Raw genomic sequence first — 56,311 nt, 5'->3', positions numbered from 1 at the left:
GAAGGCGACGGCCCCGATGACGGTGCCGAGGCCCGTGACGACTTCGTGATGCTGTTCGTCGGCCCGACGCCCGCCGCCATCATGCAGGTGCAGCGCGACCTGCTGGTGCAGGACGTGGTGAACATGATGGAGCGCCATTTCGACGCTTCCGAACTGAGTGGCGTGGTGACCGAGATCGACAAGCTGTTCAACCAGCGCTTCGACGCCCTGGTGAACTCCCTCGAGATCGGCAAGCCGCCGCGCGGCATGGGCGGTGGCGGCAATGGTGGCCATGGCGGCGGCCGCCGTCCGCGCCACCTGCATTGATCATCTCCGCTTCCTGCCTGCTGCTCTGGGAACTGCCGGCGGGTTGACCCCGTTCGGCAGCTTTGCCGCTGCTTCGCGTCCATGGCTTCCTTCTCTCGTTCATCTTTCCCCTCCAGATCCGCGCCTTCAGTGGATCTTCCCTATCTGCGGGCCTACTCCCCCACGCTGCAGGGACAGGCGCGCGCGTTGCTGGAGCAGGGGCGGCTGGGCAACATCCTGGCGCGCAGGTACGGTCAGGCCCACCAGATCCGCAGCGACAAGGCGCTCTACGATTTCACGCAGGAATTCAAGCAGCGCCACCTGCGCAATGCCGGCACCATCAACAAGGTGCTGTTCGACAACAAGATCCACGTGGTGCGCCATGCGCTGGGGCTGCATACCAGCATGGCCCGCGTGCAGGGCGGCCGCCTGGCTGCAAAGCACGAGATCCGCGTGGCAACCCTGTTCCGGCAGGCGCCTGAGGAATTCCTGCGCATGATCGTCGTCCACGAGTTGGCGCATCTGCGCGAGAAGGACCACGACAAGGCGTTCTACCAGCTGTGCACCCACATGGAGCCCGACTACCACCAGTACGAACTGGACACGCGGCTCTACCTCACCCATCTGGACCATGGTGGCGAGCCGCTGTGGGGTGGCGGCCCGGTTGTCCAGCAGGTCTCGGAACAGCTCTCGGAATAGTGCCCTGAACAGCCCGCGATCGAGCAGCGGGCCGCTCAGGCCGGCAGTGCCGAGCAGTGCTCCCGGGGCAGGCCCAGCCAGCGGCTCGCGGCGGCCTGCAGGGCGGACAGCGGGCCGGTGGTGTAGAGGTGGACCTGGCCATTCGAGGCGATGGCCGTTCCCGATTCGTCGGCCAGGGTGTCGCGCTGGACCAGGATGCGCCGCGTCTGCCGCGCGACGGGCGCGCCGGTGTCGAGGATGTGCACGTCGGGGCCCACCAGGCTGCGCAGCTCGTCCTTGATGAACACGTAGTGCGTGCAACCCAGCACCAGCGTGTCGATGTCGCCTGTGCGTACTCCGAAGCTGCCGAGCATGCCGGTGTAGCGCTCGCACAGCGCGCGAATCTCGATGGCCGAAGGGCCGTTGAGCGGGTCGTCCTCCTCCACGCTGCGCTCGATGGCGCGCACCAGTCCGTCGCAAGGCTGTGCGCGGATGTCCGTGCCGTCCGAGAACGCCTTGCGCAGTTGATCGAAGCGCGCGCTCTGCACCGTGCCGCGCGTGGCGATCACGCCCACGCGGTGCGTCTGGCTGCTGCTGGCCGCAGGCTTGAGCGCGGGCTCGACGCCGATGACGGGGAGGTCGGGAAAGGCGCTGCGGACATCGGCCACGGCCGCCATGGTGGCCGTGTTGCAGGCTACCACCAGCGCCTTGATGTGGTGCTCGTCCTGCAGGTATCGAGCGATGGCGAGGGTGCGCTGCTTCACGAACTCATCGCCACGTTCGCCATAGGGCGCGTGGCCCGAATCGGCGAAATAGATGAAACGCTCATGCGGCAATTCGCGGCGCAGTTCCTGCAGCACGCTCAGGCCTCCGACCCCGCTGTCGAACACGCCGATGGGGGAGGAGGAGCTAGGTAGAGACATGGCCGATGGGATTTCTGGATGCGATCAGCGATTGTCCTGCTTTTGCGCCGACCCTGCAGCGCCCTCGAACTGAGGCAGGCCGTCATCCTGCAGTGGCCACCACTGTGCGCGCGAGGCGACCTGCTGGTGGAATGCGAGCGTGGCCTGCAGCGGCTGGTCGAGCAGTCCGGCCCGCACGCGCAGGACGCCGGGAAGGTTTGCGCGCTGGCTGTAGACCGGCGCGCCGCAGGTACCGCAGAATGCGCGCAGCTTGCCGGGCGATGACTCGAAATGCCTGAGCAGATCGCGTCCTGCGATCCATTCCAGCTGATCGGCAGCCACCGGGATATTGGTGGCAAGCGGGCCGCCCTGGGCCTTTCTGCATTGGCCGCAATGGCAGACCTGGATCGGCTCCAGCGCTCCATGGACGACGAATCTCACGCCACCGCACAGGCAGGAGCCTGTGTGCCGCGTGTCCGGCGATGTTTTCGGTGCGTGTTGCTGGTGGTTCATGCGCGGGCGGGCTCCAATGGCTGTGGGGAGGGTCGTGCGCGCGCCCGAACCGGCACAAGCTGGATCAGCGGCCGCGCACCATGTCCATGATTTTCGCAGTGTTCAGCTGACGGGCCATGTTCTGCATCTGCGGGGCGTATTGCGCCTGCAGTGCGCGCCCGTCCTGCATGATGTGCTCGTAGGCATCCTTCAGCATCTGTGTGCTCAGCGTGCGGCCGCCCGCATAGTACTGGTTGGCCACATGGCCGAGCGCATAGGTGGATGCAAAGCTCATGCCGCTGCTGACCGCCTGGCGTCCCACGCCGCCGAACAGGCCGCCGCCCAGCACGCGCGACAGCAGCTTGCGGCCGGCCTGCTCGAGGTACTGGGAGGTGAGACCCACGCCGAGCGCAGCCAGCAGGTCCTTGATATGGCCGCGATCCAGATCGTAGCCATAGCTTTCGCCGACCTGATACACCAGCCGCATCTGCAGCGGAATGATCGCAAGCGTGGAGAGATTCTCGGGCAGCAGCTCGATCGCGCCGTTCACGATGGAGGCCTTGAGAATCCTGGCGTCCATTTCCTGCACGGACAGGTTGCTTTGCCTGCGCTCCGATGGCGGTGCATTGCCGGCGCTGGCGTTGGCGAGGGCATCGGCTGCGTCGGGGTGTGGCGCGGAACCGGTGACGGCGGGCGCGACCGGGTCCCCGATCACCACGGGCTCCAATGTTCCGGCAAGCGGCGCATTGGCGAGCGCATGCGCGTCGGCTTCGATGGTCTGCACGGTTGGAGTCGACGGCTGGGCCGGAGCAGCGGATGCCTCTGCGGCTGCGGTGGCTGCTGCTCCGAGACCCAGCAGGCCCTTGAGCTGCGCAAGAAACTCTGCTTCCCGCGCGCTGGTCTGACCATCCGCATCGCACACGCAGACGGCCATTTCGTAGGCGAGCTGCCGTGTCTCATCGGTGCGCAACTGCTGGACGGCGCCGGGCAGTTGCACCCTGCGCAGCAGCACGTCCTGGTAGAGGCCCGGCAGATTGACATCCTCATGCTGGCCGAGCGCGTCGGCCACCTGCTTGATCTGCTCTCGCTCGCGGTCGTGCTTGTTGTTGTCGGAATAGGCGGCCAGCAGGCAGATGCTCAGGATCGCACGGATTTCTTCGTTGGACATGGTCATGATGGCTGTTCCTCGGTGTCGGTCTGAATGGTGCCCCGAGTGTCGCCGACCGCTGAAATTCCGCAGACGGTCAGGGGGCTGTGTCGTCGTCGTAGGGCAGGGCATCCGCATCGACATTGATGTGGTCGGGAGCGGGCATGGACGGCAGCCGGATCGCGGTGATGTGGGTGTCGCCCTGGAGCATGGCCTTGCCTACGCGGTGCATGCCGTCCATCACGCGGCCTTCGGGGCACACGATGATCGGCCAGGACAGATCCGCTGCGTGCACCAGTCGCATGTGGTCGATGATCTCGCGCGTGGTGGCGTGGCGGTCGTTGAACCAGTAGGCCTCGTCGATTTCGCGGATGTCGGCGAGGGCGATGCGTTCCACCGGGATATCGCGGGCCAGGCGCACCAGGCGGTGTACGTCCCAGATGTGAACGTCACTGCCGACCGGCCTGAAATGGTATTGCTGTCTCATGGAGGCATTGTCCCGGCATGGGCACGCCACCATGGACGTTGGGGGCTCAGCGGGATCAACGGGCTTTGGCGTTCCGTTCGACCCAGGCAAGGAATTTTTCCATCCATGTGGTGAGGAACTGCTGGCTTGCCGCACCGATGTTGCCGTCGGCGTCGACAAGGCCTTCCTTCCATTGGATGAAGCCCTCGGGCTGCTGCATGGTCGGCATGTCGAGGAACACCAGGATGTTGCGCAGGTGCTGCTGGGCCATCGATGTGGCGGGGCCGCCGGGCGAGGTGCCGATCACTGCTGCGGGAATTCCGCCCCAGGCGCTCTGCCCGTAGGGACGGCTGCCCGCATCGAGCGCATTCTTGAGCGGCGCCGGAACCGAGCGGTTGTGCTCGGGCGTGACGAACAGGATGCCGTTCTTGGCGCGAACCTTGTTCTTGAAATCGACGAATGCCTGCGGCGTGTTCGCGTCGTCATCCCGGTTGTACAGCGGCAGGTGGCCGATGTCGATGAACTCGAAATCCGCCTTGTCCGCCACCAGCTTCGCCAGCGCTTTGGCCAGTTGCAGGTTGATGGAGGCCCGGCTGTTGCTGCCGACGATGACACCGATACTGGGTTTGCTCATGAGAAAGTTGCTCCGTGAATCAAGTGGGGAGATGCATGGGAATGGTAACCGTCAATCGCTGACAAAGCCTACGCGTGCATGGCTGCCGTCGCAATAGGGCTTGTTGCCCGAATGGCCGCAGCGGCACAGCCACGCATCGGTCACGCGGTTGATCGTGGCACCGGTGCCGCTGACGATTTCCAGCGATCCGCTGACATGCAGCGGCCCGTTGTGGGTGGGGTCTATTTCCAGAGGTCCATCGCGGTGCGCGAGAGCCTCCGAGGCGGTGACCGGCGGTTCTCCCGTGGCCTGGAAGCCGATGTCGACGTGGCTGTGATCGCAGTAGGGCTTGTTCCTGGAGGCACCGCAGCGGCACAGCGTCGCGCGGAAGCCGTCCTTCCTGCCCTGGATTTCGAGTGGCGCATGGAAGGCCAGGGGTCCGTTCTCGCGCACCTGCACCAGGTTCACAAGAGGTGCCTTTTCCATCGCCTCGCCGCCGGGCTTCCTGCACTGGATCGCGCCGGAGGGGCAAGCGTGCGCGATCTCCAGCACCTCGGCCGCGCTGGCGCGTTCTGGATGGATCCACGCGCCCTGTACGTTCGGCACGAAGACGTCCGGCCGGTTGAGAACGCAGTTGCGGGAGTGGATGCAGCGAGTACCATCGAATTCGATGACGACATCGGCGGACGCGACGACTTCCTTGGGCATGAGGGCTTGACTCCGGTTCCGTGGGCTGTCCGACGTCGGAAGATCCGCGGCATCGTTCGTGGGATGAAAAAGAGTACCTGCGATCGTCCCACCGCCGCGTAGGACAAGAGGAAGGAACGCTCGCTTCAGCCGTTCTTCACGAAGACCAGGGTGCGATTGTTGGCCGGCATGGGATGGTCTTCGGCGAGATGCAGGGAGTGCAGGCGTGCCAGCGCAACGATGTCCTCGAAGTTGCGCAGGCCGCTCTCCGGGTCGCGCTGGCGCAGCATGGCGTCGAAGGCGCGGTTGCTGTCGCTGGTGAAGCCGCCCTGGTAGTTGAACGGCCCGTAGATCGCGAACACGCCTTGCTCCGGGAGGTGGGTCCCCACGAGCTCGAACATGCGCTGCACCAGCGGCCAGGACACGATATGTGCCGTATTGCTGGTGAACACGGCGTCGAAATTGCCTGCGGGCCAGCCGCCCTGCGACAGATCCAGCGGCAATGGGGCGTGCAGGTTGGGGGCCGGATGCTGCGCGTGCCATGCGCGGATGCCCGGGTGGTTCTGCTCCAGATCGCTGGTCTGCCAGTCGAGATGCGGCATGCGAGGTGCGAAGTACACGCTGTGCTGGCCGGTGCCCGAGCCGATCTCGAGCACGCGGCGGCTGCCTGCGAAGTGGCGTTGCAGCACCTCGAGGATGGGGGCCTGGTTGTTCTCGCAGGCCTGGGAGAAGGGTAGATGCATGGCGTGCTCCATCGGATCGCTGACGCCTACGATGTTGCCACGAGTTCGCACCGCGGAATCTCCACGATGGCGCTTTCCCGCGCGGGCTGCCCGGCGGCGAGGTGGGCTACCAGATCGCGGGTGGTGGACGCGCGCGTGAGCATCAGGCAACGCACTTCGGGCGACCGCAAGGCGCGCGTGGCATGCCATGCGCCGGGGCGCATGCAGATGCCTTGCCCGGGCGCAATGAGGAAGGCCGCGGCGCCCGCCATGTCCGGGCTGCCGTCCGCATGGCTCGTGGCCATCAGTTGGATGACGCTGCCGGTGAGGGGAACGATCGCCTGTTCGGTGAACAGGTGCTTTTCCAGGTGGGTGACGCCCGGCTCGCTGTTGCGATAGTTGACCCAGAGGATTTCGGTGCCATCCTGTGCGCCGGTCCGGAAGAGGTGCTGCGACCAGAAATCCGTTGCGGGATGGGTGTAGGCCGACGGGTCCGGGTCCTTCGGGAATGGACGCCCGAGCATCCAGCCGAACGGGGCGAAGGCGTCCTCGGTGAGCGGTTGCACGGGGATGGTTCTTGCTGCGCTGGTTCCCGTCATGGTGATGTCCTTCCGTTTCTTTTTTCTTGTGGCAGGTGTAGAAAAGCCCGTGGCCGATTCGGCGCACGGGCTTGCGTCAACGGCCTTGCCTTACAGCGCGAGCGACTGCAGTCCGGACTGGAGCGCCGCACAGACGGTCAGCAGATCGCGGTCCCCGCCGCGGTGGCCCACGACCATCAGCCCGACCGGCAGCTGGCCAGCGCCCACCTGGATTGGCAGCGACATGGCGGGCAGGTCGTAGAAGTTGAACACCGAGGTGTTGCGCAGCACCAGCATGTTGGCCTGGTTGAATGCATCGGCCGAGGCCAGGCTGTCGATGCGCGGTGCGACCATGGCCACGGTGGGCAGCACCAGCACGTCGCAATCGGCAACCCGCGCGTCGAGCGACTGCTGCAGCTCGGCACGTGCGCGCTGCAGGCTCACGTAGTGGGACGCGGCAATCGTCTCGCCGCGCTGGATGCGGGCCAGCACGAACGGGTCGATGGCACCGGGGTTGGTTGCCAGCGTCTCTGCATGGATGTACGCCGCCTCGGCGGCAATCAGAGTGCCCTTTTCCTGCAGCTTGAACGGTGCGGCGCACCAATCATCGAGCTGCATGTCGTCCACGCGGCAGCCCGAGCGCGAGAGCTCGGCGACCACCTGATCGAACGCGGCCTGCACGGCCGTGTCGGTCTGTGTGAACAGCAGCCCGCGGGGAATGCCGACGCGCAGTCCACGCACCGTGCGCGCAGGGAGTTCTCCCAGGGGCTGGCCGCTCAGAACCGCGTCGGCCTGGGCGCAGTCCAGCACGCTGCGCGCCAGGGGACCCACGGAGTCGAGGCTGAAGGACAGCGGGAACGCTCCGTCGCGCGGCACGCGGCATTGCGTGGGCTTGAGGCCCGTGACGCCGTTGAGTGCGGAAGGGATGCGCACCGAGCCCCCGGTGTCCGAGCCGATGGAGATCTCCGACAGGCCGCGCGCCACGGCCACGCCCGCACCCGAGGACGATCCGCCCGGAATGCGGGTCGCGTCGCGCGCATTGCCCGGCGTGCCGTAGTGGGGATTGATGCCGATGCCCGAGAACGCGAACTCGGTCATGTTGGTCTTGCCGATGATGACCGCGCCCGCCTGGCGCAGCCGCTGCACGATGAGCGCGTCCTGCGTGGCCGGCGCGGCGGTCCTGCGCACGGCGGACCCCGCCGTGGTGACTTCGCCCGCGATGTCGTAGAGGTCCTTGACGGAGACGATGCGTCCGTCCAGCGGGCCGAGGCGGATGCCGCTTCGCTCGCGCTCGTCCGCCGCGCGGGCGGCCGCAAGGGCGCTCTGCTCATAGACCTGGGTGAAGATGCGGCGGCCTTCGTCGCCGGCATCCTGAATCGCTGCCAGCGTTTGCTCGGCGCGTGCTACGGAGCTTTTCTGCATGTCTTTCGTGCCTTTGGTATCAAGCCACTTCGGGAAGAATCTGCGATGTGTAGCGATGCTTCAACGAGCGGTTCAGGCGTGGATCGTACAGCTCCATCTCGAAGACTGTCGATGGGCGGATGCCGCCGATGGCCGCGACGGTGCCGCAGGTCATCGCGGTGCCGTCCGCGAAGGTGCTCTGGCCGCTGGCCTTCAGGTAGCCCTCGATCAGTTCGCGCGGTGGACGCAGTGTGGACAGCGAACCCTCCTGGTAGAGCACGCGCTTGCCGTCCTCCTCGATCCAGGAGCGCACGACGAGCTCGTCCCAGTGGCCCTCGACTTCCGCGAGCTCCCAGGCCTCGCTGCCTGCGGGCTTGGCGCAGACCTGCTTGGACAGGGCGACGCTGTAGGCCTCGAGCTTGCGGTCGGTGTGGTCGGACGAAATACCGACGAAGAGCTTGCCCTCGGCGGCGAACACCAGCGCTTCGATCTCGCCGGAGGAGTGAGGGCCGACGACCTGGATCTCTGCATCCTGGACCATCTGGTTCTGGCCGATGCGGTAGAACAGCGGCACGCTGCTCGGGCGCGGCACGCCGAGCTCGGCCAGTTCCTCGATGTGGTGTTCGATGGCGGCGATGTCGCGGCCTGCCCAGCCCGCCACGACCAGGGTGTGCACGTCGAGCGAGAGTGGGCGGGTTGCGCCGGAAGCATGGATGTTGAATTGAGCTTGCATGGGAAGAAAGAGCTTGAATATTTGATTAACCGAAGGCGGTGGGCAGCCACAGCGCGAGGCCGGGCACGAGCGCCAGGAGCAGCAGCATCACGAACATGGCGGCAACGAACGGCAGCGAGCCGACGATGACGGCGTTCATCGAGCCGGATTTGCGCAGGCTCTGGACCACGAACAGGTTCAGGCCCACGGGTGGGGTGATGAGGGCGGCTTCCACCAGGATGATGATCACGATGCCGAGCCAGATGGGGTCGTAGCCCAGCGCGATCATGATGGGCGCGACGATCGGGATCGTGGTGATCATCATCGACAGCGTTTCCATGAAGCACCCGAGCACGAGGTAGAAGATCACCAGCACCAGCAGCATCCAGCCGGGCGAGAGGCCCAGGCCGGTGATGGAGTCGGTGATGGCCGAGGTCAGTCCCGTGGCCGACATCACGAAGTTCAGGAAACCCGCGGCGATGACGATCAGCATGATCATCGCGGTGGAACGCATCGTGCCCTCGACGCACTCGCGCAGCATGTTCCACGAGAGCTTGCGGAACCAGGCAGCGAGGATCAGCGCGCCCAGCACGCCGAGCGCAGCCGCCTCGGTGGGCGTGGCAAGGCCTGCGTAGATCGAGCCGACGACGAGCAGGAAGATGACGAGCGGAGGGCCGAGATGGATCAGGCTCCTGAAGCGCTCGCCCCAGGTTGCACGGATCTTCTGGCCGCCCCACTGGGGCTTGACCAGGCAGGCGATCACGATCGTCAGGATGAACAGTCCCGCCATGGCGAAGCCGGGGATGATGCCCGCCAGGTACAGCTTGGGAACGGACGAGTTCGTGAGCACGCCGTAGATCACCAGGTTGATCGATGGCGGGATCAGGATGCCCAGCGTGCCACCGGCCGCCAGCGAGCCGAGGAACAGCGGTTCGTTGTAGCCGTAGCGCTTGATTTGCGGGAGCGCCACGGTGCCGACGGTGGCCGCTGTCGCCACGCTGGAGCCCGAGGTGGCGGAGAACAGCGTCGAGGCTCCGATGTTCGCGTGCATCAGGCCGCCCGGCAGCCACGACAGCCACAGGCTCATCGAACCGTACATCTTCTCGGCAAAGCCCGCGCGCAGCAGCACTTCGCCCAGCATGATGAACAGCGGGATCGCCACCAGCAGGAATTCGTTGTTGGCGCTCCAGGACAGCTCGCCCAGGGCGCGCGAGAGCGGCAGCATGGAGAACAGCGGATCGAGCGTGAGGCCCAGCACGCCAAGTGCCGCGCCCACGGGAATGCTCAGCCCGATGAGGACGAGCAGCAGAATGAGTGTGGTGGCGATCATGCGCGTGCTCCCTGGCGTTCGGCGTCGATGAGGCGTGCGCCCGAGGCGGCTTCCTCGTCGGCTTCTTCCTGTGCCGAGCGAACGCCGCACAGTGCCTTCACGGCCTCGATGTCACCGGTGACGATGGCGGTCGATGCGCGCACGAGCATCAGCGCGAGCACGACGCACATCCAGACGAGGCCGACGAACCACAGCCCCTGCGGAATCCACAGCGGGGTGGCCAGCGTGGTGTTGGCCGCGGACTTCTGCACCCAGGATGCGGCGACCACGTCCATGGCGTACCACGTCAGGTAGGTCATGAACACGCCGAGCGCGACCAGCGAAATCCAGTCGAGCACGGCGGACAGGCGCAGCGGGAGCATCTGGTAGAGCACGTCCACGCGCACGTTGGCGCGCTGCAGCGTGGCGAAGGCAAGCGACCAGGAGGTGCTGATCGCGAACGCGTAGCTCGAGAGCTCGTCCGCTCCGCCGGTGTTGAAGCCGAGGAACTTGCGCGCGAGCACGTCAAAGGAGATCAGCAGCACGCTGGCGAGCGTCAGGGCGCCGCCGGCCCAGACGGCGACGCGCGAGAGTGCGTTCGCCCAGCGCAGCGGCGCCCAGGAAAGAGGTGAGGGTGGGGTCATGACTCCGGTCCCGAAAAAAGTGCGGCGGGAGGAACCGCCGCGTTCAAATCAAGCAATGGCAGGGAAGCTGCGGATCACTTCTTGGCGGTGAGGCCGACGACCTTGCCGACGGTGGTGTTGAAGTCCGTCACGCATTGCGCGCTGCAGCGCGCGGCCCACTTGGGCAGCACCGATTCAGCCAGCACCTTCTTCAGCAGCGCGCGGTCGGCGTCGCTCGGCTGCACCAGCACCATCTTGCCCTTCACGGGCTGCGTGCAGGCGGCTGCGCCGGTGTTGCAGTCGTATCCCTCCTGGGTCTGCTTGCCTGCGGCGGACCAGATGTCGTCCACCATGGTCTTGAACTGGGCGGTGATGAGCTGCTGAACCTTGGGGTTCAGCTTGTCCCATGCCTTCTGGTTGACGGCGTGGATCTGCTGGTTCCAGTTCACGGGCAGCGCGTACAGGTGCGTGGACACCTCATACCACTTCGCCGAGTAGCCGGAGAGCGAGCCCGTGATGGCGCAGTCGACCACCTTGTTCTGCAGCGCCGGCACCACTTCGCCGAAGGCCATGGTGACGCTGGAGCCGCCGAGCGCCTCGACGAATTCGGCCTGCGTGCGGCTGCTGGTGCGCACCTTCTTGCCCTTGACGTCGGCAAGGCCCTTCATGTCCGCATTGCAGAACAGCACTTGGGCAGGGTAGGTGGACATGCCCAGCACCTTGATGCCGGACTGCGCATAGAACTTGGCGTACATCGGCTCGAACGAGTCGGTCACGGCACGGGCGGTCTTCACGTCGGGGGCGAGGCCGGCGAGGTCGATGGCTTCGTTGATGGGGTTGTCGGCCGCGAAGTAGGCGAGGGTGGAGGTTCCGAACTCGATCACGCCCTGCGACATCAGGCGGATGATCTCGGGGCCCTTGAGTCCCATCTCATTGAATCCCTTGATGTCGGCCGTCACCTTGCCGCCCGAGGCCTTCGGGATGGTGGTGGTCCAGAACGGCTTTTCGAACTCGTTGTAGAGGCTCAGGTTGCTCAGGCCGCCCACCACCTTCAGCTTGGTGGCAGGGTAGTCCTGCGCGTGGCCGAGGGGTGCGACGACCGCGCTGGCGGCGAGAACTGCGAGGGGAAGAAGGCGTTTCATGACGGTTCCTTTCGAGTAAGTGACAAGCTGCACCCGGGAAAACCTCCGTGTGCGCCGGATCGACGCCTGCGGAGGCCCCCTCGTTCGTGCCTGGGGATGGATTGTGGCAATACGGTGAAATTTCACATCAGTATTAACGCTACATCATGCGAATTTCATGCCAGCTTTCGCGGGCATCTGGGCTATGATCCGGAGCATGTTCTGTTGATCGAGATCCGGAGTTGTTGTGTTGGGGAGCCCGCTGAGTTCAGATGTGAGAGATGAGCCGTCCCTTGAGGCGGTATCCGGCTTGTCGCAGAACGAGCTTGCCTATACCAAGCTGAAGGACCGCGTGACCACGCTGGTCTACAAGCCCGGCGAATACCTGAACACCGCCACACTGATGGCCGATCTTGCGCTGGGCCGCACGCCGCTCAACCACGCGCTGCATCGACTGGCCACCGAGGGGCTGGTGCAGATCATTCCGCGCAAGGGGGTCATGGTCGCGCCGCTGTCCATCGACGATGCGCTTCACATGATCGACGTGCGCGTGGTCAACGAGTGCCTGTGCGCCAGGCTGGCGTCGCAGCGCATCACGCAGGCCGAGGTGCGACAGCTCGCGCTGACCGCCGAGGCCTTCGACAATGCAGTGGCTGCGCGCGATGTGGCGCAGATGATGAATTGCGACCGGGAATTCCACGAGCAGATCGCCGATGCCTCGCGCAATCCCGTGCTGATCGAGGTGCTGCGCGTGCTGCATGCCCGCTCGCAGCGTTTCTGGGCGATCTCCCTTTCCACCTCGGGCCACGTGAGCGAAGTGCACGACGAGCACCGCAATATCGTGCAGGCGCTCGCCAGCGGCGATGCGGATGCGGCCGAGGCCATGGTGCGCCACCATATCCTGTCGTTCCGGCAGGCGTTGCTGAGCGAGCGCTGACCCGTGGCGGCCGGCGTGCACTCGAGCGGGGAGCTTCATTGCACCAAGGGTGGGCCGGGCGCACCGGTGTGGAGCACCGACCCGGCCATGCGCCGGGGAAGCTCCGCACGAATAGCGCGATAGGGCGGCATGGATTTACTCTCGATCAACGTCGCCCTCCTCGTGCGCATGGTCTGCACCGGGCTGGTGGTGATCGGCGTGTCCTGGGCCGTGGGGGCCTTTGGCCCGCTGATCGGTGGCGCGCTGGCCGGGCTTCCCATGGTGATGGGGCCCGCTTTCTTCTTCCTGGTCCAGAGTGCATCACCCGGGTTCGTCTCGCTCACCGCCACCTACACATTGATATCGCTCGCAGCCACACAGGCCTTCGTGCTGTGCTACCTGGTGTGTTCGCGCAGGCACCGGCCCCTGGCCTGCCTGGGCCTTGCATTTGCAGCATGGGGTGCGACCGCGGTGGTGTGCCGGTGGCTGCCCGCCTCGCTGTGGCTGGGCGCCGCGCTTTTCGTGGGCGTGACGGCCGGAGCCATCCGCGTGAGCCGGCCGCTGGTGGATGCGCGCGCCGTCGTCAAGGGTCAGGCCGGCTGGTCAACCTTGCTGCTGCGCGGCGCACTGGCCGGAGTGATGGTGGCATCGATCACCACCGCGTCGGGCTGGCTGGGCGCATCGAGCGCCGGTATTTTGCTGGCCTTTCCGATCGGCTACACCGTGATCGCTACCACGATCCACGAGAAGCTCGGCTCGGCCAGCGTGATCGCCACATTGCACGCGGCCCTGATGGGCAGTTGCAGCCTGGCGGCATTCTGCCTGTCGCTTGCGATTCTGGTGGTGCACCTGCCGCCCATGCTGGCGCTGCTGCTGGCCACCGCAGCCTCTGTCAGCACCACGCTTGCGCTGGTCCTGCGGGCGCGCTGGCGCAGGGGCTGAAGGCATTTTCTTGCTGAGGGGCCGCTCGGGCGTTCAACCCCTGGCCGCGAGCCCCAGCCCGGCGAGCACCCACATCAGCGCCAGCACGACGTTGCTCGCGGCAAACAGGGCGAATCGGTGCAGGATGCGGTTGTAGGTGACGTGCACGAGGCTGTGCAGCATGCGCAGCGCCACATAGGCCCATGCCAGACCCACGAGCGGCCACCCCGTGATGCCCGCGGCAAAGCTCAGCACGCACACGGTATAGAACAGCACCGGCATTTCCAGCAGGTTCATGTAGTTGCGATTGACCAGGGCCACGTGCGTGGGCAACTCGCCCGCCTCACCCAGCGCGAACTGCCCGAGACGCGCGACGCGCAGTTGCACGGCGCGCACCCGGCGAAAGGCAAGCAGCAGGATCATGCACAGGGTCCAGCCGGCGAGGGCGAATGCTGGCCAGAGAATGCTGGTCGTGGAGGGGGCGGTCATGCGGATGGCTCCGGTCGGGGAGGGGCTTTGCTTGGTGCGCGCAGTGTGACATGAACCCGCATCGTGCAGGTGTGCTTATGGCATTGGCGCTTCGGGGCGGCTTTTTGTTGCTGAGGTCTTTTTTGGGGTGGGGGCACTCCCGGCCTCCGCCCTCAAACAAGCAAGAAAGCAGAAGTGCTCAACTCAATCGACCATCCCATGGGCAGGCAGCAACTTCAATGTCCCATTCCGGGTGGCTTACAGCAGGCTCAAAGTAAAAAGGGAACGTGTTCTACACGTTCCCTTTGACCTGCCTTCAGCTTCGCTTGGGCTTGACTGACAGGCATAGACCCCAAGGTGGCCTGGCCTGCAAGGAGTTGGGCTGGCTTATTCCGCGCCCACCGCGATACCCTTGAACTCGCCCGTGGCGATGCGCTTTTGCCACTCGGCGGGGCCGGTGATGTGGGCGCTGGTGCCGCCGGCATCGACCGCCACGGTCACGGGCATGTCGACCACGTCGAATTCGTAGATGGCTTCCATGCCCAGGTCTTCGAAGCCCACCACCTTGGCTTGCTTGATGGCCTTGGACACCAGGTAGGCGGCGCCGCCCACGGCCATCAGGTAGGCGCTCTTGTGGTTCTTGATGGCCTCGATGGCGACCGGGCCGCGCTCGGACTTGCCGATCATGGCGATCAGGCCGGTCTGCGACAGCATCATGTCGGTGAACTTGTCCATGCGGGTGGCGGTGGTCGGGCCTGCGGGGCCGACGACTTCGTCACGCACGGGGTCCACGGGGCCGACGTAGTAGATCACGCGGTTGGTGAAGTCCACGGGCAGCTTCTCGCCCTTGGCCAGCATGTCCTGGATGCGCTTGTGCGCCGCATCGCGGCCGGTGAGCATCTTGCCGTTGAGCAGGATGGTGTCGCCGGGCTTCCAGCTGGCCACTTCTTCCTTGGTCAGGGTGTTGAGATCGACGCGCTTGGACTTGTTGTAGTCCGGAGCCCATTCGATCTTGGGCCACAGGTCCAGCGACGGTGCCTCCAGGTACACGGGGCCGGAGCCGTCCATCACGAAGTGGGCGTGGCGGGTGGCCGCGCAGTTGGGAATCATCGCCACGGGCTTGGAGGCCGCGTGCGTGGGGTACATGTTGATCTTGACGTCCAGCACCGTGGTCAGGCCGCCCAGGCCTTGAGCACCGATGCCCAGGGCGTTGACCTTCTCGAACAGCTCCAGGCGCAGTTCCTCGACCTGATCCAGCTTCTCGCCGCGGGCTGCCTTCTGCTGCAGCTCGTACATGTTCAGGTCTTCCATCAGGCTTTCCTTGGCCAGCAGCACGGCCTTCTCTGCGGTGCCGCCGATGCCGATGCCCAGCATGCCCGGGGGGCACCAGCCTGCACCCATGGTGGGAACGGTCTTCAGAACCCAGTCCACGAGGTTGTCGCTGGGGTTCATCATGATCATCTTGGACTTGTTCTCCGAGCCGCCGCCCTTGGCTGCCACGGTCACGTCCAGCTTGTCGCCGGGAACGATCTGCACGTTGATCACGGCAGGGGTGTTGTCCTTGGTGTTCTTGCGGGCGAACTGCGGATCGGCGACCACCGAGGCACGCAGCGTGTTGTCGGGATGGTTGTAGCCGCGGCGCACGCCTTCGTTGATGGCGTCCTCGAGGCCCATGGTGAAGCCGTCCCACTTGACGTCCATGCCCACCTTCAGGAAGACGTTGACGATGCCGGTGTCCTGGCAGATGGGGCGCTGGCCTGTGGCGCTCATCTTGGAGTTGGTCAGGATCTGGGCCATCGCATCCTTGGCCGCCGGGCTCTGCTCGCGCTCATAGGCGCGGGCCAGGTGCTGGATGAAGTCGGGCGTGTGGTAGTAGCTGATGTACTGGAGGGCACCTGCGATCGAGTCGATCAGGTCCTGCTGGCGGATGGAGGTGGTCATCGTGAAGCTTCTCGGGGTTGTGGGGGCGCTCTGGTGGCGCGGGGAAAACCTGCCAATTATCGGCCCTGGCTGAATTCTTGTGCAGGGAAAACCCGAGAAGTCTTCTATATGACTTGGATTGATACCGTATCGTGGAATGCGCGGAGCGCTGTACCGCTGCGGTAACCGGTGAGGATCAAAGAATGGCTTGCAGGCCCTTGCTCCGCACTGAATCCACGTACAGGCGGAGACAGATGGCATCGAACTCGCCCATCGTCACCTTGTCGATGGCGCCTGCGTCGTGCAGCGTGGCCGGATCGCCATGCAGCGATTCAATGAGCTTGTTTGTCGTCACAACGTACCTCCAACAGGACACCGATCTTCAGCTCTCCTGCGGGCAGTTGGTGAAGCCAGCGGCTGCACCGCCAGCCGCATCCCCATGGCCTTGAGAATGGCCGTCAGGCTGTTCAAGGCTGGATTGCCCTTGGGCGAGAGAGTACGGTAGAGCTGCGTTGGATTCAGGTGTGCCTGCTCGGCCACCGCTTGCATGCCGCCGAACGCCTGCGCCATCTGGCGCAGCACAACCAGTAACTCGGCCTGGTCGCCATCGGCCAGAATGACGTTGATGACCTCCAGCGCCAACGCCGGGTCGTTGCGATACAGCTCGGCCATCGCGTCGTCATGGGATCTGCTTTTCATCGTCCAATCTCCGTTGCCAATCCTGCCAGTAGCCCACCGCACGGTGGATGTCCGCCTCTTGTGAGCGCTTGTCGCCGCCGCACAGCAGCAGCACCAAGCGCTGGCCCGCCTGACCGTAATACACGCGGTAGCCCGGCCCCACGTCGATGCGCAGCTCCCACACGCCATCGCGGCAGAACTTGTGGTCGCCAAAGTTGCCTTGCTCAAGACGGGCTACGCGCCTAATGACCGCCACCTTGGCCTGCATGTCCCGCAAGCGCTGCAGCCAGTCAATGTAGAGATCCTTCTGCCCTTCGGCCGTCAGGTAGTGCTCAATGCGGTACATGGTTATTTTCGTTTATTGACGAATAAAGAGCAAATTGGCCTGTTTGACTTCGTCTTCACGCCAGCGCCTGTGCTGCCGCCGTGCCCTGGTGATCACCTTGCGCCGGCTGGCCACGAGCTCGGCTGCTTTGCGAACCGAACCGGCTTGTCTTCGGTATGAACGTAGCGCATGAACATCGGCACGGTCTTGTTCGCCGTCAGTGCCATCCCCGCCTTGGCTTGACAGCGTGTATTCTTGTGCGTGCAGCAGTACTCTGAAGGTGGATGATGGATCGCACAACCCTCTTGCTTCGGACGTCACGGCTGTTTTTGTTGAGGGAATGAACAATGAAAAGGGCACCCGAAGGTGCCCCCAGAGACGCTGCTGCGGCGTATTACTTCTTGCCGGCACCCATGTTCAGCAGATTCATCTTCTGGCCGTTGACGATCACGTCGCCCGGCTTCTGGTCGGACTTGCAGGGGCCGAGCCACTTGGCGACCATGGTCGTCTTGCTGCTCGAAATGCCGGCCATCGGCGGGTTGAAGGTCGAGTCGGAGGTCATGGTGTATTCCTTCTCGAAGTCGCCCGATATCACGCTCTTGGACTCGAGCTTGGATGGTCCCATCTGGCAGATGGAATGGCCGACGTACTTGTTGCCTTCCTTGGTGCTGTCGTTCTTGTCGCATTTCATGCCGGCCGCCATGCCCGCGCCCATCTGCTGCAGCGTCTTGTCGCTGGCGGTATCGACGCACTGCTGCATCACCTGTTCGGGGTTCTTGGTCGTTCCGGTGGTGCCGTTGGTGGTGATCTGCCACAGTCCGGCCTTGCGGGTGGGGTACTCCAGCGCGGAGGCACCGAACGAGGCCGTGAGCATCACGATGCCTGCGAGGGTGGCGTGCAAGGCAAGGGGACGGTTGAAGCTGCGCATATTCATTCTCTCCTGATGGTGATGGCAGGAGCGGTCGCCGACGCGTTCCCCTCCTTCCTGTGTCTGCCTGATGTGCGACCGGGCCATTATTTCGGGCTTGCGTTGCATGCGAGCGGTTGAGGCGGTGGAAATCGTAACGATAGATTTCAGCCATGGCATCTCCGGTGCATCCCGAAGAGCTGCGGGCCCGGGCCCAGTGCCTTGCCTGTCGCGCCATCATGGTCTCTGTGCCCTCGGCTAGCATGGAGACGATTTGCCGCAGCCGCGCTGGCGATGCGCGGCATTTCCTTTTCGATTTTCCGGCGGAATGCACCAGCCAATGGTCCCGGCATGCCGATTGCGCCATGCCCCGCGAGCCACGTGTGCCGCCTTTGTATGTGCTCACATTCAAGGAGTTTTCGCATGACGACTGCTGTTCGGCAGGAGAAAGACACATTCGGCCCCATCGATGTTCCCGCAGACAAGCTGTGGGGCGCGCAGACGCAGCGCTCGATCCAGAATTTCAACATCAGTGGCGAGCATCAGCCGCGCGAGATCATTCTCGCGCTGGCGCAGGTGAAGATGGCGTCCGCCGCAGTCAATCAGCAGCTCGGCCTGCTCGATGAAAAGAAATCGAAGGCCATCGTCGCGGCCGCGCAGGAAGTGCTTGCGGGCAAGCATCCGGGCGAATTCCCGCTGGTGGTCTGGCAGACCGGCTCGGGCACGCAGACCAACATGAACGTCAACGAGGTGCTGGCCAACCGCGCGAGCGAGCTGCTCGGCGGCGAGCGCGGCGAGTCGCGCCTGGTGCACCCCAACGACGACGTGAACAAGAGCCAGTCGAGCAACGACGTCTATCCCACGGCCATGCATGTGGCCGCGGTGACGGCGCTCGAGTCGCACCTGCTGCCTGCCATTGCGCGCCTGCACCGTACGCTCAAGGCCAAGAGCGAGGCCTTCGCCGACATCGTGAAGATCGGCCGAACCCATCTGCAGGATGCCACGCCGCTCACGCTGGGACAGGAGATCTCGGGCTGGGTCGCGCAACTGGAACATGGCGAGAAGCACATCCGGGCCGCGCTGCCGCACCTGTATGAACTCGCGCTCGGCGGCACGGCCGTGGGCACGGGCCTGAATGCTCCCAAGGGCTATGCGGAAGGCGTGGCGGCGGAGCTGGCGAGGATCACCGGCTACCCGTTCATCACCTCGCCCAACAAGTTCGAATCGCTGGCAAGCTGCGACGGCATGGTGCATGCGCATGGGGCGCTCAAGACGCTGGCCGCCAGCCTCATGAAGATCGCCAACGACGTGCGCTGGCTCGCCAGCGGCCCGCGCAGCGGCCTGGGCGAGATCTCGATTCCGGAGAACGAGCCCGGCTCGTCCATCATGCCCGGCAAGGTCAACCCCACGCAGTGCGAAGCCATGACCATGCTGTGCGCTCAGGTCTTCGGCAACGATGTGGCCATCAACTTCGGTGGTGCCTCGGGCAACTTCGAGCTCAACGTGTTCCGTCCGCTCGTGGCGCACAACTTCCTGCAGAGCGTGCGCCTTCTGGCCGATGGCATGGTGAGCTTCGACGAGCACTGCGCCGTCGGTATCGAGCCCAACCGCGAACGCATCGCCGAATTGGTGGACCGCTCGCTCATGCTGGTGACGGCGTTGAACACGCACATCGGCTACGACAAGGCGGCCTACATCGCCAAGAAGGCCCACAAGGAAGGCACGAGCCTGCGCGATGCCGCGGTGGCAAGCGGCCATGTGACCGGCGAGCAGTTCGACCAATGGGTGGTGCCGGGCCGCATGGTCGGTAACCTGTAAGCATCCAGGGGGCGAATGCGCCCCCTTGGATCACAGCGGCTCGCGGTTCGAGATCAGCGTGAAGCCGTCCTTGCCGGGGGGCTCGAAAGCGAACCCCACGCCGTAGACGGAGCGAATCCAGTCGTGGCCGCTGCGATCGGCGGTGCGCAGCTTCTTGCGCAGGTTCTTGATGTGGCTGTCCACCGAGCGCTCGTTGAGATCCTGGGTGTCCTCGTCGTAGGCCATTTCCAGGATCTGGGCGCGCGACAGGATGCGGTCGCGGTGCTGGATCAGCGTCTGCAGCAGGCGGTACTCGCGGTGGGTCAGCGGCACGGGCTTGCCATAGAGAGTGACCTGCGAGAGGTTGTCGTCGAGTTGCAGCTCGCCCGTGTCCACGGGCGCATTCGACGCGCCGGGCCCCCGGCGGCGCAGCACGGTCTTGACTCGAGCCACCACTTCGCGCGGCGAGAAGGGCTTGCAGATGTAGTCGTCCGCACCCAGTTCCAGGCCGATGAGGCGATCGACCTCCTCGACACGGGCGGTGACGAGGATGACGGGGATGTCGCCCACGCGCCGCGTCTGGCGCAGCACTTCCAGTCCGTCGATGCCCGGCAGCATCACGTCCAGCACCGCGAGGTCGGGCGGGTTCGGGCCCAGCAGGCGGTCGAGAGCCGCCTGTCCGTCGCCTACATGCTCGGGTTGGTAGCCCGCGTGCCGCAGGTAGTCGAGCAACACGTTGCCGATGTCGACCTCGTCCTCGACGATGAGAATTCTCTGGTTGTTGTTCATGGTGTCATTTCTCCAGCAATGGCAGCGCTAGCGTGATGCGCAGTCCTCCCAGGGGTGAGTGATCGGCCTCGATCTTGCCGCCGTGCGCCTGCACAATGGAGCGGCAGATCGCAAGGCCCAGGCCCGAGCCGCCCAGGTCGCCCGATGCCCTGCGGCGCGAAGACTCCGTGCGGTACAGCCGCTCGAAGAGGTGGGGCAGTTCCTGGGGCGTGACGCCGGGCTTGGTGTCGTCGAACAGGATCTGAAGGTGCTGCTCGCCCGCACGCTCCCGCGTGGCGTTGGCGGTGATCTGCAGGTGGCCGCCACGGTCGGTATAGCGCAGGCTGTTTTCCAGCAGGTTGAGGAACACGCGCTGCAACTGCTGAGCGTTGCCGCGGATGCGCGGCGACGTGCCGGCATGGCTCCACTCCTGCGGCAGCTTCACGCGCACTTCCACGCCTGCCTGATCGAAGCGGGTCTGCAGGGCGGTCACTGCTTCGTTCAATTGCGAGATCGGTTGCATGGACTCCATGGGGGCCGGCACGATGCTGGTGGAGTCGACGCTCTCGCGCAGGTCGCCCACCAGCTGGATCAGTCGCATGAGCTGGCGGTGCAGGCGGGCTGCGGTCTGGTCGTCGAACTGGCGAATGCCGTCCTGCACGGCTTCTATTTCGGCGCGCATCGCGGCCAGCGGCGTGCGCAGCTCATGGGCCATGTCGCCGATCCATTGGCGGCGCGTGGTCTCCATGTTGTCGAGCTGCTGCGCCATGTCGTTGAAGGTATGGATCAGGCGCGAGAACTCCTCGCTGTCGCCCTGTTCCGGAACGCGGGTCTGCAGGTGCCCGGCTGCGAGGTTGCGCGCACCGTCCACCAGCGCGCCGATGGGGCGCAGCCAGCGGCTGGCGATCCAGGCGGACAGCAGCAGCGCGAGCAGCAGGCCGGCCGCCCCGGTCCAGATCACGAAGCCGAGTTGCTTGCCGAGAAACGCGCGGTCCGCTTCCCGCTCGAGGCCCTCGGGCGGGTTCATCACCAGGTAGCCGATGGCCCGTCCGCCGTTGTCCTTGAGGGTGGTCTTGGCATGGCCGGGAACGGGGGCCGTGCCAGCGATGAGTTCGTCCTTGGCGTCGAGCAGCCCGAGCCGCCGCGCCAGGCCGTCCGATGGCCTGCCCGTGGGCGGCGGGGGCGGCATGGATGCCGGGTCGTCCGGAATGAAGGGGTTCTTTGCGCCCGGAAAGAGCGAACTGCCGCCGGGGCGCGTATCGCCTGTGTTCGTCTCCGGCTGCACGTTCATGAGTGGGCGGCGGATGGCGCGCCACAGTGCGGGATAGTCCTTGATCGGCTTCCAGCTGCCACTCTGCTGGTACACGCTCTGCAGCCGGTAGGCCAGCCAGTCCATGCGCGCCAGTTCGATCTCGGCCACGTAGGGGCCCAGTCCGCGCTGCAGGCCCAGGCGCGAGAAGCCGATGAACAGGGCCATCATGACCGCCAGCAGGATGGTGAGGGCGATAAAGGCTTTGGTCTGAAGCGAAAGTCGGCGCATGTGAGGGGCCAGATCCTGTGGGAAGCGGTAACAGCTTCACATGCTAAGGCCTCGCTACGGAAGAGGCCGGAGAAAATGGGCCGGCCGGGGAGCCATTCGCCCATTTGTCTGCTCAATTCGCCATTTCTGTGTGATTTGTTAGCAACCCGTAGCAAATGAGGTCACTTTGTGGCGACCTTCGCTGCGTTGCCGGCGGCCGTCGCCTCGGCGATCCAGCCGTCGAAGGTCCTCTGGTGCGCCTTGATCCAGGCGTCCACATGGCGCTCCACGTCGGCGGCCTTGTTCTGCCCGTCGTGCATCAGCCGGTTCTGCGTGCTGATGTCGTTGATGGGGATGCTCATGTTCGCGAACAGGTGCGCGGCGGCCGGGTGCTTCCCGGCCCATGCCCTGTTGGCCACGATGTACTCGTTGTTGAGCGGGAAGCCGTAGTTCCTGCCGTTAGGCAACTGCGTGTCGGTGCCTGCCTGCACGCCGGGCATCGACGAGAACGGAACCTCGAGCCACACGACTTCCTGGCCGGGCCGCAGCACGTTGCTGAGCCAGAACGGCGTCCATGCGTAATACAGCACGGGCTTGCCCTGCTTGAAGCGCGCGAGCGTGTCGGCAATCAGTGCGGGATAGTTGCCCTGCGTGTAGCTCACTGTGTCCTTGAGCTTGAACACATCGAGCTGATGCCAGACCACGGCCTCGCCGCCCCAGCCGGCATTCGGGCCGACGAGGTTGGCCTTGCCGTCGCCATCCGAGTCGAAGAGTTTTGCCAGCTTGGGGTCGGCCAGTTGCGCGATGCTGGTGATGCCGTACCGGTCGGCCGTCTTCTTGTCGATCATGTAGCCCTGCGCCGCGCCGGACGCATACACGCCCTTGCGGTACAGCTTCGCGTCGCCGCCGGCCGCCTTGTAGAACTCGGCATGATGCGGGTTCCAGTGATTGGCCATGAAGGTGGCATCTCCGTTGGCCACGGCGATATGGGCCAGCGGGTACTCCAGTTCCTCATAGGGCTTGACGGTGTAGCCGAGCTTCTCCAGTGCCCGCATCACCAGCAGCGTCTGGAAGGTTTCCTCGGCCAGGTTGCTTTTCACGGGCGTGACGGTGACGCCCGTGCCCGGCAGGTCGGACGCGGCAGCCATGGCGGTCGCCGTGCCGAGCCCGAATGCGATGGCGCTCACGCACAGGAATCGTTGGAGGATCTGGCGTCGGTTGCGGGATGTGTTCATTGTCTTGGTCATCCGGGTGGAGTCTCCTTGTCAGCGTTGGATGAGTGAAAGGGCGGCGAAGTGCGGTGAAGGACGCCGCCACAAAGCGTCGCGCCGCGCCGGCGAGGATCACCGGCGCGGCGCGAGGGGATGTTTTCTGCGGCGGCCAGGAGCTCCCGTACCGGCCGCAGGCAGACAGGAAGGTCAGGGCTTGGCTGCCGCCATGGCCTGATCGATCCAGCCGTCGAACAGCTTCTGGTGTGCGCCGATCCAGGCATTGGTGTGGCGTTCGATGTCGGCCTGGGAGTTCTGGCCCTGGCTCATCAGGAAGTTCTGTGCGTTGATGTCGCCCACCGGCAGCTTGACGACCTCGAAGAACTTGGCAGCGGCCGGGTTCTTCTCGGCCCATGCGCGGTTCGCGACGATCTGCTGGTGGTTGGCGATGAAGCCGTAGTTCTTGCCATTGGCCAGCTTGGTGTCGGTGCCCGACTGCTCGCCGGGAAGGGCGGAGAAGGGCACTTCGAGCCACACCACGTCCTTGCCGGGCTTGAGCACGTTGCTCACCCAGTAGGGCGTCCAGGTGTAGTACAGGATGGGCTTGCCGGCCTTGTAGCGCGTGATGGTGTCGGCGATCAGGGCCGAGTACGTGCCTTGCTTGTGCGTGACGGTGTCGCGCAGCTTGTAGGCGGTGAGCTGGTGCTCGATCATCGCCTCGCAGCCCCAGCCCGGAGTGCAGCCGGTGAGATCGGCCTTGCCATCGCCATCGGCGTCGAACAGTGCGGCGATCTTCGGGTCCTTGAGCTGGCCGATGTTGGTGATCTTGTGTTCGTCGGCGGTCTTCTTGTCGATCAGGTAGCCCTGCGCGGCGTTGGCCGAGAAGATGCCCTTGCGATACAGCTTCGCATCTCCGCCGGCATTCTTGTAGTAGTCGGCATGCAGCGGATTCCAGTGGTCGGCCATGAAGGTGGCGTCGCCGTTGGCAAGCGCGATGTGGGCGGTGGGGTACTCCACTTCCTTGATCTGCTGCACGTCGTAGCCCAGCTTCTCGAGGCCCTTCATCACCAGCAGCGTCTGGAAGGTTTCCTCTGCGATCGAGCTCTTGAGCGGCTGCACCTTCACGCCCTTGCCGGGCAGGTCGGCAGCGAAGCCCGCCGTACCCGCCGCGGCGAGCGCTGCGGCCACGATGCCGGTGCGCAGGGCGCGGGTGAGCGGGGTGCCGCTTGAGGTGGCGTTGAATGGCATGCGTTGTTCTCCTTGATGTGGTGGTTGTGTGTCTTCACGTCCTCTCCGGCAGGGCAGGAGAGGACCGATGGGGGGATCGGGCAGGTCCGGCGCCCTCAGGCGAGCCTGGCCTTCGTTTCGACTACGGCGTCTTCCTGTCGCGGTGCCTGTACAGGCTTGCTGCGCAGCATGCGCCGCACGAGGCCGACCGGCCCGGTGTGCCACCAATGGACACCGCCGCGCTTGGGCTCACCCATGGCCTGCGTGATGCGATCGAGCACGATGGCGAGCAGCACAATGCCCAGTCCGCCAACCGTCGCGAGACCCATGTCGAGGCGGCCGATACCGCGCAGCACCATCTGGCCGAGACCGCCCACGGCGATCATCGAGGCGATCACCACCATCGACAGCGACAGCATCAACGCCTGGTTGATGCCGGCCATGATCGATGGCATTGCGAGCGGCAGTTGCACCTTCCACAGCAGTTGCATGGGAGATGCGCCGTATGCGCGGCTGGCTTCGATCAGGTCGGGTCGCACCTGGCGGATGCCCAGGTTGGTGAGCCGGATCAGCGGCGGCAGCGCGAACACGATGGTCACGATCACGCCGGGCACGTTGCCGATGCCGAACAGCATCACCACAGGCACCAGGTACACGAAAGCGGGCGTGGTCTGCATGGCGTCGAGGAACGGGCGGGTGATGCGCTGCGCACGGTCGCTTGAAGCCAGCGCAATGCCGGCGGGAAGGCCGATGACGACACAGAACAGCAGCGAGGTGAGCACCAGCGCCAGCGTCACCATGGCATCGGGCCAGATGCCGAGCATGGCAACGGCGAGCAGCGACACGGCGGTGCCGATGGCCAGCGCGCGGCCGGCGAACTGCCATGCGAACAGCGCAATGATGGCGATGAGCACGGGCCATGGCACTGCAAGCAGCGCATCCGTCACGCCGTTGAGCGTGGCATCGATGGGCATGCGAACGCCCTGGAAGAACGGACGGAAATGATCGACCACCCATGTCAGGCCGTCGTTGATCCAGCCCTGAACATGCTGTCCGCTGGACGTGACCTGGTGCCACAGCTGGGCGATGCCGCCGTCGTCCGTCGGCACCGAAATCCCCTGGGCTCCGTTCGCCGCGGCATCCAGCCAGTCGGAGCCTGCACCCGGATCCGCTGCGCTCGCCGAGCTCCAGGGGTCCGCATCGACGGCGGGGGCATTGGCTGCCGCGCTGTCGGCCCACGGGTCGACGGAGGCTGCAGCGGCTGCGTCCGCTGCCTGCTGCGCCGTATCGACCGGTGTGCTTTCCGTGGCGGCTGCCCACGGATCGATCGCGGTGCTGCTGCTGTCCGTCATGTTCTGTGCGACTGTGATTTTTTCACTCATGTTCTCGGCCTCCTTATGGTTGTGGCGCGGCATGGGTCGCAGGGGCCGGCGTGTTCAGTGTGATCGTGGGAATTTCCTTCTGCGGAGGCGGCACGGGAGGGGTGTCGCGGTCCAGGAACTTCAGCATCGTGGTGCGGCTGACGACGCCCAGGTACTTGCCGTCGTCGTCCACCACCGGCAATGCGAAGGGACTCGCGGCCACGGGGCCGAACAGTTCGGCCACTGGTGTGGTGCTGGCCAGTGGCTGCACACCGGGAATGAAGGCGTGCTTCAGGCCCAGCATGCCCTGGTGGCCCTGCAGGGCGTCACGCAGCGACTGCGAGGACACCACGCCGAGGAAACGCTTGCGGGCATTCAACACATAGGCGTAATCGCGGTCGGAGTCCTCGAGAAGGCGCAGCGCCGAGCGGCAGCCGCGGTCCTCGTGTTCCGACACCACGGTGAGCGCCTGGCGCGCGATGTCGGCCGCCTTGAACACGGCAGCCGCATCCACACCGCGCACGAAGTCGCGCACATAGTCATTGGCGGGGTTGCGCAGGATCTCGTCGGGCGTGCCCACCTGCACCACATGGCCGTCCTTCATGATGGCGATGTGGTCGCCGATGCGCATGGCCTCGTCCAGATCGTGGGAGATGAAGACGATGGTGCGGCGCTTGATCTGCTGCAGGCGCAGCAGCTCGGATTGCATCTCGGTGCGGATGATCGGGTCGAGTGCGGAGAACGCCTCGTCCATCAGCAGGATCGATGGATCGGAGGCCAGGGCCCGCGCCAGCCCGACGCGCTGCTGCATGCCGCCGGAGAGTTCGTCGGGGTAGCTCTGGCCCCAGGCTCCCAGGCCCACTTGCTCGAGCGCCTCCTGTGCCGCGCGCTGTCGCTCGGCGCGGTCGATGCCGGAGAGCTCGAGGCCGAACGCGGTGTTGTCCAGCACGTTCATGTGCGGCATCAGCGCGAACGACTGGAACACCATCGAGATGTCCTTGCGGCGCAGTGCGCGCAGGTCCTTGTCGCTGAGCGTGTTGATGTTCTCGCCATCCACCAGGATGCGTCCGGCGGTGGGCTCGATCAGTCGATTGAGCATGCGCACCAGCGTCGACTTGCCCGAACCCGAGAGGCCCATGACGACGAAGATTTCGCCCGCCTCGATGGTGAAGTTGGCGTCGAATACGCCGATGGATTGGCCGGTGCGGGCAAGGATCTCCTGCTTGCTCAGGCCTTGCTGGACGAGCGCGAGCGCAGTCTTCGGCTCGTCGCCGAAGACTTTGAAGACATGATCGATAACTACTTGTTTGGCCACGTTGTGGGTCCTTCCTGGTCAAGGCCCCACTGAAAAATATCCATCGGTCGCCGCACGCAGCCACGAGGGCCTGGCGGCAATGGATATTTTTCAGCATTGCCTTCGGTTGAACTCACCCCGGCCGCCAATGCAGCGGCCAAGGCACGATGGCCGAAGCGTTGGCAACGCGAAAAAGAAAAAGCGTTGCGCGAGAAACCGCAATTCCCTGATGCACTGTGAACCGAAGATGGCGAACGGAACCCGGAAGGCCCCACCATCTCCGGACAGGAGAGGGCGGACACGAGCAATGTGACCTGAGATCGACTCGAATGGCAGTCATGCGTGCTGCGCAAGAGTCTGTGTGCGCCGCAGAAGAGGTCTGGTTGAGGACTTCTGCAATGGCGCCGGCACCATGGACAAGGTCTGCAAGACCTGTGGGTGCCAGAGGCATCAGGGCCGGAACTTCGGCCGAGAGCCGGATATGACGTTCACCGTGTGAACCGCGATCCGACGGGGAAATTCGCCTCGAGGAGACGAATTACCTGCGTTGCAGGTTGTGAAACATTCCGCAATTATAACTATTTAATCTTTAAAAGTCAAAGGTCCGGGGACCAAAAATCTTCGGGTATCTACTTAAAGGTTGTCATCAGGATGTCATCGTGTGACTTCGATGAGGAAGTTGCCGCGTATTGCCGGTATCGCGAATCTGGATGTGCCGATCATGGCTGTTCGCCTCTCTTCTGCCCTGAAAAGTGGCTGGATCGGAGCTTTCCAGGTAGCGGCCGAGCTTCCGTGGCGCTGCAGGGTAAACACCGTCGGTGAGGCGGTTGACTCGTTCTGCGTGATCCCTAGAATGATAAATATGAAATGACGTTCCAATAAATAGAACAATAAACTTCAGCCCGCCCATCAGGCGACCCGCAGTTCAATACATCATCGCCATGAACTCACCTTTTCACGGCATCCGGATCCTGGACTTCACGCGCTTTCTGGCGGGGCCCTACGCCACCCACCAGTTCGCCCTGCAGGGGGCGGAAGTCATCAAGATCGAACCACCCACCGGGGACGATGCGCGCACCACCACCATGCACCGCGACCTGGCCAAGAGCGGGATGGCACCCGCCTTCATGGCGGTCAACAGCAACAAGAAGAGCGTGGTCCTCGATCTCAAGCAGCCGGCCGCCGTCGAGGCTGTCCGCCAGATAGTGAGCGAGGCAGACATCGTGTGGGAGAACTTCCGTCCCGGCGTGATGGACAAGCTGGGCCTCGGATACGAGGTGCTCGCAAGGGTCAACCCGCGGCTCATCTATTGCTCGATCTCCGGCTTTGGCCATACCGGGCCGGAGCGCGCCGCACCGGCTTTCGACGGAAAGATCCAGGCCATGTCGGGCCTCATGTCGATCACGGGCGAACCCGAACACGGCCCCATGCGGGCGGGCTTTGCCCTGTGCGACGTGCTCAGCGGCATGACGGCCGCGTTCGCGGTGGCTGCGGCCCTGTACCAGCGCACGCAGAACGGCCGGGGGCAGCATGTGGATGTGTCCATGCTGGACGCAAGCCTGAGCTTCCTGTCCACGCAGGTGGCCGACTACACCGTCTCGGGCACGCCGCAGCGCCAGGTGGGCAATCTGTCGATGAGCCGCAAGCCGACCGCGGATCGCTTCCGCTGCGGGGACGGCTTCATCGTGCTCGCGGCGCTGACCGAGCCGCAATTCCAGCGGCTGTTCCATGTGCTGGATCGCGAGGACGTGCTGGGCGACGAGCGCTTTGCCGATTGGTTCAGGCGCTATGAGCACCGCAAGGAACTCAGGGAAATCATCGAGTCGGCGTTCGGCACGCGTTCACCCGCCTACTGGGAGCCGCTGCTCAACCAGGCCGATGTGCCCTGTGCGCGCGTGTTCTCGATCGAGGAGATCGTCGAGCACCCGCAACTCCGGTCGCGACGGGCGCTGCAACAGGTGACCTCCAACCTGGGGACGCATGCCATGGTCGGCCCGGGCTTCCACCTGGGGAGCGAGGAGGGCGGGGGCGGCCTGATCCATTCGCCCGCACCGTACCTGGGGCAGCACACCGAGGAGGTGCTGGGCTCCCTCCGGCGTGACCCCGGGGGCCATGCGGCGGCATCGGGCGAACGAAGCGCCTGCCTGCCGACGGGGCGCCCGCCATTGTTTTGATCCACCGTACCTTTCCATTCGAGGAGTCCTGCCCATGCGACACGAGTTCCCGCCTTCGATGATGTCCCGCCGCGAGGCCTTGCGCACGTCGGCGCTCATGGCCCTGGGGGCCACGCTGCTCAGGGATGCATTCGCCCAGGGCGAGTTCGCGGGCAAGCCGGTGCGTGTGATCGTTCCGTTCACGCCGGGCAGCGGCTCGGACACCGCGGCGCGCTTCTTTGGCGAACGCGCGGGCAAGCTGCTGGGCGCGAGCTTCGTGGTGGAAAACAAGCCCGGCGGCAACGGGCTGATCACGATCTCGGCCGTGAAGGGGGCTGCGGCGGACGGCTACACCGTGCTGCTCGGCAACATCTCGCTGATGGTGGTGAATCCCGTCATGCTCAAGGACATTTCCTATGATTCGGTGAACGATTTCGTGCCTGTTGCCGGGCTGTACCGGGGACCGGCAGTGTATGCCGTCTCGCCGGGCTCGCCGATCAGCTCGCTCGAGGACCTGATCGCGCGCTCGAAGCAGGAGACGGTCAGCGTGGGCACCTATTCGCAGGGCTACCAGCTCGGGGCTGCCTACCTGGCGAGCCTTTCGGGCGCGAAGTTCCAGGACATTCCCTACAAGGGGCAGGCACCGCTCATGTCGGACCTGATGGGCGACCAGGTGCAGGCCGCGCTGCTCGACTGGGGCGGGGCTGTCTCCAGCATCAAGGCGGGCAAGATCAGGCCGCTCGCGATCACCAGCGTGGAGCGCCATCATGCCGTTCCGGCGCTCCGGACCGTGCGTGAGTGCGGCTATCCTGAATACGACCATTACAGCTGGGTGGGATTCTTCGTGAAGAAGGGCACGCCCGAGGCCATGCGCCAGACACTGGCGCAGGCGGTGGAAAAGATCAAGCAGACCGAAGAAGCCCGGCGCTTTGCCGACGAGAGCCTGGGCGGTGAGCTCATGCTGCAGACTCCCGCGGAGGTCACGGCGCAGATCCAGCAGCAGATACAGCGGTTCAAAACCATTGCAAGACAGGCCGGCATGGCGCAGGTCTGATGCCAACGATTGTGGGAGATGAAGCCATGAACAGCAGCGGCACACCGAAACTGCCGAGTGTCGAGGAGGCGAATGCCGAATCCGGAGAGGGTCTTGGAATGGCCCATCCGGGCGACTCGCCGGTTCCCTACATGCAGCGCACACGCGACTGGTACCTGGCCCTGGGCTACGGCAACCCCTATCGCTACTCGCACTATGCGAAGGTGCCGTTCACGGCCCTGACGAAGCCCCTCGCGGACAGCACCGTGGCCCTGTTGACCACGGCTGCACCCTTCCAGCCCGACAAGGGACCGCAGGGGCCGGGCGCTCCCTACAATGCGGCGGCCAAGTTCTACGAACCCTATGCGGGTGATACCGCAATGGACCACGATCTGCGCATTTCCCACGTGGGAATCGACCGCCGGCATACGTCGATGGAAGACAGCAACTGCTGGTTTCCGCTGCCGTTGATGCGCGAGTTCGTGCGGCAGGGGCGGATCGGCAGGCTGGCGAGGCATTTCCACGGCGTGCCGACCAATCGCAGCCAGCGCCATACGCTGGAGGTGGACATCCCGCGCATCGTCCAGCGTTGCAAGGAGGATGGCGCGGATGTCGCGGTGCTGGTGCCCAACTGCCCCATCTGTCACCAGACCCTGTCGCTCACCGCGCGTGCGCTCGAGGAGGCCGGTATTCCCACGGTCGTCATGGGCTGCGCCAAGGACATTGTCGAGTATGTCGGCGTGCCGCGCTTCCTGTTTTCGGATTTTCCGCTCGGTAATGCCGCGGGCCGACCGCACGATGCCGCGTCCCGGCGCGAAACGCTGGAGCTCGCGCTGCGCGTCCTGGAGTCCGCTCCCGCTGCGCGCACCACGGTGCAATCGCCGCTGGTGTGGAGCGCGGATTGGGAATGGAAGCTCGACTACTCGAATGTCGAGCGCGTGAGCCCCGAGGAACTGGCGCGTCTGCGCGCGGAGAACGACCGCGCCAAGGAAACGGCCAAGCAGTTGCGCGAGAAGATTCCCGCGTCCGCGTGAGAGCCGCCACGCCTTGCCCGGCGTGGCGTGACGGATCAGTGGGGCTTGTTGCCGCCGCCGTGCGAATGGCTCAGCAGCCGGTCCGTGAGGGCAATGGCCAGCGCGCTCAGCAGGAAGGCGATGTGGATGGCGGTCTGGGCGATCAGCACGCGATCGGAATAGTTGTCTGCGTTGATGAATGTCTTGAGCAGATGGATCGAGCTGATGCCGATGATCGCCGTGGCGAGCTTCACCTTCAGCACCGAAGCATTCACATGGCTCAGCCACTCCGGCTGGTCCGGATGTCCTTCCAGGTTCAGGCGCGACACGAAGGTTTCATAGCCGCCCACGATCACCATGATCAGCAGGTTGGAGATCATCACCACGTCGATCAGCGCCAGCACCACCAGCATGATGATGGTCTCGTTGAGCGAGGTGACCTCGGTGCCCGACTTGTAGCCGATGCTGGTTACCAGCTTCTGCAGCGCATCCGCGCTTCCGAAGGCCGCTTCGATGAGGTGGATGAGCTCCACCCAGAAATGGTAAACGTAGATGCCCTGCGCGGCGATGAGGCCCAGGTACAGCGGCAGCTGCAGCCAGCGGCTGGCGAAGATGATGTTGGGAAGCGGGCGCAGGGCAGCATGCTGCGCATTGAATTTGCTCGGCATTGTCGGCTGTATAGGTGAGGGATATGAGTGTGTTGTATGTACCCGCACGGCGCGTGAAATGCGTGTGCAAGGGTTCGGAAATATATTGAAAATTCCCGGGTAATTTCTGATTCAGGATGCCGTACGGGGGCTTCTGGAATCTGCTACGCGAATTGCCGCCACCAGAGACAGGGATCGATCTGCCGGTGCCGCCAGATGCGTCCCGGGCAATGATCAAGTGTTCGAGCAACTGATCGATGCCTTGCCGCCGGTGCGCCGCAGTCGCGGTCGGTTCAGATACTGGCCGCACACGTTGCATGCTGGCAAGGCATCGAGGTGCCTACTTGGATTGGGCCATGGTCTAACACCATAGTTCAGCCGCTGCAATACGGACATGTTCGATAAAAATAAAAAAACCGCACTGATATAAATACGGCACGGCGAGCAGTCGCCGCACAGATTGTTCTTCCATTTCGACATCAGCTGCCAAAGTCGTCAGCGCAGATGTCCGGCAACAGAGCCCGAACCGATTCACTCGTGAATCGCTTCGGGCTTTTTTGTTGTGCGCTTTATTCGCATCAAAGTGTTTCATCACGGACCTGCGTCCGTTGGCGGAGCTTTGCCCGCGAAGGTGGAACGGTCTGTGTCCAACACTGCTCGGCCGAATGCGTCAGTCCTTTATTGACCTCTACACTTAGGAGCACCGCCATGAGACACGGAGATATTTCGAGCAGCAATGATTGCGTAGGCGTAGCAGTCGTGAACTACAAGATGCCACGTCTGCACACCAAGGCCGAAGTGCTGGACAACTGCCGAAAAATTGCCGACATGCTGGTGGGTATGAAGCAAGGCCTGCCAGGGATGGATCTGGTTATCTTTCCCGAATATTCCACGCACGGCATCATGTATGACTCCAAGGAGATGTACGACACCGCCTCGGCCATCCCTGGCGAAGAGACTGCCATCTTCGCTGACGCCTGCCGCAAAGCCAATGTCTGGGGCGTGTTTTCGCTGACCGGCGAGCGCCACGAAGAGCACCCCAACAAAGCGCCCTACAACACCTTGATCCTGATGAACAATCAAGGCGAGATTGTGCAAAAGTACCGCAAGATCATGCCCTGGGTGCCCGTGGAAGGGTGGTATCCGGGCGACTGCACTTACGTTAGTGAAGGCCCCAAAGGCTTGAAGATCAGCCTGATCATCTGCGACGACGGGAACTATCCGGAAATCTGGCGTGACTGCGCCATGCGTGGCGCCGAGCTGATCATCCGTTGCCAGGGCTATATGTACCCAGCCAAGGAGCAGCAGATTTTGGTGTCCAAGGCCATGGCTTTCATGAACAACACCTATGTGGCAGTGGCCAATGCGGCGGGCTTTGACGGTGTGTATTCGTACTTTGGGCATTCGGCCATCATCGGCTTTGACGGACGCACGCTGGGCGAGACGGGCGAAGAGGAGATGGGAATCCAGTACGCCGAGCTCTCCAAATCGCTGATCCGCGATGCGCGCAAAAACGGCCAGTCGCAAAACCACCTTTTCAAACTGGTGCACCGAGGCTACACCGGCCTCATCAACTCGGGCGATGGCGACAAGGGCGTGGCCGCTTGCCCCTACAGCTTCTACAGCCAGTGGATCAACGACCCTGAGGGGACCCGCGAAATGGTCGAGTCATTCACCCGCTCTACGGTGGGAACTCCCGAATGCCCGATCGAAGGCATTCCCAACGAGGCGCCCAAACACCGTTAAGTCGCTTCGCTCAGTGGCCGCTGTGCATGGCTCGGCGGCCACCGCAGGTGCGACATCCATCTTCCAAGCAAAGGACTCTTCTTATGTTAGGCCTTGCATTGTTCTTCATTGGTGCGGTACTGGTGGTCAATGGCGTCGGCCTGAGTGGGCGCTTCGAGCCGCGCGACTCGGCGCCATTCAATCTGCTGGTCGGTCTGCTGGCCTTGTTCATCAATGCCATCGGCATCCTGCGAGCAGGCGCCGATCCCGACTTTTTCGCTGCTGCTGGTGGCCTCCTGTTTGCCTTTACCTACCTCTACCTGGCTGTTGTTCAGTGGTGGGGCCTCAAGGGTGTCGGGTTGGGCTGGTATTGCCTGTTTGTTGCAATCAGCGCGCTGGCTTTCGCTGCATCCGCAGGTGATATGCGCGTGATCGCTATGTGGCTGGTATGGGCGAGCCTGTGGTTCTTCTTCTTTGTAGCTCTCGGCCTGGGCAGGCCACTGCGCTTTCTCGCGGGCTATACCGTGCTGGTAGGCGTAGTCACCTGCTGGATACCGGGCTTGATGATATTGATGGGGAAATGGTGAACTCGATGAATGCAAAAATCCCTCTGCACGCCGTTGCCGGCGCGGACCCGCTGGCCGATTACCGCCTGACGCATGAGCCTTTCTACCGCCCGGCGGGCAACGAGATAGAGCTTTACGAGCAAGCCTATCGTCACCGCATGCCGCTCATCCTCAAAGGCCCAACCGGATGCGGTAAAACTCGCTTTGTCGAGCGCATGGCCTGGGCGCTCCAACGCCCGCTCATCACCTTGGCATGTAATGAAGACATGACTGCCTCCGATCTGGTGGGCCGTTATCTGCTTGATGCCGATGGTACGGCCTGGCACGACGGGCCACTGACGATGGCCGTGCGCTACGGCGGTATCTGCTATCTCGACGAAGTGGTTGAGGCACGGCAGGACACCACGGTGGTCATTCACCCTCTCACCGACGCTCGCCGTGTACTGCCACTCGACAAAAAGGGTGAAGTGGTGCAAGCCCACCCCGACTTCCAGTTGGTGGTGTCGTACAACCCGGGCTACCAAAGCAGCGCCAAGGACATGAAGCCCTCCACCCGTCAGCGCTTTGCTGCTTTGGAGTTTGACTATCCCGATGCCAGCACCGAAGCCGACATCGTCGCCCACGAAGCGGGCATTGACCGCGCACGGGCACAGCGCCTGGTTGCCTTGGCCCACAGCACGCGCGAACTCAAGAACCGCGGACTGGACGAAGGCGCATCCACCCGCATGCTCATCTATGCCGGTCTGCTGATGCGCGATGGCGTCTCGCCCGCTGACAGCTGCGACATGACGATCACCTTGGCGCTGACCGACGACCCGGATACTACCGCGGCGCTGAAAAAGCTGGTGCAAGCGCAGTTTGGCAACTGAAAGGCGAGCGACCATGGTCTCTTCCCAAGCGCCAACTGTCCGCAATGCTGAGCTGGCGACATCACCACCGGCCTGGATCAATGACGAGGCCCATGATTACGAGCGCCTGGCGATGCTGGCTTCCGGCTTGGCACTGATGCGAGTGCAAGTGCAACCGTTACAAACGTCCAGCGCATCAGCGCCGGTCACCGGCTCAGGCCTGCTGGGTGCCGCTGCGGCCAAGCCCGCAGCGGCGGCACGTACCATTGTGCTGCCACGAGCTCCATCAGGCACCAACGTCCATCTCAACGAGGCGTCAACCGTTCAGATCCTTTTGCCTGCACTGCCTGATCTGGATGCCGCGCAGCGCCAACGCAGGCACGAGGCCATGGTGGCGCACGCCGCTGCACACTTGCGGCACTCACCTGCACGCCAACCTAGCCAGGTCTTGAAACCTATGGGCTTGACGGTGGTGTCTGCGGTGGAAGACGCCCGTGTCGAGCGTCTTTTGCTGCGCGACTACCCCGGCGTGCGCAGCTGGTTCAGCGAGCAGCTCGCGCCGGAGCCGGAAGGCTCGAACCTGAGCTTCACCGCGTTCATGGCTCGACTCGACCGCATCTTGCTCCTGACCGATAGCCACAGCACCAACCATTGGATCAACAAAGCCAGAGAGCTATTCGAGCGCGCTGCTCAAACCCATGGGCTGGAGGACTACGCCGCGTTTAGAGCCGCATCTTCCATTCTTGCCAACGACCTGGGGCAGATGCGTGTACGCATGGATCCGCAGCACTATGCACCCCCAACGCTTTATCGCGATGACAACAGCTACCTCTGGGAGCACCCCGAATCCGAAGCCAATGTCGACCAAGCACTCTCGGTAGCGCAACCTGGCGCCCGCCCGCCACCGGCCCAAGCCAATACCGTGCCCGATACGGCGCCGGAGCCGCCCTCTGCCCAAGACTACGAAATCGCCCGTTTCCACTACCCCGAGTGGGACCGCAAAATTGAGCGCATGAAATCCGACTGGTGTACGGTGATCGAGAAGCTTCCAGGCTGGCAAGGGCTGAGCCAGGTAGTCGAAGCACGTCTTCCGGCCAACACCCGGGTGGACAGTCTGACACTGCCCAACGCGCGCCAACTCGACAGGCGCTACCGCTTACGCCGCCAGTGGGAGGGCGATGACGTCGACCTCAATGCAGCCATCGAGATCCAGGTTGACCGGCGCCTGAACCTGCGCCCCGATCCGCGCCTTTTCCTGCGCGCTGGCAAAGGCCCGCGCCCGACCAGCATGCTCGTGCTGTTGGACATCTCGGAATCAGTCAACGATATCGGCCCTGGCGGCCAATGTCTTCTCGATATCGAAAAACAAGCCGCTTTGCTGTTGGCACAGTCGAGCGTGCGCGGCACCGATCGCCTCGCCATTCACGCCTTCTCTTCCAACTCCCGAGCCGAGGTGAACTACTACCGTTTGCTCGACTTCGGACAACCGCACAACGGCGCGTCAGCGGCCATGATCCAGGCGGTGCGAGGGCGCTATTCCACCCGCATGGGGGCTGCATTGCGCCATGCCGGCGGTCTGCTACAAGGCGAGCCCGAAGGCCAGCGCACTTTGCTGGTTGTTACCGACGGCGCCCCCGCCGATGTAGACGTGCACGACAAGCAGTATCTGATTGAAGATGCCCGCCAGGCGGTGCAGCAAGCCCAACGCGCTGGCGTGCGCGTGTGCTGCCTGGCAGTCGATGCGAAAGCCGACAGCTATGTTCGCCACATCTTCGGCTGGCGCAACTACGGCATTGCCGAGGAGGCCAGTCAGCTCGTGCCCCGCCTGACACGCATGAGCGCTCGCCTTGCCGCAGGACGCTGACCAGCCAACTGTCCCAACAGGGCATGCGGATAGTGGCGTCCAGGCAGAGACTGCGCTAAGCTCATTGTTGACCATTTCAGACAAAGCAATCATGCCCGCAACTCTGAAAAATTCAGTATCTGGACAAGAACAGGAGGCAGGCTTTGGTTAACAACGACCCCTTGCGCGTAGGCATACTTTTTTCGGAAACCGGCACCACCTCCACCATCGGCCAATCGCAGTTGCAAGGCACATTGCTGGCCATTGACGAGATCAACCGCGCCGGAGGCGTGCTTGGCCGCGAGCTAGTAGCAGTCCGCCGCGACCCTGCCTCCACTCCGAGCCGTTTTGCACCATTGGCCGAGGAGTTGATCGTGCAGGAAAAAGTCAACACCATCTTTGGCTGCTATATGTCCAGCAGCCGCAAAGCAGTACTGCCCGTGGTGGAGAAATGGAACAAACTGCTCTTCTATCCCACACTCTATGAAGGCTTTGAATTTTCGGCCAACATCATCTACACCGGCGCGGCACCCAACCAGAACAGCGTGCAGTTAGCCGACTTCATGACCAGCAGTTTCGGTGCACGCGTCTACCTTATCGGCTCGGACTACATCTACCCCTACGAATCCAATCGCATCATGCGTGAGCTGGTGTTGCAACACCCCGAAGGCGAAATCCTGGGCGAGCGCTACCTGCCGCTGATGGCGACCGAGGTCGATTACCGCGCCGTCATGGAAGACGTACGCAACAAGCGCCCCGACTTTATCTTCTCCACGGTGGTGGGCGACTCTACCGCTCAGCTGTACCGCGCGTACGCCGACGCAGGGTTCAACCCCAAGGAGATACCCATCGCCAGCCTTACCACCTCCGAGGCGGAAATCGCGCAAATGGGCTTTGACGTAGCGGCCGGGCACTTCACCTCGGCGCCTTACTTTCAATCTATCCAGTCGGTGGCCAACCAACGCTGCTTGGCCAGCCTCAAAAAACTGTTTGGCGACGACTGCCGCCCCAACTTGTGCTGGGAAGCGTCTTACTTTCAAATGCACCTGTTTGCCAACGCGTTCCGCAAAACTGGCAGTGACACCATCAGCGAATTGCTGCCGCACCTGCTGGGCAGCGAATTCGACGCGCCCCAGGGGCGTGTACGAATCGACCCCGGCAACCACCACACCTGGCTCTACCCCCGCATAGGGCGCAGCAACGCGCAAGGCGGTTTCACGATCCTGCGCGAAGCGACCCGCGCCGTCTCGCCCGATCCCTACCTTGTCACCCACTCGCTGGGCGACTGGACCGCCAAGCTGGAGATCTGAGCGTGAACCGCCCGCAGCTTAGAGCCACCTCGCCGCACCTCAAAGAGCTGCGCCAGCTCAAAATCACGCTCATGCACCCCGATGACGCAGACGGCAACCTGCTGGCCCAGCAACTCCAGCGCATCGGCTGCCAGGTGCAAACTCTCTGGCCTCCGGTGCAGCACCTGCCGGCCGAGACGGACATCGTGCTGCTGGCTGTTCGGCCCGACTGCCTGCACCTGCACTTGAACTGGGCCCATGGCGAGCAGACGCCGACTTTGGTGGCCGTGGTCAACTACGAAAATCCCACCATCGTCTCGGCGGTGCTTGAGCTCAAAGCCCAAGCCATCTTGCCATCCCCCATCCGCTCTTTCGGCTTGCTGTCCACCTTGGTGGTGGCACGCAAAATCCACAAAGAAAATCGCCAAATGCAGCAGCACATCCACAAGCTGCAAAACAAACTGCTCGGGCAACGTCGCGTAGCCGACGCCAAAGCCATCCTCATGGCTTCGCACCAGATAAGCGAGGACCGTGCCTATGAGATGCTACGGGAGCAAGCCATGAAAAAACGCGCGTCCGTCGAGGAAATCGCTCTGGTCATCATCAGTGCCAACGAGATCCTGAACCTCGGGAAAACCTGAATTGCCCGGAAATACCTGAGTCAGGGTGACGTAAGAGCGACGTTCGATATTATCGAGAACAAGTCAAGTCAACTCAGGAGACAAGTTTATGAGCGCGATCGAGTCTGTGCTGGTGGAAAACCGCGTGTTCCCGCCTGCCGATAACTTTGTGAAGGCAGCCCGTGTGTCCGGCATGGCAGGCTACCAGGCACTCTGCGACGAGGCCGAGAAAGACTTCGAGGGCTTCTGGGCACGCCTTGCACGCGAGAACGTGCAGTGGACCAAGCCCTTCACCACGACGCTGGACCAGTCCAACGCGCCGTTCTTCCGCTGGTTTCCCGATGGCGAGCTCAACGCGAGCGCCAACTGCCTGGACAAGCACATCGGCACACCCAACGAGAACAAGACCGCCATCATCTTCGAGGCCGACGACGGCGCGGTCACCAAGGTCACCTTCAAGGAGCTTCTGGCACGCGTGAGCCAGTTCGCCAACGCGCTCAAGGCCCATGGCATCAAGAAGGGTGACCGCGTCCTGATCTACATGCCCATGACCATCGAGGGCGTGGTGGCCATGCAGGCCTGCGCACGCATCGGGGCCACCCACAGCGTGGTGTTTGGCGGATTCTCGGCCAAGGCCGTGAACGAGCGCATCGTGGACGTGGGCGCCGTGGCCGTGGTGACCGCCAATTACCAGCTGCGCGGCGGCAAGGAACTGCCGCTCAAGGCCATCGTGGACGAGGCCATCGCCGCGGGTGGCTGCGAGGGCGTGAAGAATGTATTCGTGTTCGAGCGCACCCCAACCGCCTGCAACATGGTGGCGGGCCGCGACAAGACCTTTGGTGAAATCCTCGCGGGCCGGAGCAGCGAATGCGCGCCCGTGCCGGTGGAGGCCGAGCATCCGCTGTTCATCCTCTACACCAGCGGCTCCACGGGCAAGCCCAAGGGCGTGCAGCACGCCACGGGCGGCTATGTGCTGTGGGCCAAGGTCACGATGGACTGGACTTTCGACGCCAAGCCCGACGACGTGTTCTGGTGCACGGCAGACATCGGCTGGATCACCGGCCATACCTATGTGTGCTATGGCCCGCTTGCGGCTGGCGTGACCCAGGTCGTTTTCGAAGGCATCCCCACATATCCCCACGCGGGCCGCTTCTGGGAGATGATCGAGCGCCACAAGGTCACCACCTTCTACACAGCCCCCACGGCGATCCGCTCGCTGATCAAGGCGGCCGATTCGGACGAGAAGGTGCATCCGAAGAACTGGAACAAGTCGTCGCTGCGCATCCTGGGCAGCGTGGGCGAGCCGATCAACCCCGAAGCCTGGATGTGGTACTACCGCAATGTGGGCGAGGAGCGCTGCCCCATCGTCGACACCTTCTGGCAGACGGAAACCGGCGGCCACGTGATCACGCCGCTGCCGGGTGCAACGCCGCTGGTACCGGGCTCGTGCACGCTGCCACTGCCGGGCATCGCGGCAGCCATCGTCGACGAATCGGGCAATGACATGGCCAACGGGGCGGGCGGCATCCTGGTGATCAAGAAGCCCTGGCCCGCGATGATCCGCACGATCTGGAACGACCCCGAGCGTTTCAAGAAGAGCTACTTCCCCGAGGAGCTCAAGGGCTACTACCTGGCGGGCGATGGCGCGGTGCGCAGTGAGGACCGGGGTTATTTCCGCATCACCGGCCGCATCGACGATGTGCTCAACGTCTCGGGCCACCGCATGGGCACCATGGAAATCGAATCCGCCCTGGTTGCCAAGACCGACCTCGTCGCCGAGGCCGCCGTGGTGGGCCGCCCGGACGATGTGACCGGCGAGGCGATCTGCGCCTTCGTGGTGCTCAAGCGCGGCCGCCCGACGGGCGACGAGGCCAAGGCCATTGCCACCGAACTGCGCAACTGGGTCGCCAAGGAAATCGGTCCGATCGCCAAGCCCAAGGACATTCGCTTCGGCGACAACCTGCCCAAGACCCGCAGCGGCAAGATCATGCGCCGCCTGCTGCGTTCCCTGGCCAAGGGCGAAGCCATCACCCAGGACACCAGCACCTTGGAGAATCCCGCAATTCTGGATCAATTGGCTGAAACCAATTGATCCAGAACGAGCCGCGCGCGGCTCGGGGCGCAAGGGCGCCTTGCGGGATTCGGTGATCACTCATATGGCGCAGCCATGTGAGTGATCACCAGAACCCTTTCATGCCCGGACCAATTGGCTGAAACCAATTGATCCAGAACGAGCCGCGCGCGGCTCGAGGCGCAAGACGCTCAATCCAGCCCGCCACTCACCCTGGCGGGTTTTTTATCGATTCATCAGGAATGGCAGGAATCGATCGCCAGGCTTTCCAAACAACAGCCTGAGCAACGCGCGCACTTCACGAACTGTTCACCCCAATGCTGAGATGGCCCCTCAGACGCGACGCAAAGGCGCTGACAGTACGCCTGTACGGCAAGCCTTTGCAACAAAGTATGAGGGGCCATATCAGCACCTCCACACGAAGACTCTCACCGCAAGCTCTAAACGTCCATTCGTCACGCGACTCAAACAACCCGGTATTCCGCAAAGCACCTTTTATTGCCTCCCTGCGTCGTATTCGTCAGACTTTGTCAAAGATGCTGTAGGACTTCGGCGGAAAAACACCTCTTTTGCCGACAAGCCCGGCTTCATGGGATAAAAACGGGTCTTCCACCCACGCAGTGCTTTCAGGCATGCTGACGCTTTGAAAGAGGGACATATCCATATGAATCTGAGAACCCTTGTTTTGCTTCTGATCACCGTTGCCATCGCGGCGCTGGCCGCGCTCAACTGGAGCACCCTGATGACGCCCACCACGGTTTCGCTGGGGGTGACCGATATCGTCGCGCCGCTGGGAGCCATCATGCTGGGGCTGACCATCCTGTTGTGCGTGTTCTTCCTGGCCTATGTGCTAAGCCTGCACGGCTCGGTGCTGCTGGAGACGCGGCGTCACGTGAAGGAAATGACATCCCAGCGCGATCTCGCCGACAAGGCGGAGTTGTCGCGCTTCACGGAACTGCGCCAATTCCTGGAAACCCAGCAGCGCCAGTCGCAGGACCTGTTCAATGCGCGCATGGACGCCATGGAGGCACGCATCGCCGCGCGGTCCCAGGAGGTCGAGAATGTGACGGCTGCCTACATGGGGCAGTTGGAGGATCAACTGCGCAAGCGGACCGGAAGCAGCAGCGGTGGCGGCAGTGGCATTGGCGGCGATTCCGGCGGCCCCTACGGAGGTGGCATCGATTCGCCCGTCGTGCGGCCATGAGATGAATGAGTTTGATTGATTGATTGATTTGGGGCGTAAAAAAGCCGCGTTGCCAGATGGCAGCGCGGCTTTTTTTGCTTGTATTCGATCCTGTCACGCCCGAGGGCGGCAGGATGGCGCCATCGCCTTACTTGAGGGTGAGAACCCAGTCGGCCAGCTTCTTGGCTTCGGCGTCGCTCACCTGGGCATTGGCGGGCATGGGAACAGGGCCCCACACGCCGGAGCCGCCCTTGGTGATCTTGCTGGCCAGCTTTTCGGCAGCGCCGGCCTGGCCTGCATACTTGGCCGCGACGTCCTTGAAGGACGGGCCAACCAGCTTCTTGTCCACAGAATGGCAGGCCATGCAGTTCTTGGACGTTGCCAGCGCCTGGTCGGCGAATGCAGGAGCGGCCACGGCGAGTGTCATGGCCAGAGTGATCAGGGAGCGCTTCATCTTCTTTTCCTATCTTCCGTGGGTTACAGTTACTGCTGATTAATGCGATTGTAGTGATTGCGGTTGACATGGTGCGGCGATCCCTTTCAAGAATCGAAGGGCATCGTGGCGATTCAGCCGCAAGTGCCTATGGCGCATGACATCCCATTCAATCAAAAGCGTTTCTGGAGGAAGTTGCCGTGTACACATTGGCCCTGGGTATCTTGCTGGTCCTGCTGAAGTATCTGGAAGTGAGCCCCGTGGTCAATTGGTCGTGGTGGTGGGTGCTTTCTCCGTTCGCGGTCACCGCCGCATGGTGGGCCTGGGCCGATGCCTCGGGGTACAGCAAGCGCAAGGCCATGGAAAAAATGGACCAGCGCAAGCAGGACCGCATCAACCGCGCGAAGGAAGCCATGGGACGCGGCCAGCGCCGCTGAACCCCTGCGGATGGACTGATTGATGATGCGGCGGATGCGCCGCGGCCGGATGTCCGTACCGTAAAGCTGTGCAATTTCCTGTAGCACCGGCCCGGAAGCGGCGGCTGTCCGGTGCCCGGCCGCCTATTTCGTGATTGACGGCATCTCCGATGGCTGCGGTAGGACTCCCGCAGTCCGGCGCGGCCCGGCCCAGGGCTGGGACATAATCGACAGGCTCCGCCCCATGCGCCGATGGCCGCCCACAAGGCAATGCGCCGTCGACGCTTCAGCAAGAGGACCCGGTTACCAGCGGGCCATGCCAGCATGGGCTGATCGATGGAAGGATGTCCTGCAGGCATTTGCAGCGCATCCGACGTCAGCCGTCCGTGCCTCCAGGGAGTCACGGAGGGCCTGCTACGATTTTTCAAGTATCTCCTTCTGTATCCACGATGCCCGCATACCGTTCCAAGACCTCCACCGCCGGCCGCAACATGGCTGGAGCCCGCTCGCTGTGGCGCGCCACCGGCATGAAAGACGGCGATTTCTCCAAGCCGATCATCGCCGTGGTGAACTCGTTCACGCAGTTCGTTCCCGGCCATGTGCACCTCAAGGACCTGGGCCAGCTCGTCGCACGTGAAATCGAGGCCGCTGGCGGCGTGGCCAAGGAATTCAACACCATCGCCGTGGACGACGGCATTGCCATGGGCCATGACGGCATGCTGTACTCGCTGCCCAGCCGCGAGGTGATTGCCGACTCCGTCGAATACATGGTGAACGCGCACTGCGCGGATGCGATGGTCTGCATTTCCAACTGCGACAAGATCACCCCGGGCATGCTGATGGCCGCGATGCGCCTGAACATTCCTGTCGTGTTCGTCTCGGGCGGCCCGATGGAGGCCGGCAAGGTGCGCCTGGCCGTGCCTGCGCAGGATGGCTCCAAGACCATCCAGATCAAGAAGCTCGACCTGATCGACGCCATGGTGATGGCCGCCGACAGCAAGGTCAGCGATGCCGAGGTGGCCGAGGTCGAGCGCTCCGCGTGCCCGACCTGCGGTTCATGCTCCGGCATGTTCACCGCCAATTCCATGAACTGTCTGGCCGAGGCGCTGGGTCTGGCGTTGCCGGGCAACGGCACGGTCGTGGCCACGCACTCGGATCGTGAGCAGCTCTTCAAGCGCGCCGGCCGTCTGGCCGTCGAGCTGTGCCAGCGCTACTACGAGCAGGAAGACGAAACCGTGCTGCCGCGTGCAGTGGGCTTCAAGGCGTTCGAGAACGCGATGACGCTCGATATCGCCATGGGCGGCTCCACCAACACCATCCTGCACCTGCTGGCGATCGCGCAGGAAGCAGGCATCGACTTCACGATGAGGGACATCGACCGCCTCTCGCGCTCGGTGCCGCAGCTGTGCAAGGTGGCGCCCAACACCAACAAGTACCACATCGAAGATGTGCACCGCGCGGGCGGCATCATGGCCATCCTGGGCGAGCTCGACCGCGCGGGCAAGCTGCACACCGACGTGCCCACGGTGCACGCGAAGACCATGAAGGAAGCGCTCGCGCAATGGGACGTCACCGTCACCTCGGACGACGCCGTGAAGACCTTCTACATGGCAGGCCCCGCGGGCATTCCCACGCAGGTCGCGTTCAGTCAGAGCACGCGCTGGCCCAGCCTCGACCTGGACCGCGCAGAGGGGTGCATCCGCTCCTACGACCATGCGTTCTCCAAGGAGGGCGGCCTGGCCGTGCTCACCGGCAATATCGCGCTCGATGGCTGCGTGGTGAAGACGGCGGGCGTGGACGACTCCATCCTGGTGTTCGAAGGTCCGGCCCACGTGGTCGAATCACAGGACGAAGCCGTGGAGAACATCCTGGCCGATCAGGTCAAGGCCGGTGACGTGGTCGTGGTGCGCTACGAAGGTCCCAAGGGTGGTCCCGGCATGCAGGAAATGCTGTACCCGACCAGCTACATCAAGTCCAAGGGCCTGGGCAAGGCCTGCGCACTGCTCACCGACGGCCGTTTCTCGGGCGGCACATCGGGCCTGTCCATCGGCCACTGCTCGCCCGAGGCCGCGGCTGGCGGTGCGATCGGCCTGGTACAGAACGGCGACCGCATCCGCATCGACATTCCCAACCGCACGATCGACGTGCTGTTGAGTGACGAGGAGCTCGCCAGGCGCCGCGCAGCGCAGGACGCCAAGGGCTGGAAGCCTTCCAAGGTACGCCCGCGCAAGGTGTCGACGGCGCTCAAGGCCTATGCCAAGCTTGTGACCTCTGCCGACAAGGGGGCTGTGCGCGACGTGTCGCTGCTGGACGATTGATGTATTTAATGGGTTGACCGATCCAGGTCGTCTCGAAAAAAGCCGCTCCATCGAGCTAGTGCCGGTCAGTTACGTGCTGACTGGCCTTGGTTCTTCGGGGCGGTTTTTTGTTGCCTGGGTCTTTTTTAGGGCGGAGGCCGGGAGTGCCCCCGGCGGGGCAGTAACTTTTTGCGCGCGCAAAAAGTCACCAAAAAGGCGTTTCAATACCCACGGCAGAACTCTCTTCGTTCCTTCGTCACTCCGCTCAGACAGCCGCCGTGAGTCAGTTGAAGGGGAGGAGCACTCGGCACGTCGCTGCGCTCGTGCTCTCACATCTCGCGACTTCGCGAGATGGGCAGTGTCCAGCCCAACCCTGCGGTTCAAAACTGGCGCAGTCGGCTCGCCCGAAGTCGGGCGAGCAGGCACGAGCGAAGCAATGTGCCGTATGCACCTCTTTTCAACTGACTCGCGGTGGCTGTCTGAACGGAGCGCGTAGCGCGCAGTGAGTTCTACCGCGTGACCCCGCATTCAAAGCGCATTTTTGGTGACTTTTTGGGCAAGACCAAAAAGTTACTGCCCCGCCGGGGGCACTCCCGGCCTCCGCCTTCAAACAATCGTGACAAACCTTTCTATCGTCCGGCGGCTCTGAATCAGCGCATCGTAGACAGGCGTCAGCCAGTCAAGCACCCGCCGATGACGGCGCAGACTGTGTCTGCAGATAGTTCTGCAAGCCGATCTGATCGATCAGCGCCAACTGCTTTTCGAGCCAGTAGGCGTGATCTTCCTCCGTGTCGCGCAACTGGGCCAGCAGGATGTCGCGGCTCACGTAGTCCTGGTGCTGCTCGCACAGCGCCATGGCCGAGCGGAGGTTGGCGCGCACCGCGTACTCGGTGGCGAGGTCCTTCTGGATCATTTCCACCACGGTCTCGCCGGGCTCGAAGGCGTCGGGGCGCATGTCGGGTTTGCCTGCGAGCATGAGGATGCGGCGCAGGATGGCGTCCGCGTGCGCGGTTTCCTCTTCCATCTCATGGCCGATGCGTTCGTACAGGCGCACGAAGCCCTGGTCTTCGTACTGGCGCGAGTGGATGAAATACTGGTCGCGTGCGGCCAGTTCGCCGCGCAGCAGGGACTTCAGGCATTCGATGACGTCGGGGTGGCCTTGCATGGAGTGCTTCTTTCTGTGTTCTTCAATTCCGAAAGCCGAAAGTATCTCCCGCGAGGCCGCGTCCGTGAAGGGCTGGGGGCAATTTTCATCCCTTGTCCTGCATGAGCGGTGCTGCCTGGCACCCAGTGCGTCAGGATGCCTGCCTCATGGCCTGATTCTGATCCGCATTCACCGGGCGGCTGAGCCACCATGCGACGGCGGTGAGCACCACCAGTGCGAACACGTTGATCGCCTGCCAGCCCAGCGTCTGCATGAGCGCACCGCAACTGAAGGACATCAGGGCGGCCACGGCGCTGTTGGTCCACTCCATCATGGGCTGCGCCACGGAGCGTTCGTCGGGTGTGTGCGCCGCAGACAACAGGGTGGTGCCGGCCAGCAGCATCAGGTTCCAGCCCGCGCCCAGCAGCAGCGAACTGATGAGGAACTGCGTCGATGACAGGCCGCTGAGCGCCATCGCGGCGCTGGCCGCGAGCAGCAGGGCTCCGGTCCATGCCACCGGCCTGGCGCCCCATCGGTCCACCAGGCTGCCCGCCGCGAGCGATGGCAGGAACATGCCCAGCACATGCCACTGGATGACGTGGGTGGATGTGGCGAGCGCATGGCCATGGCCGTGCATGGCCAGCGGCGTCGCATTCATCACCAGGATCATCAGCCCGTGCCCGCAGGCCGTGACACACAGGGCCTGCCGTATGGCGGGGCGCGACCAGAGTGCGCGGCGCGATGTGGCGAGAAGGGCTGCGGGCGTGGGATGCGCCGCAGCCGGATCCGTCCGGGACTGCGGCAACTGCGTGAGCAGCAGCAGGGCGCACAGTGCCAGCAAGGCAATGAACGCATAGGCCCCCGCCATGGGTGTCGGAAGCCAGTTCACCGCGTGCAGGGCCACGCCCGGGGCGATGGCGGCTGCGGCAATGCCGCCCGCGACCACCCAGGCGGCAGCGCGGCCCTTGTGCTGCGCGTCCACGCCATCGAGTGCGGCGAAACGGTAGAAGCCCGCGGAGGCCTGGTACACGCCGAGCAGGATCATCGCCACGCAGAACAGAGCAAAGCTCTGCAGATGCACCGCCAGCGCGGCCAGCAGGCCGGCGGCAATGCCGAATGCGGCTCCGCGCTGCAGCCCGCGCGCTCTTCCGAGTTGCTGCATCCAGCGCGCGAGCGTGCCCACTGCCATCAGGTTACCCAGCACCAGCAGTGCCAGGGGCAGGGTGGTCAGCAGGGGCCAGGGCGCCATGCGCTGGCCGATCAGCGCCGTGAGCGCGATGCCGATGATGGAGCACGACCAGTACAGGGCCTGGGCGACGCTCAGCACGGCGAGTTGGGGGTAGCGGCGCAGGATCATGATGCGTGAGGCTCCTGGGTGATATGAAAACCGAGATGAAAACAAAGGGCGAAGAGACGCTCCGGCCATGCAGCCGCATGGCCTCGAATCGAAGGGTGAGTTGGGGGGAGTCGGCGACGACGGGTGGGGCGAGCCGTCAACCGGAGCCGAACCGCTCGGCAAACGCCTGGGGGCTGACCGCCAGATGCCGGTGAAAGCTGCGCCGCAGGTTTTCCGGATGCCCGAACCCGCACAGGCGCGCGACGGTGGCGACAGATGCCTGCCGCTGGCCGAGCAGGGCGGAGGCGGCCTCCACGCGCACGCGCTCCACGTATTTCGCGGGCGTGGTCCCGAGTTCCTTGTGGAACACGCGCGCCAGCGTGCGCGGGGGCAGGCAGGCCTGCTCGGCCAGCCGCTCCACGCTCAGGTCGCTGCCGATCTGGCCGGGAATCCAGTCCAGCAATTGCGCAAGGCGCGGCGCATGGGTGGTTTCGGGCGTGAGCAACGGGCTGAACTGCGCCTGTCCTCCGGGGCGGCGCATGAACATCACCAGCTGGCGCGCCGTTGCCAGCGCGGTGGCACGCCCCAGGTCGGCCTCGACCAGTGCAAGCGCGAGGTCGATGCCGGCCGTGACACCGGCCGAGGTGAACAGGTGCCCGTAGACAGGGTCATCCGCATCGAAGGTATGCAGTCGATCGCTGTCCACGGAGATGTCCGGGTGCCGCTGGCGCATCTCGTCGACGCGGCACCAGTGCGTGGTGGCGCAATGCCCGTCCAGCAGGCCGCTGCCGGCCAGCACCAGGGCTCCCGAGCAGACCGAGCCCATGCGGGCCACGCGGGGTTCGGTCCGCACGAGCCACTCGCGCAGGGCCGTGTCGTGGCGCACCTGGTCAACGCCATCGCCGCCTGGAACCAGCACGGTGCTGTTGTAGGGCAGCGGCGCCAGTTCGCTCCAGCGCACGTCGGCCAGCATGCGCAGGCCGCTGGAGGTGGTGACCACCAGGTCGTTGCCCGCCGCCAGCTGGGTGCGATACCACGGCCGCATGCCTTGCCGCATGCGCATTTCGTTGGCGGTGGAGAACACCTGCAGAGGCCCGGCGATATCCAGGCTCATCGCGCCGTCAAAGCCGATGCACACGACCAGATGGCCTTCGTGGATGGACTGCGGGACGCGCTGGGGTGCATTCGGCTTGCTTGGCATGGGGCCAGTATTCCGGATGTCATGCTTGGCAGCAAGGACATTGTTCCCACAAATCTTGCCAGTACCTTGGAGCAGAGCGATTCTTCCCGGAGCTAGGGGAGGCGGGCAATTCCAGCCGAGTCCGTGCGGGTGCAGGCATGCGGCACAATGCCTGCCATGCTGATGTACCCGCATATCGACCCCGTCGCCCTGCAAATCGGGCCGCTCGCCATTCACTGGTATGGCATCACCTATCTGGTGGCCTTCGGGCTGTTCCTGCTGCTGGGCTGCCTGCGCCTTCGCCACCAGCCCTATGCCTCGATGACCGGCGACCGGGCCTGGACCCGCAAGGACGTGGAGGACATTCTCTTTCTCGGCGTGCTGGGCGTGGTGGTGGGGGGGCGGCTGGGCTACTGCCTGTTCTACAAGCCGGGCTACTACCTGAGTCACCCGCTGGAGGTGTTCTTTGTCTGGCAGGGCGGCATGAGCTTTCATGGCGGCCTCCTGGGCGTGATCGGCTCGATGCTGTGGTTCGCGCATTCGCGCAGGAAGCCCTGGCTCGAGGTAGCCGATTTCGTGGCCCCCTGTGTTCCGACGGGCCTCGCCGCGGGCCGCATCGGCAACTTCATCAACGGCGAGCTGTGGGGGCGTCTTGCCAGCCCGGATCTGCCCTGGGGCATGGTCTTCCCGCAAAGCGGCACGATGCTGCCGCGCCATCCTTCGCAGATCTACCAGTTCCTGATGGAGGGCCTGCTGCTGTTCGTGCTGCTCTGGCTCTATGCACGCAAGCCGCGCAAGACCGGCGAGGTGGCGGCGGCGTTCCTGGTGGGCTACGGCGTGTTCCGCTTCATTGCGGAGTACTTCCGCGAGCCCGACGATTTCCTGGGCATCCTCTCGCTGGGCATGAGCATGGGGCAATGGCTGTGCCTGCCGATGATTCTGGCCGGCGCCGCGCTCTGGGGTTGGGCGCACAAGCAACGCTGAGCGATCTCGGGCACTTTGGACGGGCATTCCACTCCGAGGAGCCCGTCCCACACCCGCAACATCCTGATTCGCGCTAGCTGCCTGTCGATTCATTCGTGGAGAGAATTCCTGGTAGTAACCCGAACAAATTTCTCTTTATATTTATACATAATTATGAGAAATTACGAATCTGGCCGCAGATAGAAATCGATTGAACGCCGATGGCGATGTTTTGAGGGTGATTCGCGGCCTGGTTCACATTTCTGCCTGAGGTTGAGACCCTGCCGCATACGTTCTGAAACTGCCATGCGCTCCATTGCCAACTCGTTGCATGATCAGGTCGCTGAAAGATTGCGGGAGCTGATCTTTGACGGCGTTTTGGCACCGGGCAGTTTTCTCGACGAGATCCGGCTGTGCGAGCAACTGGAGATTTCGCGCACGCCGCTGCGCGAGGCGCTGAAGGTGCTCGTGGCGGAAGGGCTGGCCCGCCATGAGCCGCGGCGGGGCTGTTTCGTCGCCCAGATCACCGAACGGGATGTGGACGACATTTTTCCCATCATCGAACTGCTCGAAGGCCGGGCCGCCTACGAAGCCACGCAGAAGGCCAACCAGGCCGACATCCAGGCGCTCGAATTGCTGCACGAGCGGCTGACGCACCATGCGCAGGCGGGCGACATCAACGAATACTACGCCGCCAATCTCTCGATCCACGAGGCTTTCATCACGCTTGCGGACAACCGCTGGCTGGCCCAGAGCATCGGAGACCTGCGCAAGATCCTGCGGCTTGCGCGGCTGCAGCAACTGCATGCGCCAGGTCGGCTCCAGCAGAGCCTGTCCGAGCACCTGGCTGTCTTCGCCGCACTCAAGCGGCGCGATGCACCGGCCGCGGAGCAGGCCATGCGCCACCACCTTTCCGCACAGCGCGAAGCGCTGCGCGAACTTTCTCGTCACCACTCTTCCCGGATTGCCCTATGAATGCCGCCACCACCTGGTTGTCCCGCAACGTTGCCCGCCTGATGGGTGGCGATTCCAAGAACGCCGATGCCGGAGCGGGCGGCGCGGTAGCGGGCAAGGAGGCACCGCCGCGCTCCACGCATGATCGCCTCGAGGCCACGCTGCGCCGTAGCGGCGAGGCGCTGTCCCCGCGCGCGCTGAGGCGGCTGCTCACCGACCTGCAGGAGGTTGTTGCACCGCGTGTGAGCGAAGTGGAGGGCGGGCGCCGCGCCGAGGCCATCGCCCAGTGGTACGCGGAAGCCTCGCCAGAGGAGCGCCGGGATCTGTGGCTGCTGATGTGCGAGCAGTTCACGCCCGACGCCGCGCGTGTGAAGAATGCGCAGCAGAAATACGAAGCCGCCGTCGGCACGCCCGACGCGCCGCAGGCCGAGGCCGCATTGCGCCGTGTGCTGACCTCGCCGCGCACGCGGCTGCTGCAGCGCTTCTCGGCGTTTCCCCAGGGCATGCGCTTCCTCGTGGACCTGCGCGCGGAGTTCCTCCCGCACCTCAAGGGCGACAAGCGGCTGATGCCGCTCGAGGCGGAGCTCGAGCAGCTCTTCGCCACCTGGTTCGACGTGGCGTTTCTCGACCTGCGCCGCCTCTCCTGGGATTCTCCCGCGTCCCTGATCGAGAAGCTCATCAAGTACGAGGCCGTGCATGACATCCGCAGCTGGGCCGATCTGAAGAACCGCCTCGACAGCGACCGTCGCTGCTACGGCTTCTTCCACCCGCGCCTGCCCAATGAGCCGCTGATCTTCGTGGAGGTGGCCCTGGTCACCGAGATGTCCGCCTCGATCACGCCGCTGCTCGATGAGTCCGCGGCGGCTGCCGACCTGAACAAGGCGACCACCGCCATCTTCTACTCCATCAGCAACACGCAGACGGGGCTGCGCGGCGTGAGCTTCGGCGATTCGCTGATCAAGCATGTGGCCGAGACGCTGGCCGAGGAGTTCCCGCGCCTCAAGCGGTTCGCCACCCTGTCGCCGATTCCCGGGTTCCGTTCCTGGCTTGGCAAGCACTGCGCACAGCAACTGCAGCTGCTTGACGAGAAGCGCCTGGGCGAACTGGGCCGCGCCGTGGGCTTCGAGCCGCCGCAGGCAGCGCACGTGATGGCTGCGGCCGAGGCCAGTGCACTGGAACTCGATGCGAAGTCGCCCGTGCGCCAGTTCGTCACCGAATGCGCGGCGCGCTACCTGGGTCGGGAGATGGCGGACGGCAAGCCGGTCGATCCGGTGGCGCGTTTCCACCTGGGCAACGGCGCGCGAGTGGAACGCCTGAACTGGGCTGGGGATCCTTCGTCCAAGGGCCAGAAGCAGTCGTTCGGGATGATGGTGAACTACCTCTACGACCTCAAGCGCATCGACAAGCACCGCGCAATGCTCGCTGAGGGGCGCGTGCCGGTGTCGAGCGAAATCGACGCGCTGTGCCGCGACTGAGGGGCTGCCGGAGGAGCAACAGTGTCTTCGCCATTGGCTTGCCCGTCTGGAGGCAATGTCAATAGCGAAAGCGATGAATCACGAACGGTCAACCACGTGGATCATCGCGGTCCGGGTGACCAGGGGCGAGGGTTGTACCCCTGAGTCATGAGTTTTCATTACACAAACTTCCAGAGAAAATCAGGAGACATTTCATCATGACGGACAAGATGACGATGCAGCGGCGCGATGTGCTGCGCGCCGCAGGTGCGGCAGGATTGGCGTGGGCGGGTGTCAGCCACAGCTTTGCAGCCGATGCGAACGTGAGCGCGTGGCCCTCCAAGCCCGTGACCATGGTGGTGCCGTTCCCCGCAGGCGGCGGTACCGACGCCTTCGCCCGGCCGCTCGCGGCGCAGTTTTCCAAGTCGACCGGCAAGTCGCTCATCATCGACAACCGGGGTGGTGCCGGTGGCACGGTGGGCGCCAGTATTGCCGCGAAGCAGCCGCACGACGGCAATTACCTTTTCATGGGCGCGGTGCACCACGCGATTGCCCCGTCGATGTATCCCAAGCTCGACTACGACATCGAGAAGGACTTCGTCCCGCTCGCCCTGATCGCCAATGTGCCGCAGGTCCTGGTGGTCAATCCGCGCAACGTGCCGGCCAAGGATTTCAAGCAGTTCCTCGAGCTGGTGAAGGCCAAGCCCGGCAAGTACAACTATGGCTCGGCGGGCTCGGGAACCTCGCACCATCTGGCGGGCGAGCTGTTCAAGCTCCAGAGCAACACCTTCATCACGCACATTCCCTACCGCGGTGCGGGCCCGGCGCTGCAGGACCTGATCGGCGGCAACGTGGACATGATGTTCGACGGCCTGGGCTCCTCCGCCGCGCATATCAAGGCCGGCCGCATCAAGCCGATGCTGGTGTCGGGTGCCAAGCGCAATCCTTCGCTGCCCGACGTTCCCTGCGCTGCGGAAGTCGGCCTGCCGGAATACACGGTGTCCACCTGGTACGGCCTGTGGGCGCCCAAGGGCACGTCGCCCGAGATGGCCGCCCGCATCACCGAGGAGTTCCACAAGCTCGGCCAGGCCGAGGAGGTCAAGGCCGTGTGGGCCAGCAATGGCGCGGAGTTCGGCACGCTGTCTTCCCAGGACTTCGGCAAGATGGTGAGCGCGGAGGTCAAGCGCTGGGCGCAGGTGGTGAAGGCTTCGGGCGCGAAGCTGGAATGACGCAGGCAGGCTGACGCCCTTGCCGGCGGCAGTGCAACTTTGAAATGAAAGACATGACCCCCGAGCTGAACCTGCAAGACCATGTGGCCACCATCACCCTGAGGCGGCCGGAGGTGGCCAATCGCCTGGCCCCGGAAGACCTTCCCGTCATCATCTCCCACGTGCGGCAGGTGAATGTGCTGGAGGACATCCGCGTGCTCGTCATCCGGGGGGCCGGCAAGTATTTCTGCAGTGGCTACGACATCTCCGATGTGCAGAACAGCCAGAATGAGGGCAGCAGCTTCGGCGAGATGGTGGACGCCATCGAGCAGTGCCGGGCCGTCACGATCGCCGTCGTGCATGGCGGCGTGTATGGCGGCGCCACCGACATGGCGCTGGCATGCGATTTCCGTGTCGGGGCGGCTCCGGCCGAGATGTTCATGCCCGCGGCACGCCTGGGTCTGCATTTCTACCAGGCGGGCCTCGAGCGCTACGTCACACGGCTGGGCCTGGATACCGCCAAGCGGCTGTTCCTGACGTGCGAGCGCCTGGACGCCTCCGAGATGAAATCCTGCGGCTTCCTCACGCACCTGGCCCAGGCCGATGCGCTGGAGTCCACGCTGGGCACGCTGACCGATACGCTCGGCGCGATGGCGCCGTTGCCCCTGTTCGGCATGAAGAAACACCTGAACCTGATCGCGCGCGGCCAGCACGATGCCGATGCGATTGCGCGCGACGTTTTCCAGACCGTGAATTCGGAGGATCTGGTGGAAGGGGGCGCCGCATGGCGGGAGAAGCGCAAGCCGGTGTTCAAGGGGCGCTGAAGATGGCGCCGGGTCCGGCGCCGAAATTGAATAGTCGAGTTTTCATGAGCGCGGCCTTCTCGGCGAGAGGGGCCGCGACACACCAAGTGAGTCTTTGAAGATGGCCAACCACAACCTGTTTTCTGCGCTGCGTGCAGCATTTCCCTCGAATCTCGATGACGTTGCCATCGAGGCGGTGTCGTCGTCCGGCGAACCGCTGAACTACACCTGGCGCGATCTCGATCGTGCGAGCGCGCGCATCGCCAACATGCTCGATTCGCTCAAGCTGCCCGAAGGCAGCCGTGTCGCCGTGCAGGTGGAGAAGTCGGTGGAAGCGGTGCTGCTGTACCTGGCGACGCTGCGCGCGGGCTACGTGTTCCTGCCATTGAACACGGCCTACCAGAGCGCCGAGATCGAGTACTTCATCGGCAATGCGGAGCCGGCGGTCGTGGTGTGCACGCCGAACAATTTCGGCTGGGTTTCCAAGATCGCCTTCAAGGCGGGAACCGAGCATGTATTCACCCTGGGCGAAGACCGCAACGGCACGCTGCTCGAGCGTGCGACGCACTTCGGTGACGAGCACCAGGAGGCCGAAAGGAAGAGCGACGACCTAGCCGCGATTCTCTACACCAGCGGCACCACGGGCCGTAGCAAGGGAGCGATGCTCACGCACGGCAACCTGCTGTCGAACGCCGTGATGCTGAAGGACTACTGGGGCTGGAAGCCGGGCGATGTGCTGATCCACGCGCTGCCGATCTTCCACGTGCATGGCCTGTTCGTGGCGATCCACGGTGCGCTCATCAACGGCAGCAAGATGATCTGGATGTCGAAGTTCGACCCCAAGGCCGTCATCGCGGCGATGCCGCGCGCCACGGTGTTCATGGGCGTGCCCACGCTGTATGTGCGCATGCTGGCCGAGCCCGCCCTCACCAGGCAGCAGGCAGGCCACATGCGCCTGTTCATCGCGGGCTCCGCGCCGCTGCTGATCGAGACCTTCAAGGAGTGGCAGGACCGCACCGGCTTCACGATCCTGGAACGCTACGGCATGAGCGAGACCATCATGCTCACCTCCAACCCCTACAGCGCCGACGCGCGCCATGGCGGACAGGACGAGCGCCGCGGCGGCACGGTGGGATTCCCGTTGCCGGGCGTGGGCCTGCGCGTCGTCGATGATGCGGGCAAGGCGCTGCCCATGGGCGAGATCGGCAACATCCAGGTCAAGGGGCCGAACGTGTTCAAGGGCTACTGGCGCATGCCCGAGAAGACCAGGGAAGAGTTCAGCGCCGACGGCTGGTTCAAGACCGGCGACGTGGGCAAGGTGGACGAGCGCGACTACGTGTGCATCGTCGGCCGCAGCAAGGACCTGATCATCAGCGGCGGCTACAACGTCTATCCGGCAGAGATCGAGGGCTACATCAACGACATGCCCGGCGTGGCCGAGAGCGCGCTGGTCGGCGTGCCGCATCCGGATTTTGGCGAGGTCGGCGTGGCCGTGGTGATCCCCAAGCCGGGAGTCCAGGTCGATGGCGACGCCATCATCGCGCAGCTCAAGTCGCAGCTTGCGAACTTCAAGATCCCCAAGCGCTGCTTCGTCACCCCCGAGCTGCCGCGCAACACCATGGGCAAGGTGCAGAAGAACCTGCTGCGCGATCAGTACAAGGGGCTGTTCGCCTGAGTTGCCGGCATGGCCGAATCCGGGCCGCCGAGCGGCCCGGTACTAACCCATTGAATGCGGAGTGCTGCAGAAAAGGCACTCCGCATTTTTTGTGTCCGCGGTACCCGTGTGCTTGCAGCAGTGATCGAGCCAGGCACTGACCAGCTTGTAGGCTGGAAGATTGGTGCTCGACGCCGGTGCGCACAGGTAGTAGCCCATGGCGCTCTGGTAGCGCTGACCGAAGGGCTCGATGAGCGAGCCGGCCTGCAGTTCGTCCTCCACCACGCAGGTCGGCACGATGCCCACGCCGAAGCCCGAGACGGCGGCGCGCACGATCAGCGAATACTGGTTGAACCCGGGGCCGAAGCGGCTCGTGCTGGTGTCCATGTGATGCGAGAGCATCCAGTCGTGCCACGCAAGCGGGACCTCGATG

The 56,311-nt window shown here is 64.0% G+C and carries 55 protein-coding genes and 1 pseudogene (2 of these 56 only partly in view); 24 read left to right on the top strand and 32 right to left on the bottom strand.

Features of this window, described 5'->3' with window-relative positions; genetic code table 11:
- A protein-coding gene (locus H9K76_RS16325; RefSeq protein ID WP_187596402.1) for a DUF6806 family protein crosses the window boundary here: on the top strand, positions 1-306 show its end. Its footprint begins 333 nt before the window's first position; 306 of the gene's 639 nt are visible here — the last part of the coding sequence; its start codon lies off the left edge, out of view; the stop codon is at positions 304-306.
- 81 nt (positions 307-387) lie between these two features.
- Complete coding sequence (locus H9K76_RS16320) at positions 388-984, top strand: M48 metallopeptidase family protein (RefSeq protein ID WP_187596401.1); 597 nt, start codon at positions 388-390, stop codon at positions 982-984.
- 35 nt (positions 985-1,019) lie between these two features.
- On the opposite strand, the gene murI is transcribed toward H9K76_RS16320, so the two are convergent.
- The 13 genes from murI to H9K76_RS16255 all read right to left on the bottom strand — a co-directional run bounded on the left by murI (position 1,020) and on the right by H9K76_RS16255 (position 11,757).
- Entirely contained in the window at positions 1,020-1,886 is an 867-nt protein-coding gene (gene murI / locus H9K76_RS16315; protein ID WP_187596400.1) for a glutamate racemase, read from the bottom strand.
- 24 nt (positions 1,887-1,910) lie between these two features.
- A complete protein-coding gene (locus H9K76_RS16310; protein WP_187596399.1) occupies positions 1,911-2,378 on the bottom strand; it encodes a GFA family protein in 468 nt (155 codons plus the stop codon).
- Between the two features lie 64 nt (positions 2,379-2,442).
- Positions 2,443-3,525, bottom strand: a complete 1,083-nt coding sequence (locus H9K76_RS16305; RefSeq protein ID WP_187600682.1) for a TerB family tellurite resistance protein — start codon at positions 3,523-3,525, stop codon at positions 2,443-2,445.
- 76 nt (positions 3,526-3,601) lie between these two features.
- On the bottom strand, positions 3,602-3,991 hold the full coding sequence (locus tag H9K76_RS16300) for a hypothetical protein (protein WP_187596398.1): 390 nt from the start codon (positions 3,989-3,991) through the stop codon (positions 3,602-3,604).
- Between the two features lie 55 nt (positions 3,992-4,046).
- Entirely contained in the window at positions 4,047-4,604 is a 558-nt protein-coding gene (locus H9K76_RS16295; protein WP_187596397.1) for an NADPH-dependent FMN reductase, read from the bottom strand.
- 51 nt (positions 4,605-4,655) lie between these two features.
- Positions 4,656-5,291, bottom strand: a complete 636-nt coding sequence (locus tag H9K76_RS23720; protein ID WP_187596396.1) for a CDGSH iron-sulfur domain-containing protein — start codon at positions 5,289-5,291, stop codon at positions 4,656-4,658.
- A gap of 125 nt (positions 5,292-5,416) precedes the next feature.
- Entirely contained in the window at positions 5,417-6,013 is a 597-nt protein-coding gene (locus H9K76_RS16285) for a DUF938 domain-containing protein (protein ID WP_187596395.1), read from the bottom strand.
- Positions 6,014-6,039: 26 nt separating this feature from the next.
- Positions 6,040-6,591: an ureidoglycolate lyase gene (locus H9K76_RS16280; protein ID WP_187596394.1), complete on the bottom strand. Its 552-nt coding sequence runs from the start codon at positions 6,589-6,591 to the stop codon at positions 6,040-6,042.
- 90 nt (positions 6,592-6,681) lie between these two features.
- Positions 6,682-7,992: an amidase gene (locus H9K76_RS16275; RefSeq protein ID WP_187596393.1), complete on the bottom strand. Its 1,311-nt coding sequence runs from the start codon at positions 7,990-7,992 to the stop codon at positions 6,682-6,684.
- A 19-nt stretch (positions 7,993-8,011) separates the two neighbouring features.
- Positions 8,012-8,704: a DUF2848 domain-containing protein gene (locus H9K76_RS16270; RefSeq protein ID WP_187596392.1), complete on the bottom strand. Its 693-nt coding sequence runs from the start codon at positions 8,702-8,704 to the stop codon at positions 8,012-8,014.
- 25 nt (positions 8,705-8,729) lie between these two features.
- Positions 8,730-10,013 (bottom strand): TRAP transporter large permease, encoded by a 1,284-nt coding sequence (locus H9K76_RS16265; protein ID WP_187596391.1) that lies wholly within the window; start codon positions 10,011-10,013, stop codon positions 8,730-8,732.
- On the bottom strand, positions 10,010-10,636 hold the full coding sequence (locus tag H9K76_RS16260; RefSeq protein WP_187596390.1) for a TRAP transporter small permease subunit: 627 nt from the start codon (positions 10,634-10,636) through the stop codon (positions 10,010-10,012). Before H9K76_RS16260 ends, H9K76_RS16265 begins: the two co-directional genes overlap by 4 nt.
- 74 nt (positions 10,637-10,710) lie before the next feature.
- Positions 10,711-11,757, bottom strand: a complete 1,047-nt coding sequence (locus H9K76_RS16255; RefSeq protein ID WP_187596389.1) for a TRAP transporter substrate-binding protein — start codon at positions 11,755-11,757, stop codon at positions 10,711-10,713.
- A gap of 289 nt (positions 11,758-12,046) precedes the next feature.
- Between H9K76_RS16255 and H9K76_RS16250 the strand changes: the two genes are divergently transcribed.
- Both H9K76_RS16250 and H9K76_RS16245 read left to right on the top strand, forming a co-directional pair.
- Positions 12,047-12,673, top strand: coding sequence for a GntR family transcriptional regulator (locus H9K76_RS16250; RefSeq protein WP_246475067.1), 627 nt, complete (start codon positions 12,047-12,049; stop codon positions 12,671-12,673).
- Between the two features lie 129 nt (positions 12,674-12,802).
- A complete protein-coding gene (locus H9K76_RS16245; protein WP_187596387.1) occupies positions 12,803-13,594 on the top strand; it encodes a hypothetical protein in 792 nt (263 codons plus the stop codon).
- Between the two features lie 33 nt (positions 13,595-13,627).
- On the opposite strand, the gene H9K76_RS16240 is transcribed toward H9K76_RS16245, so the two are convergent.
- The 7 genes and pseudogenes from H9K76_RS16240 to H9K76_RS16215 all read right to left on the bottom strand — a co-directional run bounded on the left by H9K76_RS16240 (position 13,628) and on the right by H9K76_RS16215 (position 17,892).
- Positions 13,628-14,062: an MAPEG family protein gene (locus H9K76_RS16240; protein WP_187596386.1), complete on the bottom strand. Its 435-nt coding sequence runs from the start codon at positions 14,060-14,062 to the stop codon at positions 13,628-13,630.
- 366 nt (positions 14,063-14,428) lie between these two features.
- Entirely contained in the window at positions 14,429-15,982 is a 1,554-nt protein-coding gene (locus H9K76_RS16235; RefSeq protein WP_187596385.1) for a fumarate hydratase, read from the bottom strand.
- 175 nt (positions 15,983-16,157) lie between these two features.
- Positions 16,158-16,316, bottom strand: a complete 159-nt coding sequence (locus H9K76_RS16230) for a hypothetical protein (protein WP_246475066.1) — start codon at positions 16,314-16,316, stop codon at positions 16,158-16,160.
- Positions 16,313-16,660, bottom strand: coding sequence for a helix-turn-helix domain-containing transcriptional regulator (locus H9K76_RS16225; protein ID WP_187596384.1), 348 nt, complete (start codon positions 16,658-16,660; stop codon positions 16,313-16,315). The genes H9K76_RS16230 and H9K76_RS16225 overlap by 4 nt, the downstream gene beginning before the upstream one ends.
- A complete protein-coding gene (locus tag H9K76_RS16220; RefSeq protein ID WP_187596383.1) occupies positions 16,641-16,985 on the bottom strand; it encodes a type II toxin-antitoxin system RelE/ParE family toxin in 345 nt (114 codons plus the stop codon). The genes H9K76_RS16225 and H9K76_RS16220 overlap by 20 nt, the downstream gene beginning before the upstream one ends.
- Positions 16,986-16,997: 12 nt before the next feature.
- Positions 16,998-17,200 (bottom strand): annotated as a pseudogene (locus H9K76_RS23485) (hypothetical protein); the annotation flags it as partial.
- A 158-nt stretch (positions 17,201-17,358) separates the two neighbouring features.
- Positions 17,359-17,892 carry a DUF3617 domain-containing protein gene (locus H9K76_RS16215; RefSeq protein ID WP_187596382.1) on the bottom strand — a complete coding sequence of 178 codons (534 nt, stop codon included), beginning with the start codon at positions 17,890-17,892 and terminating at the stop codon, positions 17,359-17,361.
- Between the two features lie 402 nt (positions 17,893-18,294).
- Between H9K76_RS16215 and fumC the strand changes: the two genes are divergently transcribed.
- The gene (gene fumC, locus H9K76_RS16210) at positions 18,295-19,689 is read left to right on the top strand and encodes a class II fumarate hydratase (protein ID WP_187596381.1); all 1,395 of its coding nucleotides are present in this window, start codon (positions 18,295-18,297) and stop codon (positions 19,687-19,689) included.
- A 30-nt stretch (positions 19,690-19,719) separates the two neighbouring features.
- Here the strand turns inward: fumC and H9K76_RS16205 are convergent, their stop codons facing one another.
- From H9K76_RS16205 to proV, 6 genes are all read right to left on the bottom strand, one after another.
- The gene (locus tag H9K76_RS16205; RefSeq protein ID WP_187596380.1) at positions 19,720-20,457 is read right to left on the bottom strand and encodes a response regulator; all 738 of its coding nucleotides are present in this window, start codon (positions 20,455-20,457) and stop codon (positions 19,720-19,722) included.
- A gap of 4 nt (positions 20,458-20,461) precedes the next feature.
- Positions 20,462-21,976: an ATP-binding protein gene (locus tag H9K76_RS16200; protein WP_187596379.1), complete on the bottom strand. Its 1,515-nt coding sequence runs from the start codon at positions 21,974-21,976 to the stop codon at positions 20,462-20,464.
- A 161-nt stretch (positions 21,977-22,137) separates the two neighbouring features.
- Positions 22,138-23,202 (bottom strand): glycine betaine/L-proline ABC transporter substrate-binding protein ProX, encoded by a 1,065-nt coding sequence (gene proX / locus H9K76_RS16195; RefSeq protein ID WP_187596378.1) that lies wholly within the window; start codon positions 23,200-23,202, stop codon positions 22,138-22,140.
- A 171-nt stretch (positions 23,203-23,373) separates the two neighbouring features.
- A complete protein-coding gene (gene proX, locus H9K76_RS16190; RefSeq protein WP_187596377.1) occupies positions 23,374-24,411 on the bottom strand; it encodes a glycine betaine/L-proline ABC transporter substrate-binding protein ProX in 1,038 nt (345 codons plus the stop codon).
- Between the two features lie 95 nt (positions 24,412-24,506).
- Positions 24,507-25,742 carry a glycine betaine/L-proline ABC transporter permease ProW gene (gene proW, locus H9K76_RS16185; protein ID WP_187600681.1) on the bottom strand — a complete coding sequence of 412 codons (1,236 nt, stop codon included), beginning with the start codon at positions 25,740-25,742 and terminating at the stop codon, positions 24,507-24,509.
- Between the two features lie 43 nt (positions 25,743-25,785).
- Positions 25,786-27,066 carry a glycine betaine/L-proline ABC transporter ATP-binding protein ProV gene (gene proV / locus H9K76_RS16180; RefSeq protein WP_187596376.1) on the bottom strand — a complete coding sequence of 427 codons (1,281 nt, stop codon included), beginning with the start codon at positions 27,064-27,066 and terminating at the stop codon, positions 25,786-25,788.
- 920 nt (positions 27,067-27,986) lie between these two features.
- On the opposite strand from proV, the gene H9K76_RS16175 reads away from it, so the two are divergent.
- From H9K76_RS16175 to H9K76_RS16165, 3 genes are read left to right on the top strand one after another with little or no spacing between them, the layout of a single operon-like run.
- A complete protein-coding gene (locus H9K76_RS16175) occupies positions 27,987-29,219 on the top strand; it encodes a CaiB/BaiF CoA transferase family protein (protein ID WP_187596375.1) in 1,233 nt (410 codons plus the stop codon).
- Between the two features lie 34 nt (positions 29,220-29,253).
- Positions 29,254-30,252, top strand: a complete 999-nt coding sequence (locus tag H9K76_RS16170) for a Bug family tripartite tricarboxylate transporter substrate binding protein (protein ID WP_187596374.1) — start codon at positions 29,254-29,256, stop codon at positions 30,250-30,252.
- Positions 30,253-30,278: 26 nt separating this feature from the next.
- On the top strand, positions 30,279-31,265 hold the full coding sequence (locus H9K76_RS16165; protein WP_223196253.1) for a glycine/sarcosine/betaine reductase selenoprotein B family protein: 987 nt from the start codon (positions 30,279-30,281) through the stop codon (positions 31,263-31,265).
- Positions 31,266-31,300: 35 nt separating this feature from the next.
- Here H9K76_RS16165 and H9K76_RS16160 read toward each other — a convergent pair whose 3' ends face one another.
- Positions 31,301-31,912, bottom strand: a complete 612-nt coding sequence (locus H9K76_RS16160; RefSeq protein WP_187596373.1) for a YqhA family protein — start codon at positions 31,910-31,912, stop codon at positions 31,301-31,303.
- 687 nt (positions 31,913-32,599) lie between these two features.
- Here H9K76_RS16160 and H9K76_RS16155 point away from each other — a divergent pair.
- The 8 genes from H9K76_RS16155 to H9K76_RS16120 all read left to right on the top strand — a co-directional run bounded on the left by H9K76_RS16155 (position 32,600) and on the right by H9K76_RS16120 (position 42,057).
- Positions 32,600-33,637 (top strand): aliphatic amidase, encoded by a 1,038-nt coding sequence (locus H9K76_RS16155; RefSeq protein WP_187596372.1) that lies wholly within the window; start codon positions 32,600-32,602, stop codon positions 33,635-33,637.
- Positions 33,638-33,720: 83 nt separating this feature from the next.
- A complete protein-coding gene (locus tag H9K76_RS16150; protein ID WP_187596371.1) occupies positions 33,721-34,203 on the top strand; it encodes an AmiS/UreI family transporter in 483 nt (160 codons plus the stop codon).
- Positions 34,197-35,051 (top strand): CbbQ/NirQ/NorQ/GpvN family protein, encoded by an 855-nt coding sequence (locus H9K76_RS16145; RefSeq protein ID WP_223196252.1) that lies wholly within the window; start codon positions 34,197-34,199, stop codon positions 35,049-35,051. Before H9K76_RS16150 ends, H9K76_RS16145 begins: the two co-directional genes overlap by 7 nt.
- Before the next feature lie 13 nt (positions 35,052-35,064).
- Positions 35,065-36,894 carry a nitric oxide reductase activation protein NorD gene (locus H9K76_RS16140; RefSeq protein ID WP_187596370.1) on the top strand — a complete coding sequence of 610 codons (1,830 nt, stop codon included), beginning with the start codon at positions 35,065-35,067 and terminating at the stop codon, positions 36,892-36,894.
- A gap of 143 nt (positions 36,895-37,037) precedes the next feature.
- Complete coding sequence (locus tag H9K76_RS16135) at positions 37,038-38,183, top strand: transporter substrate-binding domain-containing protein (RefSeq protein WP_187596369.1); 1,146 nt, start codon at positions 37,038-37,040, stop codon at positions 38,181-38,183.
- Between the two features lie 2 nt (positions 38,184-38,185).
- On the top strand, positions 38,186-38,803 hold the full coding sequence (locus H9K76_RS16130) for an ANTAR domain-containing response regulator (protein WP_246475061.1): 618 nt from the start codon (positions 38,186-38,188) through the stop codon (positions 38,801-38,803).
- An 88-nt stretch (positions 38,804-38,891) separates the two neighbouring features.
- The gene (gene acs / locus H9K76_RS16125; RefSeq protein WP_187596368.1) at positions 38,892-40,874 is read left to right on the top strand and encodes an acetate--CoA ligase; all 1,983 of its coding nucleotides are present in this window, start codon (positions 38,892-38,894) and stop codon (positions 40,872-40,874) included.
- Between the two features lie 643 nt (positions 40,875-41,517).
- The gene (locus H9K76_RS16120; RefSeq protein ID WP_187596367.1) at positions 41,518-42,057 is read left to right on the top strand and encodes a LapA family protein; all 540 of its coding nucleotides are present in this window, start codon (positions 41,518-41,520) and stop codon (positions 42,055-42,057) included.
- Positions 42,058-42,184: 127 nt separating this feature from the next.
- On the opposite strand, the gene H9K76_RS16115 is transcribed toward H9K76_RS16120, so the two are convergent.
- Positions 42,185-42,490, bottom strand: coding sequence for a c-type cytochrome (locus H9K76_RS16115; RefSeq protein ID WP_187596366.1), 306 nt, complete (start codon positions 42,488-42,490; stop codon positions 42,185-42,187).
- Between the two features lie 179 nt (positions 42,491-42,669).
- Between H9K76_RS16115 and H9K76_RS16110 the strand changes: the two genes are divergently transcribed.
- Both H9K76_RS16110 and ilvD read left to right on the top strand, forming a co-directional pair.
- Positions 42,670-42,906: a TIGR04438 family Trp-rich protein gene (locus tag H9K76_RS16110; protein WP_187596365.1), complete on the top strand. Its 237-nt coding sequence runs from the start codon at positions 42,670-42,672 to the stop codon at positions 42,904-42,906.
- Positions 42,907-43,334: 428 nt separating this feature from the next.
- Entirely contained in the window at positions 43,335-45,203 is a 1,869-nt protein-coding gene (gene ilvD / locus H9K76_RS16105) for a dihydroxy-acid dehydratase (RefSeq protein WP_187596364.1), read from the top strand.
- 658 nt (positions 45,204-45,861) lie between these two features.
- Here ilvD and bfr read toward each other — a convergent pair.
- From bfr to H9K76_RS16090, 3 genes are all read right to left on the bottom strand, one after another.
- The gene (gene bfr / locus H9K76_RS16100; RefSeq protein WP_187596363.1) at positions 45,862-46,347 is read right to left on the bottom strand and encodes a bacterioferritin; all 486 of its coding nucleotides are present in this window, start codon (positions 46,345-46,347) and stop codon (positions 45,862-45,864) included.
- Positions 46,348-46,477: 130 nt separating this feature from the next.
- A complete protein-coding gene (locus H9K76_RS16095; RefSeq protein ID WP_187596362.1) occupies positions 46,478-47,683 on the bottom strand; it encodes an MFS transporter in 1,206 nt (401 codons plus the stop codon).
- A 136-nt stretch (positions 47,684-47,819) separates the two neighbouring features.
- Entirely contained in the window at positions 47,820-48,863 is a 1,044-nt protein-coding gene (locus H9K76_RS16090; protein ID WP_187596361.1) for a GlxA family transcriptional regulator, read from the bottom strand.
- Positions 48,864-49,010: 147 nt separating this feature from the next.
- On the opposite strand from H9K76_RS16090, the gene lgt reads away from it, so the two are divergent.
- From lgt to H9K76_RS16060, 6 genes are all read left to right on the top strand, one after another.
- Entirely contained in the window at positions 49,011-49,826 is an 816-nt protein-coding gene (lgt, locus tag H9K76_RS16085) for a prolipoprotein diacylglyceryl transferase (protein ID WP_187596360.1), read from the top strand.
- Positions 49,827-50,111: 285 nt separating this feature from the next.
- Entirely contained in the window at positions 50,112-50,780 is a 669-nt protein-coding gene (locus H9K76_RS16080; protein ID WP_187596359.1) for a GntR family transcriptional regulator, read from the top strand.
- Positions 50,777-52,234, top strand: coding sequence for a malonyl-CoA decarboxylase (locus H9K76_RS16075; RefSeq protein WP_187596358.1), 1,458 nt, complete (start codon positions 50,777-50,779; stop codon positions 52,232-52,234). Before H9K76_RS16080 ends, H9K76_RS16075 begins: the two co-directional genes overlap by 4 nt.
- Before the next feature lie 197 nt (positions 52,235-52,431).
- On the top strand, positions 52,432-53,442 hold the full coding sequence (locus H9K76_RS16070) for a Bug family tripartite tricarboxylate transporter substrate binding protein (protein ID WP_187596357.1): 1,011 nt from the start codon (positions 52,432-52,434) through the stop codon (positions 53,440-53,442).
- Between the two features lie 53 nt (positions 53,443-53,495).
- Positions 53,496-54,245: an enoyl-CoA hydratase/isomerase family protein gene (locus tag H9K76_RS16065; RefSeq protein ID WP_187600677.1), complete on the top strand. Its 750-nt coding sequence runs from the start codon at positions 53,496-53,498 to the stop codon at positions 54,243-54,245.
- A gap of 100 nt (positions 54,246-54,345) precedes the next feature.
- Entirely contained in the window at positions 54,346-55,899 is a 1,554-nt protein-coding gene (locus tag H9K76_RS16060) for a malonate--CoA ligase (RefSeq protein ID WP_187596356.1), read from the top strand.
- A 42-nt stretch (positions 55,900-55,941) separates the two neighbouring features.
- On the opposite strand, the gene H9K76_RS16055 is transcribed toward H9K76_RS16060, so the two are convergent.
- Positions 55,942-56,311, bottom strand: the 3' portion of a protein-coding gene (locus tag H9K76_RS16055) for a LysR substrate-binding domain-containing protein (protein ID WP_187596355.1). The gene runs 584 nt beyond the window's last position; the window shows 370 of its 954 coding nt (coding positions 585-954); its start codon lies beyond the right edge, outside the window; it ends in the stop codon at positions 55,942-55,944.

Origin of the sequence: Diaphorobacter ruginosibacter (assembly GCF_014395975.1) — a bacterium.
GTDB classification, from domain to species: Bacteria; Pseudomonadota; Gammaproteobacteria; order Burkholderiales; family Burkholderiaceae_C; genus Diaphorobacter_A; species Diaphorobacter_A ruginosibacter.
The sequence above is the reverse complement of the archived record's forward strand: the minus strand, read 5'-3'. Positions and strand labels throughout refer to the sequence as shown.

Coding starts and splice junctions, on each gene's coding strand:
- H9K76_RS16075 (WP_187596358.1), top strand. CDS start 50,777: ATGAATGCCGCCACCACCTGGTTGTCCCGCAACGTTGCCCGCCTGATG.
- H9K76_RS16225 (WP_187596384.1), bottom strand. CDS start 16,660: ATGAAAAGCAGATCCCATGACGACGCGATGGCCGAGCTGTATCGCAAC.
- H9K76_RS16260 (WP_187596390.1), bottom strand. CDS start 10,636: ATGACCCCACCCTCACCTCTTTCCTGGGCGCCGCTGCGCTGGGCGAAC.
- H9K76_RS16145 (WP_223196252.1), top strand. CDS start 34,197: ATGGTGAACTCGATGAATGCAAAAATCCCTCTGCACGCCGTTGCCGGC.
- H9K76_RS16220 (WP_187596383.1), bottom strand. CDS start 16,985: ATGTACCGCATTGAGCACTACCTGACGGCCGAAGGGCAGAAGGATCTC.
- H9K76_RS16160 (WP_187596373.1), bottom strand. CDS start 31,912: ATGCCGAGCAAATTCAATGCGCAGCATGCTGCCCTGCGCCCGCTTCCC.
- fumC (WP_187596381.1), top strand. CDS start 18,295: ATGACGACTGCTGTTCGGCAGGAGAAAGACACATTCGGCCCCATCGAT.
- H9K76_RS16115 (WP_187596366.1), bottom strand. CDS start 42,490: ATGAAGCGCTCCCTGATCACTCTGGCCATGACACTCGCCGTGGCCGCT.
- H9K76_RS16200 (WP_187596379.1), bottom strand. CDS start 21,976: ATGCGCCGACTTTCGCTTCAGACCAAAGCCTTTATCGCCCTCACCATC.
- H9K76_RS16165 (WP_223196253.1), top strand. CDS start 30,279: ATGAACAGCAGCGGCACACCGAAACTGCCGAGTGTCGAGGAGGCGAAT.
- H9K76_RS16060 (WP_187596356.1), top strand. CDS start 54,346: ATGGCCAACCACAACCTGTTTTCTGCGCTGCGTGCAGCATTTCCCTCG.
- murI (WP_187596400.1), bottom strand. CDS start 1,886: ATGTCTCTACCTAGCTCCTCCTCCCCCATCGGCGTGTTCGACAGCGGG.
- H9K76_RS16275 (WP_187596393.1), bottom strand. CDS start 7,992: ATGCAGAAAAGCTCCGTAGCACGCGCCGAGCAAACGCTGGCAGCGATT.
- H9K76_RS16305 (WP_187600682.1), bottom strand. CDS start 3,525: ATGTCCAACGAAGAAATCCGTGCGATCCTGAGCATCTGCCTGCTGGCC.
- H9K76_RS16170 (WP_187596374.1), top strand. CDS start 29,254: ATGCGACACGAGTTCCCGCCTTCGATGATGTCCCGCCGCGAGGCCTTG.
- H9K76_RS16205 (WP_187596380.1), bottom strand. CDS start 20,457: ATGAACAACAACCAGAGAATTCTCATCGTCGAGGACGAGGTCGACATC.
- H9K76_RS16270 (WP_187596392.1), bottom strand. CDS start 8,704: ATGCAAGCTCAATTCAACATCCATGCTTCCGGCGCAACCCGCCCACTC.
- H9K76_RS16150 (WP_187596371.1), top strand. CDS start 33,721: ATGTTAGGCCTTGCATTGTTCTTCATTGGTGCGGTACTGGTGGTCAAT.
- H9K76_RS16280 (WP_187596394.1), bottom strand. CDS start 6,591: ATGACGGGAACCAGCGCAGCAAGAACCATCCCCGTGCAACCGCTCACC.
- H9K76_RS16140 (WP_187596370.1), top strand. CDS start 35,065: ATGGTCTCTTCCCAAGCGCCAACTGTCCGCAATGCTGAGCTGGCGACA.
- H9K76_RS16310 (WP_187596399.1), bottom strand. CDS start 2,378: ATGAACCACCAGCAACACGCACCGAAAACATCGCCGGACACGCGGCAC.
- H9K76_RS16240 (WP_187596386.1), bottom strand. CDS start 14,062: ATGACCGCCCCCTCCACGACCAGCATTCTCTGGCCAGCATTCGCCCTC.
- H9K76_RS16120 (WP_187596367.1), top strand. CDS start 41,518: ATGAATCTGAGAACCCTTGTTTTGCTTCTGATCACCGTTGCCATCGCG.
- H9K76_RS23720 (WP_187596396.1), bottom strand. CDS start 5,291: ATGCCCAAGGAAGTCGTCGCGTCCGCCGATGTCGTCATCGAATTCGAT.
- H9K76_RS16300 (WP_187596398.1), bottom strand. CDS start 3,991: ATGAGACAGCAATACCATTTCAGGCCGGTCGGCAGTGACGTTCACATC.
- H9K76_RS16320 (WP_187596401.1), top strand. CDS start 388: ATGGCTTCCTTCTCTCGTTCATCTTTCCCCTCCAGATCCGCGCCTTCA.
- H9K76_RS16235 (WP_187596385.1), bottom strand. CDS start 15,982: ATGACCACCTCCATCCGCCAGCAGGACCTGATCGACTCGATCGCAGGT.
- proX (WP_187596377.1), bottom strand. CDS start 24,411: ATGCCATTCAACGCCACCTCAAGCGGCACCCCGCTCACCCGCGCCCTG.
- H9K76_RS16175 (WP_187596375.1), top strand. CDS start 27,987: ATGAACTCACCTTTTCACGGCATCCGGATCCTGGACTTCACGCGCTTT.
- H9K76_RS16215 (WP_187596382.1), bottom strand. CDS start 17,892: ATGCGCAGCTTCAACCGTCCCCTTGCCTTGCACGCCACCCTCGCAGGC.
- H9K76_RS16070 (WP_187596357.1), top strand. CDS start 52,432: ATGACGGACAAGATGACGATGCAGCGGCGCGATGTGCTGCGCGCCGCA.
- H9K76_RS16090 (WP_187596361.1), bottom strand. CDS start 48,863: ATGCCAAGCAAGCCGAATGCACCCCAGCGCGTCCCGCAGTCCATCCAC.
- H9K76_RS16265 (WP_187596391.1), bottom strand. CDS start 10,013: ATGATCGCCACCACACTCATTCTGCTGCTCGTCCTCATCGGGCTGAGC.
- H9K76_RS16155 (WP_187596372.1), top strand. CDS start 32,600: ATGAGACACGGAGATATTTCGAGCAGCAATGATTGCGTAGGCGTAGCA.
- ilvD (WP_187596364.1), top strand. CDS start 43,335: ATGCCCGCATACCGTTCCAAGACCTCCACCGCCGGCCGCAACATGGCT.
- H9K76_RS16245 (WP_187596387.1), top strand. CDS start 12,803: ATGGATTTACTCTCGATCAACGTCGCCCTCCTCGTGCGCATGGTCTGC.
- H9K76_RS16095 (WP_187596362.1), bottom strand. CDS start 47,683: ATGATCCTGCGCCGCTACCCCCAACTCGCCGTGCTGAGCGTCGCCCAG.
- proW (WP_187600681.1), bottom strand. CDS start 25,742: ATGACGGACAGCAGCAGCACCGCGATCGATCCGTGGGCAGCCGCCACG.
- lgt (WP_187596360.1), top strand. CDS start 49,011: ATGCCTGCCATGCTGATGTACCCGCATATCGACCCCGTCGCCCTGCAA.
- proX (WP_187596378.1), bottom strand. CDS start 23,202: ATGACCAAGACAATGAACACATCCCGCAACCGACGCCAGATCCTCCAA.
- H9K76_RS16255 (WP_187596389.1), bottom strand. CDS start 11,757: ATGAAACGCCTTCTTCCCCTCGCAGTTCTCGCCGCCAGCGCGGTCGTC.
- H9K76_RS16065 (WP_187600677.1), top strand. CDS start 53,496: ATGACCCCCGAGCTGAACCTGCAAGACCATGTGGCCACCATCACCCTG.
- bfr (WP_187596363.1), bottom strand. CDS start 46,347: ATGCAAGGCCACCCCGACGTCATCGAATGCCTGAAGTCCCTGCTGCGC.
- H9K76_RS16080 (WP_187596359.1), top strand. CDS start 50,112: ATGCGCTCCATTGCCAACTCGTTGCATGATCAGGTCGCTGAAAGATTG.
- acs (WP_187596368.1), top strand. CDS start 38,892: ATGAGCGCGATCGAGTCTGTGCTGGTGGAAAACCGCGTGTTCCCGCCT.
- H9K76_RS16285 (WP_187596395.1), bottom strand. CDS start 6,013: ATGCATCTACCCTTCTCCCAGGCCTGCGAGAACAACCAGGCCCCCATC.
- H9K76_RS16295 (WP_187596397.1), bottom strand. CDS start 4,604: ATGAGCAAACCCAGTATCGGTGTCATCGTCGGCAGCAACAGCCGGGCC.